The 56,558-nt window shown below is 63.8% G+C and carries 54 protein-coding genes (1 of these 54 only partly in view); 19 read left to right on the top strand and 35 right to left on the bottom strand.

All coding sequences use genetic code 11. The features are described 5' to 3' along the window. Positions 1-1,153: the end of a sensor domain-containing protein gene (locus J2T57_RS03220; RefSeq protein ID WP_253474096.1), read on the top strand. 2,450 nt of this gene lie to the left of the window's left edge; only the last 1,153 of its 3,603 coding nucleotides appear in the window; its start codon lies off the left edge, out of view; it ends in the stop codon at positions 1,151-1,153. Between the two features lie 11 nt (positions 1,154-1,164). Here the strand turns inward: J2T57_RS03220 and J2T57_RS03215 are convergent, their stop codons facing one another. Both J2T57_RS03215 and J2T57_RS03210 read right to left on the bottom strand, forming a co-directional pair. Then, complete coding sequence (locus J2T57_RS03215) at positions 1,165-2,298, bottom strand: MalY/PatB family protein (RefSeq protein WP_253474093.1); 1,134 nt, start codon at positions 2,296-2,298, stop codon at positions 1,165-1,167. Positions 2,299-2,329: 31 nt separating this feature from the next. After that, positions 2,330-3,199, bottom strand: a complete 870-nt coding sequence (locus tag J2T57_RS03210) for an alpha/beta fold hydrolase (RefSeq protein ID WP_253474090.1) — start codon at positions 3,197-3,199, stop codon at positions 2,330-2,332. Between the two features lie 149 nt (positions 3,200-3,348). Between J2T57_RS03210 and J2T57_RS03205 the strand changes: the two genes are divergently transcribed. Both J2T57_RS03205 and J2T57_RS03200 read left to right on the top strand, forming a co-directional pair. Beyond that, a complete protein-coding gene (locus J2T57_RS03205; protein WP_253474087.1) occupies positions 3,349-3,885 on the top strand; it encodes a lipocalin family protein in 537 nt (178 codons plus the stop codon). A gap of 26 nt (positions 3,886-3,911) precedes the next feature. Continuing rightward, positions 3,912-5,132 (top strand): MFS transporter, encoded by a 1,221-nt coding sequence (locus J2T57_RS03200; protein ID WP_253474084.1) that lies wholly within the window; start codon positions 3,912-3,914, stop codon positions 5,130-5,132. Here J2T57_RS03200 and J2T57_RS03195 read toward each other — a convergent pair. Beyond that, positions 5,119-5,979 carry an MBL fold metallo-hydrolase gene (locus J2T57_RS03195; RefSeq protein ID WP_253474081.1) on the bottom strand — a complete coding sequence of 287 codons (861 nt, stop codon included), beginning with the start codon at positions 5,977-5,979 and terminating at the stop codon, positions 5,119-5,121. The genes J2T57_RS03200 and J2T57_RS03195 overlap by 14 nt on opposite strands. Positions 5,980-6,058: 79 nt before the next feature. On the opposite strand from J2T57_RS03195, the gene J2T57_RS03190 reads away from it, so the two are divergent. The 3 genes from J2T57_RS03190 to J2T57_RS03180 are packed head-to-tail and all read left to right on the top strand — an operon-like array spanning position 6,059 to position 7,251. Next, positions 6,059-6,394, top strand: coding sequence for an ArsR/SmtB family transcription factor (locus J2T57_RS03190; protein ID WP_253474078.1), 336 nt, complete (start codon positions 6,059-6,061; stop codon positions 6,392-6,394). Then, positions 6,391-6,825: a YeeE/YedE family protein gene (locus tag J2T57_RS03185; protein ID WP_253474076.1), complete on the top strand. Its 435-nt coding sequence runs from the start codon at positions 6,391-6,393 to the stop codon at positions 6,823-6,825. Before J2T57_RS03190 ends, J2T57_RS03185 begins: the two co-directional genes overlap by 4 nt. A gap of 3 nt (positions 6,826-6,828) precedes the next feature. Beyond that, complete coding sequence (locus J2T57_RS03180) at positions 6,829-7,251, top strand: DUF6691 family protein (RefSeq protein ID WP_253474073.1); 423 nt, start codon at positions 6,829-6,831, stop codon at positions 7,249-7,251. Between the two features lie 28 nt (positions 7,252-7,279). On the opposite strand, the gene J2T57_RS03175 is transcribed toward J2T57_RS03180, so the two are convergent. Both J2T57_RS03175 and J2T57_RS03170 read right to left on the bottom strand, forming a co-directional pair. Next, entirely contained in the window at positions 7,280-7,939 is a 660-nt protein-coding gene (locus J2T57_RS03175; protein ID WP_253474070.1) for a Crp/Fnr family transcriptional regulator, read from the bottom strand. 130 nt (positions 7,940-8,069) lie between these two features. Further along, positions 8,070-8,258, bottom strand: a complete 189-nt coding sequence (locus tag J2T57_RS03170; protein WP_253474068.1) for a YgaP family membrane protein — start codon at positions 8,256-8,258, stop codon at positions 8,070-8,072. A 139-nt stretch (positions 8,259-8,397) separates the two neighbouring features. Between J2T57_RS03170 and J2T57_RS03165 the strand changes: the two genes are divergently transcribed. From J2T57_RS03165 to J2T57_RS03155, 3 genes are all read left to right on the top strand, one after another. Beyond that, complete coding sequence (locus J2T57_RS03165; RefSeq protein ID WP_253474065.1) at positions 8,398-8,709, top strand: ArsR/SmtB family transcription factor; 312 nt, start codon at positions 8,398-8,400, stop codon at positions 8,707-8,709. Then, positions 8,702-8,869 carry a metallothionein gene (locus J2T57_RS03160; RefSeq protein ID WP_253474063.1) on the top strand — a complete coding sequence of 56 codons (168 nt, stop codon included), beginning with the start codon at positions 8,702-8,704 and terminating at the stop codon, positions 8,867-8,869. Before J2T57_RS03165 ends, J2T57_RS03160 begins: the two co-directional genes overlap by 8 nt. Before the next feature lie 164 nt (positions 8,870-9,033). Further along, positions 9,034-9,996 (top strand): NADPH:quinone reductase, encoded by a 963-nt coding sequence (locus J2T57_RS03155; RefSeq protein WP_253474061.1) that lies wholly within the window; start codon positions 9,034-9,036, stop codon positions 9,994-9,996. A 98-nt stretch (positions 9,997-10,094) separates the two neighbouring features. Here the strand turns inward: J2T57_RS03155 and J2T57_RS03150 are convergent, their stop codons facing one another. The 9 genes from J2T57_RS03150 to J2T57_RS03110 form a co-directional block, all read right to left on the bottom strand. After that, the gene (locus tag J2T57_RS03150) at positions 10,095-10,649 is read right to left on the bottom strand and encodes a hemerythrin domain-containing protein (protein WP_253474059.1); all 555 of its coding nucleotides are present in this window, start codon (positions 10,647-10,649) and stop codon (positions 10,095-10,097) included. 37 nt (positions 10,650-10,686) lie between these two features. Then, a complete protein-coding gene (locus J2T57_RS03145) occupies positions 10,687-11,100 on the bottom strand; it encodes a hypothetical protein (RefSeq protein ID WP_253474057.1) in 414 nt (137 codons plus the stop codon). A gap of 13 nt (positions 11,101-11,113) precedes the next feature. Further along, a complete protein-coding gene (locus tag J2T57_RS03140) occupies positions 11,114-11,887 on the bottom strand; it encodes a peptidylprolyl isomerase (protein ID WP_253474055.1) in 774 nt (257 codons plus the stop codon). A gap of 316 nt (positions 11,888-12,203) precedes the next feature. Continuing rightward, a complete protein-coding gene (gene narI, locus J2T57_RS03135; protein WP_253474053.1) occupies positions 12,204-12,896 on the bottom strand; it encodes a respiratory nitrate reductase subunit gamma in 693 nt (230 codons plus the stop codon). Position 12,897: 1 nt separating this feature from the next. Beyond that, the gene (gene narJ / locus J2T57_RS03130; RefSeq protein WP_253474051.1) at positions 12,898-13,599 is read right to left on the bottom strand and encodes a nitrate reductase molybdenum cofactor assembly chaperone; all 702 of its coding nucleotides are present in this window, start codon (positions 13,597-13,599) and stop codon (positions 12,898-12,900) included. Continuing rightward, the gene (gene narH, locus J2T57_RS03125) at positions 13,599-15,173 is read right to left on the bottom strand and encodes a nitrate reductase subunit beta (RefSeq protein WP_253474048.1); all 1,575 of its coding nucleotides are present in this window, start codon (positions 15,171-15,173) and stop codon (positions 13,599-13,601) included. The genes narJ and narH overlap by 1 nt, the downstream gene beginning before the upstream one ends. Further along, positions 15,170-18,925 carry a nitrate reductase subunit alpha gene (locus J2T57_RS03120; RefSeq protein WP_253474045.1) on the bottom strand — a complete coding sequence of 1,252 codons (3,756 nt, stop codon included), beginning with the start codon at positions 18,923-18,925 and terminating at the stop codon, positions 15,170-15,172. The genes narH and J2T57_RS03120 overlap by 4 nt, the downstream gene beginning before the upstream one ends. 30 nt (positions 18,926-18,955) lie before the next feature. Continuing rightward, positions 18,956-20,374: a NarK family nitrate/nitrite MFS transporter gene (locus J2T57_RS03115; RefSeq protein WP_253474042.1), complete on the bottom strand. Its 1,419-nt coding sequence runs from the start codon at positions 20,372-20,374 to the stop codon at positions 18,956-18,958. A gap of 24 nt (positions 20,375-20,398) precedes the next feature. Further along, entirely contained in the window at positions 20,399-21,673 is a 1,275-nt protein-coding gene (locus J2T57_RS03110) for an MFS transporter (protein ID WP_253474039.1), read from the bottom strand. Between the two features lie 194 nt (positions 21,674-21,867). On the opposite strand from J2T57_RS03110, the gene J2T57_RS03105 reads away from it, so the two are divergent. After that, a complete protein-coding gene (locus J2T57_RS03105; protein WP_253474036.1) occupies positions 21,868-23,700 on the top strand; it encodes a HAMP domain-containing protein in 1,833 nt (610 codons plus the stop codon). Next, positions 23,697-24,341, top strand: coding sequence for a two-component system response regulator NarL (gene narL / locus J2T57_RS03100; protein ID WP_253474033.1), 645 nt, complete (start codon positions 23,697-23,699; stop codon positions 24,339-24,341). Before J2T57_RS03105 ends, narL begins: the two co-directional genes overlap by 4 nt. A gap of 202 nt (positions 24,342-24,543) precedes the next feature. On the opposite strand, the gene J2T57_RS03095 is transcribed toward narL, so the two are convergent. Further along, positions 24,544-25,092, bottom strand: coding sequence for a glutathione peroxidase (locus tag J2T57_RS03095; RefSeq protein WP_253474030.1), 549 nt, complete (start codon positions 25,090-25,092; stop codon positions 24,544-24,546). Positions 25,093-25,146: 54 nt separating this feature from the next. Here J2T57_RS03095 and J2T57_RS03090 point away from each other — a divergent pair, with 54 nt between their 5' ends. The 5 genes from J2T57_RS03090 to J2T57_RS03070 all read left to right on the top strand — a co-directional run bounded on the left by J2T57_RS03090 (position 25,147) and on the right by J2T57_RS03070 (position 30,636). Further along, complete coding sequence (locus J2T57_RS03090; RefSeq protein WP_253474217.1) at positions 25,147-25,881, top strand: glycosyltransferase; 735 nt, start codon at positions 25,147-25,149, stop codon at positions 25,879-25,881. A 207-nt stretch (positions 25,882-26,088) separates the two neighbouring features. Further along, positions 26,089-27,216 carry a TRAP transporter substrate-binding protein gene (locus J2T57_RS03085; protein WP_253474027.1) on the top strand — a complete coding sequence of 376 codons (1,128 nt, stop codon included), beginning with the start codon at positions 26,089-26,091 and terminating at the stop codon, positions 27,214-27,216. Positions 27,217-27,312: 96 nt separating this feature from the next. Beyond that, entirely contained in the window at positions 27,313-27,885 is a 573-nt protein-coding gene (locus J2T57_RS03080; RefSeq protein ID WP_253474024.1) for a TRAP transporter small permease subunit, read from the top strand. Beyond that, positions 27,882-29,204, top strand: a complete 1,323-nt coding sequence (locus J2T57_RS03075; RefSeq protein ID WP_253474021.1) for a TRAP transporter large permease — start codon at positions 27,882-27,884, stop codon at positions 29,202-29,204. The genes J2T57_RS03080 and J2T57_RS03075 overlap by 4 nt, the downstream gene beginning before the upstream one ends. A 19-nt stretch (positions 29,205-29,223) precedes the next feature. Then, positions 29,224-30,636, top strand: coding sequence for an amidase (locus J2T57_RS03070; RefSeq protein WP_253474018.1), 1,413 nt, complete (start codon positions 29,224-29,226; stop codon positions 30,634-30,636). 34 nt (positions 30,637-30,670) lie between these two features. Here J2T57_RS03070 and J2T57_RS03065 read toward each other — a convergent pair whose 3' ends face one another. From J2T57_RS03065 to J2T57_RS03030, 8 genes are all read right to left on the bottom strand, one after another. Further along, positions 30,671-31,861, bottom strand: a complete 1,191-nt coding sequence (locus J2T57_RS03065) for an amino acid aminotransferase (protein WP_253474014.1) — start codon at positions 31,859-31,861, stop codon at positions 30,671-30,673. Positions 31,862-32,006: 145 nt separating this feature from the next. Beyond that, a complete protein-coding gene (locus J2T57_RS03060) occupies positions 32,007-32,204 on the bottom strand; it encodes a DUF1289 domain-containing protein (RefSeq protein WP_253474010.1) in 198 nt (65 codons plus the stop codon). Positions 32,205-32,361: 157 nt separating this feature from the next. After that, positions 32,362-34,104, bottom strand: a complete 1,743-nt coding sequence (locus tag J2T57_RS03055; RefSeq protein ID WP_253474007.1) for an Ig-like domain-containing protein — start codon at positions 34,102-34,104, stop codon at positions 32,362-32,364. A 54-nt stretch (positions 34,105-34,158) separates the two neighbouring features. After that, positions 34,159-35,667 (bottom strand): amidohydrolase family protein, encoded by a 1,509-nt coding sequence (locus tag J2T57_RS03050; RefSeq protein WP_253474004.1) that lies wholly within the window; start codon positions 35,665-35,667, stop codon positions 34,159-34,161. Then, the gene (locus J2T57_RS03045) at positions 35,667-37,253 is read right to left on the bottom strand and encodes an ABC transporter ATP-binding protein (protein WP_253474001.1); all 1,587 of its coding nucleotides are present in this window, start codon (positions 37,251-37,253) and stop codon (positions 35,667-35,669) included. Before J2T57_RS03045 ends, J2T57_RS03050 begins: the two co-directional genes overlap by 1 nt. 4 nt (positions 37,254-37,257) lie before the next feature. Further along, positions 37,258-38,235: an ABC transporter permease gene (locus tag J2T57_RS03040; RefSeq protein WP_253473998.1), complete on the bottom strand. Its 978-nt coding sequence runs from the start codon at positions 38,233-38,235 to the stop codon at positions 37,258-37,260. Continuing rightward, entirely contained in the window at positions 38,222-39,289 is a 1,068-nt protein-coding gene (locus J2T57_RS03035) for an ABC transporter permease (RefSeq protein WP_253473995.1), read from the bottom strand. Before J2T57_RS03035 ends, J2T57_RS03040 begins: the two co-directional genes overlap by 14 nt. 62 nt (positions 39,290-39,351) lie before the next feature. Further along, the gene (locus J2T57_RS03030) at positions 39,352-40,497 is read right to left on the bottom strand and encodes a BMP family ABC transporter substrate-binding protein (protein ID WP_253473992.1); all 1,146 of its coding nucleotides are present in this window, start codon (positions 40,495-40,497) and stop codon (positions 39,352-39,354) included. A 287-nt stretch (positions 40,498-40,784) separates the two neighbouring features. Between J2T57_RS03030 and J2T57_RS03025 the strand changes: the two genes are divergently transcribed. Then, on the top strand, positions 40,785-41,786 hold the full coding sequence (locus tag J2T57_RS03025; RefSeq protein ID WP_253473989.1) for an asparaginase: 1,002 nt from the start codon (positions 40,785-40,787) through the stop codon (positions 41,784-41,786). Here J2T57_RS03025 and J2T57_RS03020 read toward each other — a convergent pair whose 3' ends face one another. The 12 genes from J2T57_RS03020 to J2T57_RS02965 form a co-directional block, all read right to left on the bottom strand. After that, positions 41,787-42,119 (bottom strand): hypothetical protein, encoded by a 333-nt coding sequence (locus tag J2T57_RS03020; RefSeq protein WP_253473986.1) that lies wholly within the window; start codon positions 42,117-42,119, stop codon positions 41,787-41,789. A 24-nt stretch (positions 42,120-42,143) separates the two neighbouring features. Further along, positions 42,144-43,097 carry a bifunctional Delta(1)-pyrroline-2-carboxylate/Delta(1)-piperideine-2-carboxylate reductase gene (gene lhpI, locus J2T57_RS03015; RefSeq protein ID WP_253473983.1) on the bottom strand — a complete coding sequence of 318 codons (954 nt, stop codon included), beginning with the start codon at positions 43,095-43,097 and terminating at the stop codon, positions 42,144-42,146. A gap of 2 nt (positions 43,098-43,099) precedes the next feature. Next, entirely contained in the window at positions 43,100-43,456 is a 357-nt protein-coding gene (locus J2T57_RS03010; protein ID WP_253473980.1) for a RidA family protein, read from the bottom strand. Between the two features lie 29 nt (positions 43,457-43,485). Further along, complete coding sequence (locus J2T57_RS03005) at positions 43,486-44,514, bottom strand: histone deacetylase family protein (protein ID WP_253473977.1); 1,029 nt, start codon at positions 44,512-44,514, stop codon at positions 43,486-43,488. Positions 44,515-44,518: 4 nt separating this feature from the next. Further along, positions 44,519-45,763: a Zn-dependent hydrolase gene (locus J2T57_RS03000; protein ID WP_253473974.1), complete on the bottom strand. Its 1,245-nt coding sequence runs from the start codon at positions 45,761-45,763 to the stop codon at positions 44,519-44,521. Beyond that, positions 45,760-47,439 carry an ABC transporter ATP-binding protein gene (locus tag J2T57_RS02995; RefSeq protein ID WP_253473971.1) on the bottom strand — a complete coding sequence of 560 codons (1,680 nt, stop codon included), beginning with the start codon at positions 47,437-47,439 and terminating at the stop codon, positions 45,760-45,762. Before J2T57_RS02995 ends, J2T57_RS03000 begins: the two co-directional genes overlap by 4 nt. Then, positions 47,436-48,281, bottom strand: coding sequence for an ABC transporter permease (locus J2T57_RS02990; RefSeq protein WP_253473968.1), 846 nt, complete (start codon positions 48,279-48,281; stop codon positions 47,436-47,438). Before J2T57_RS02990 ends, J2T57_RS02995 begins: the two co-directional genes overlap by 4 nt. A gap of 1 nt (position 48,282) precedes the next feature. Next, entirely contained in the window at positions 48,283-49,260 is a 978-nt protein-coding gene (locus tag J2T57_RS02985) for an ABC transporter permease (RefSeq protein WP_253473965.1), read from the bottom strand. A 77-nt stretch (positions 49,261-49,337) separates the two neighbouring features. Beyond that, positions 49,338-50,972 carry an ABC transporter substrate-binding protein gene (locus tag J2T57_RS02980; protein WP_253473962.1) on the bottom strand — a complete coding sequence of 545 codons (1,635 nt, stop codon included), beginning with the start codon at positions 50,970-50,972 and terminating at the stop codon, positions 49,338-49,340. A 153-nt stretch (positions 50,973-51,125) separates the two neighbouring features. After that, complete coding sequence (locus J2T57_RS02975; protein ID WP_253473959.1) at positions 51,126-51,914, bottom strand: AraC family transcriptional regulator; 789 nt, start codon at positions 51,912-51,914, stop codon at positions 51,126-51,128. A 59-nt stretch (positions 51,915-51,973) separates the two neighbouring features. Then, positions 51,974-53,077: a ferrochelatase gene (gene hemH / locus J2T57_RS02970; protein ID WP_253473956.1), complete on the bottom strand. Its 1,104-nt coding sequence runs from the start codon at positions 53,075-53,077 to the stop codon at positions 51,974-51,976. A 105-nt stretch (positions 53,078-53,182) separates the two neighbouring features. Next, positions 53,183-53,962 carry a ferredoxin--NADP reductase gene (locus J2T57_RS02965; RefSeq protein WP_253473953.1) on the bottom strand — a complete coding sequence of 260 codons (780 nt, stop codon included), beginning with the start codon at positions 53,960-53,962 and terminating at the stop codon, positions 53,183-53,185. 290 nt (positions 53,963-54,252) lie between these two features. Between J2T57_RS02965 and J2T57_RS02960 the strand changes: the two genes are divergently transcribed. Then, complete coding sequence (locus J2T57_RS02960) at positions 54,253-55,485, top strand: S1C family serine protease (protein ID WP_253473950.1); 1,233 nt, start codon at positions 54,253-54,255, stop codon at positions 55,483-55,485. A gap of 86 nt (positions 55,486-55,571) precedes the next feature. Then, entirely contained in the window at positions 55,572-56,453 is an 882-nt protein-coding gene (locus J2T57_RS02955) for a DMT family transporter (RefSeq protein ID WP_253473947.1), read from the top strand. The last annotated feature ends 105 nt before the right edge of the window (positions 56,454-56,558 follow it).

The following is a 56,558-nucleotide window of genomic DNA, read 5'->3' as shown; positions in this document are numbered from 1 at the left end:
CGGTGATACCGTCCTGGTACGCACAGCAGGGGAAGTGGCAAGCCTGGTGCGGGGTGGCGACCTGTTCGCGCGACTGGGTGGGGACGAGTTCGCCATACTCACCGAACTGACCGACAGTGATGATCCGGCGCGACTCGCCGAGCGCGTGGTGCATGCGGTGTCTGCAATTCCCCTGCGTTTTCGGGGCAGCAACTTCCGCCTCACCGTCAGCGTTGGAATCGCCATCTTCCCCGACCATGGCAGTGACGCGGAATCGCTGGTGGCCCATGCCGACACCGCCATGTACCAGGCCAAGCAGCACGGCAAGAACACCTGGGCGCTCTACGACGCCAGTGCCGACCGTGCGGAAGCCAATCTTGAGCGCCTGTCATGGACCACACGCATCGCCGCTGCGCTGGACGAAGACCTGTTTGAGCTGCATTTCCAGGGTATCTACAGAACGGCGGATAGCGGCCTGAGCCATCTTGAGGCACTGGTGCGGATGCGTGATCCGGCGGACAACAGCCGCATCCTGATGCCGGGGCAGTTCATCCCCATCGCCGAGAAGAGCGGGCAGATTCTCGATATCGACCGCTGGGTACTGCGCCAGAGCGTGGAGACCCTTGCCGACCATCAGCGCCTGTCAGGGCTGGCCGTGAACCTGTCCGGTCGAAGCTTCGATGACCCGGGCATGGCGCGCTACATCGAGCGTCTACTCGCCGAGAATGGCGTGGATCCGGGTCGGCTGATCATCGAACTCACCGAGACAGCCGCGGTTTCGGAAATGCAGGACGCCCAGCGCTTCATCGAGCAGTTGCAGCAGGCCGGCTGTACCGTCTGTCTGGACGACTTCGGCTCCGGCTTCTCCACCTTTGCCTACCTGAAATACCTGGCAGTGCAGATACTCAAGATCGATGGCATGTTCATCCGTGATCTGCCCAACAACCGGGACAACCAGGCCTTCGTCAAGGCCATGATCGACGTGGCTGCGGGGCTGCGCAAGCGCACCATCGCGGAGTTCGTTGAAGATGGCGCCACCCTGGCGTTGCTGCGGGAGATGGGCGTGGACCTGGCCCAGGGCTATCACCTGGATCGCCCACGACCGGACCATCCCGGGCTGAACGGCGAGGCCGCCTACAAGCCGCGGCCCGCCACGTTATCCGAAGACGACTAGCGCGGGGCCGTTCAGTCCCGCCCCACCTGCTGCAGCCGGGCAAGCGCCCGCTCCAGGGTTGGCAGCGGGCAACCGAAATTGAGGCGCATATAGCCCGTGCCGTCGAAGGCCTGGCCGTCGGACAGGCCCAGACCGGCGGCTTCAAAGGCGGTCGCCGGATGCTTGAGCCCCAGTTCACGGCAATCGATCCAGGCCAGATAGGTCGCCTGGGGGCTGTGCATGGACAACGCCGGATGGGCATCCACCGCCGCCTGTACCAGGTCGCGATTGCGCCGCAGCACATCGATCAGCGCCGCATGCCAGCTGGCACAGTCACGCCAGGCCGCCAGGGCCGCGGTGTAGCCCAGCGTGTTGACCCCGGGCACGAAACCGGCCCGGGCACGAGCAAAGCGGCGCCGCAAATCCCGGTCGGGGATGATGGCGAGGGAGCACCCCAGGCCAGCGATGTTGTAGGTCTTGCTGGGCGCCATGAGGGTGATGGTACGCGCGGCGATCTCTTCGCCCAGGGCGGCCACGCAGTGGTGGCGGGCGTCGGAATCCAGCACCAGGCCGCAATGAATCTCGTCACTGACCAGCACCAGGTCATGGCGCAGACAGAAATCCGCGAGACGGCGTAATTCCTCCTCGCTGTATACCCGACCGGTGGGATTATGCGGATTGCAGAGTATGAGCATGCGGGCCCGCGGGTGCACCGCCGCCTCCAGCGCATCGAAATCGATGCGGCCGCTGGCATCCGCCAAGGGCACAGTAAGCAACTCCCGCCGTGCGCGGGGCGGTGCCAGCAGAAACGGCGGATAGACCGGTGTTGTGGTCATGACAGCGTCACCATCCTCGCCGACAGCGGCGGCGGCAACGTGGAGGCCCGGCACCATTCCGGGCAACCAGACCAACCAGTCCGGCTCCACCCGCCAGTCGCAGTGATCCGCCAGCATGGTGCAGGTCACCTCCACCAGTTCGCTGGTCGCGCTGGTATAGCCGAAGACCCCGTGGTCTACGCGGGCATGCAGAGCGTCGAGTACCGCAGGAGGGGCACGGAAATCCATGTCTGCAACCCACATGGGAATAATATCCCGGCTGTCATAGGCATCCCATTTGTCGCTGCCGGTCTGGTGCCTATCAACAACCTCGTCAAAGTCGAATTGCATGTGATCTCCGTAATGGTTAGCGGGGCAGGCGTCAGTTGAAGAAAAGGCGCAATGCGCGGGCGGTATCCTGCGGCGCTTCCTCGGGAAGGAAGTGACCGCAATCCAGCGCCTCGCCGGTCACATCATGGCCGTGCCGACGCCAGACACCCAGCACGTCATAGTGCTTCTCCATGAGGCCATGAAGGCCCCAGAGGGCGAGCATGGGGATTTCCACCAGCTTGTCACCATCGGCCCGATGATGCTCGAGATCGATGGTGGCACCGGCACGGTAATCCTCGCAGGTCGCATGAATGGTGTCGGGGCGACAGAACGCCTCGACATAGGCATCGACGGCCTCGGCGGCGAAAGCATCGTGATGATGACTCCAGCGGCGCAGTTTTTCCCGGCAATAGTAGGCCGGATCATTGCCAATCAGGCGTTCCGGCAGCCCATCGGGCTGAATCAGAAACAACCAGTGATAGTAGCCGGTAGCCACCGCCTGGCCCAGGGTTTCAAACAAGTGGAGTGTCGGCACGATATCGAGCACCGCGACGCCTTCCAGCCGATGCGGATGATCCAGCGCCAGTCGATGGGCAACGCGACCACCACGGTCATGGCCAGCCAGTTTGAATTGCCGATAGCCCAGCTCGTCCATGAGGTCGATGATGTCCGCGCCCATGGCACGCTTGCTGTAGGTGGTGTGCGACGCATCCGACGGTGGCCTGCCACTGGCGCCATAGCCGCGGAGGTCCGGACAGATCACCGTGTGCGTTTCCGCCAGAAGCGGCGCCACCGCATGCCACATCATGTGGGTCTGGGGATACCCGTGAAGCAGAACCAAGGGCGGCCCATCACCCCCGATCCGGTAGTGAATAGGTGTTTCGCCAGTCGTGAAATCCCGTTCGGCAAAGCCTTCGAACATGTCCGTCGCCCTTTTGTCCGCATCGGAGTGATGCGTGGAATGGTCGCGTCTGCCGACGCTGGCTGCCACTATATACTTGCGCAGTTCATCCCGGCGGCGTCGAAATTGACAGGCATTGATACATGTGCGGAAAGACTCGCGGAATTCCAGTGAAATGCTTGGCCCTGGCATTGGCCGCCGTGTTGCTCGTGGCATGCACGGGGGTTCCTCGCGGTGTGGAGCCCGTTACCGGCTTCGATGTGACCCGCTATGACGGCACTTGGTACTCGATCATGCGGCTCGATCACCGCTTCGAACGGGGCCTCACCAATGTCAGCGCAACCTATCGCTTGCGCGACGACGGCACCGTGGATGTGCATAATCGCGGCTTTGATCCGGACACCTGTCGCTGGAACGCCATCGATGGCCGTGCGCGATTCCAGGGCAGCACCGACACGGCGAGCCTATCAGTGACCTTCTTCTGGCCGATCCATGGCGGCTATCACGTCTTTGCCCTGGACAAGGACGACTACCAGTGGGCCGCGGTGTCCGGGCCGACACGCGGCTATCTCTGGATTCTCGCTCGGGAAACCACCCTGCCGGAAGACACGCTCGATGAGATCATCGCCAAGGCTGCGTCCCTGGACTACCCCGTGGACGAACTCATCCGCGTGGAGCACGGCGGTCTGGAAGCCTGTGATCCGTAACCAGGGCAAACACGCTGAGTAATCCATTGCCTCAAGAATCCGCCGAAGGTGCAGACCCGGGCGTGGTCGCCGTCCTGTCCACCACCACCTGGGTACAGGCCCTGTGCAGCGCCGCCATGCTGCTGGTGCCAACCCTGGCGCCGCAGATCGCCGGGAGCTTCGGTATCGCCGCCGGCCTCGTGGGCCTGCAGGTCAGTCTGCTCTACGGTTTCGCCATGGTGACATCCACCCAGGCGGGCGGAATGGTCCGGCGCCATGGAGCCTGTCGCTCCAGCCAGTACGCCATGCTGCTGGTCGCAGCCGGCTGCGGCATCGCCCTGCTGGGCACGCCCTGGGCCCTGGCCATTACCACGGTGTTGCTCGGTATCTCCTACGGCATGACGAACCCGGCGGCAGCAGTCCTGCTCACCCGTTATACCCCCAGCCGCTACCGCAACGTGGTCTATTCCATCAAGCAGACAGGCGTGCCGCTGGGCGGCATCATCGCCGGGCTCATGGCGCCGCCATTGGCCCAGATCTGGAGTTGGGAGGCGGCTTTCCTGGTGATTGCGCTGGCGGCGCTGGTAACCACCCTTGCACTTCAGATACCACGAGCGCGCTGGGATGCGGACCGCGACCCCACGGCCCGGGTGCGTGGGCTCGGCAGTCTGACGGTGCTGTTCCGGCGCCGGGAGATCCGCTGGCTCGGCCTCGGAGGGTTCTGCATGGCCGCAGTTCAGCTCTCCCTGCTCAGCTTCGCCGTTGCCTTCATGGTGGAAGATCTGCTGATCGGCCTGGTGCTGGCGGGAATCATTCTGTCCTTCGTGCATGCCGCCGGCGTCATCGGCCGCATCCTGTGGGGCGCCGTCGCGGATCGACTGGGGCGCAGCATTCCCGTGCTTTACGGCCTGGCCGTGAGCATGGGGCTGTTGTTCGTGGCTATCGCCATGCTCAGCACCGATTCGCCTCTGTGGCTGGTGGTGACGCTGCTGCTTGCCGCTGGCGGAACGGCCATCGCCTGGAACGGTGTCTTTCTCGCCGAAGTCGCACGCCGCAGTGCCTTGTCCGAGGTGAGTGAATCTACCGCCGCGGTGCTGGTGCTGGTGTACATGGGCGTGCTCGCGGGTCCGGCCATGGTGAGCGGCGTCCTTGCCCTCACCGGAAGCTACTCGACGGCTTTCATGCTGCCGGCGGCCTTCGCCGCCGCCGCCCTGGTCTGGCTGTGGATCTGTACCCGGGAGCCCGGGGATCCCACTAGAGCTGGTTGATGGGCAGCTTGAGGTAGACCTTGCCGTTGTCCTCCGGCGGGGGCATCTTGCCGGCGCGAATATTGACCTGGATGGATGGCAGGATCAGCCGCGGCATGTCCAGTGTGGCATCCCGAGAGCGTCGCCATTCCACGAATTCCGCCTCGCTGACACCCTCGTGCACGTGCTTGTTGCTGCGCTTCTGCTCGCCCACCGTGGTCTCAAACTGGTGACTGCGCCCCTCGGTGGGGTAGTCGTGACACATGAACATGCGGGTTTCATCCGGCAGAGCCAGTAACCGCCGGGTGGACGCGAACAGGGTTGCGGCATCACCGCCAGGGAAATCACAACGCGCCGTGCCCACGTCGGGCATGAACAGTGTGTCACCCACAAACACCGCGTCTCCGATCAGATAGGCCAGATCCGCCGGGGTGTGGCCAGGCGTGTGAATCACGCGTCCCTGCAATTCGCCGACGGCAAATGTATCGCCCTCGGTGAACAGATGATCAAAGTCACTGCCGTTGGGCAGGAACTCTTTCTCGAGGTTGAAGACCTCGCGGAAGATCTTCTGCACAGAACGGATATGCTCACCGATGGCGATGCGACCGCCCACCGCGTCGCGGATGAAGGGCGCAGCGGAAAGGTGGTCTGCGTGGGCATGGGTTTCGAGAATCCACTCCACGGTCAGATTTTGCTCGCCCACGAAATCCACCAGGCGTTGCGCGCCGGCCGTGGAGGTGCGGCCCGACTTGCTGTCGAAGTCGAGCACCGGGTCGACCACGGCTGCCGAGCCGCCCGGCCGGTCGAACACCACATAACTGAAAGTTTCACTATCCGAATCAAGAAACGCTTCGACCTGAGGGCGCATGGGATTACCTCCAAACAGATTCATTGAATACATTATATTTTTATATATAATATTTTCAACTTAACAATGAGCTGTCATCATGCCTGCCGACACCACCACTCACCTTGATGTCGACGCCATGCGCGAAGCCGCCGGAGAGGCCTCCGGCCTGCTGCGGATGCTGGCGCATGAGGATCGACTGCTGCTGCTCTGTCAGCTGACCGAAGGAGAACTATGCGTCAGTGACCTGGAGGAGCGCCTTGATATCCGTCAACCCAGCCTGTCCCAGCAGCTCGGCGTACTCAGGCGACAACAGCTTGTGACGACGCGCCGCGAGGGGCGGCATATTTACTACCGTATTGCAGATGCCCGTGCCCAGCGCGTGCTGGCAACGCTCTACGAGCTGTTCTGCAACCACACCGGAGACGCATCATGACCATCGACTGGGCTGCCTTCACCCCATGGACTGCACTGGCGGGGGGCGCACTCATCGGCCTGGCCGCAGCGCTCTTTGTCCTGCTCAACGGCCGGATTGCCGGCATCAGCGGCATACTCGGCGGGCTGCTGCGGCCGGCGGCTGGCGACACCGGCTGGCGTCTCGCCTTTCTGGCGGGAATGATCGCGGCGCCACTGCTGTGGCTGTTGCTGGCCGGCAGCCCCACCATCCGGATCGACGCCGGCTACCCACTGCTCATCGCCGCTGGCCTTCTGGTCGGTATCAGCACCCGATACGGCAGCGGCTGCACCAGCGGCCATGGGGTCTGCGGTCTGTCGCGGCTCTCGCCGCGCTCCCTGGTGGCCACCCTGTGCTTCATGGGCACCGGTTTTCTCACCGTTTTCGTGATGCGTCACCTGCTGGGAGGCTAGGCCATGAACAAAGCATTACCAGGCGCATTTGTCGCCGGACTTGTCTTCGGTATCGGCCTGCTGGTCTCCGGCATGGCGAACCCGGCCAAGGTGCTGGGGTTTCTCGACCTGTTCGGCAACTGGGACCCATCCCTCGCCTTCGTGATGGCAGGCGCCATCGCCGTCGGGCTGGGGGCCTTTCGACTGGCCGCCCGCCGGGAGCGTTCGCTCCTGGGCGAGCCGTTCCGCATTCCCGATCGCCGTGATATCGACAGGGGGCTGGTATTGGGCGGCCTCGGCTTTGGCGTTGGCTGGGGTCTGGCCGGCTTCTGTCCGGGCCCTGCCCTGGTGGCACTGGGCGCCGGCGAAGCCAAGGCCCTGGTGTTTGTCATCGCCATGATTGCGGGGATGGAGCTCTTCGAGGTGGTGCAGCGACGGCGCAGCTAGTGTTTCGGGACACTAGTTGGCGCGCGTCTCATGCATCGCTGTGATGGGAGCAATGTGAGCGCAGCCCGCCTCGATCAAGCACGTCGATTCGACCACGCTCCAGCCGCAGCAGGCCACGCCGCTCGTAGTCCTTGAGTACCCGGCTCACCACCTCGCGGGCGGTTCCCAGTTCGATGGCGAGACGCTGGTGGGTGGTATGGAGTACGTCATCATCAGAATGCTCGAGCAGATGCTCGGCAATACGCTCGTCCATGCGCCGGAAGGCGATTTCCTCAACCAGAATCATCAGTGAGAAGAGCCGGTCGCCATAGCTGCCCATGACGAAGCGCCGGAAGTGCCTGGAACAGGCGAACAGTTCATCGAACGTACCGGCGGGCACCACCAGGACTTCCGCATCCTTCTCCACCACGGCCTCTGCGGGGTAACCCTTCTCGGTAAAGAGACAGGACACGGAGAGCGGACAGAGCTGATCCTCGCCAATCCGGTAGAGAACAATCTCGTGACCGCTGACGGAGGTGATCTGCACCCGGATACCGCCACTCATCACGAAGGGCAGCCCCCGACAGGGATCCCCCGGACCAAAAACCCGCGTTCCTGCTTTCAGTTCGAGACAGGTAACCCGCTGGAGCAGGGCTTCAGGCGCATCGGGGGCGAGGGCATTCAGGGCCACCCGGCTGGGCTGACGCATCAAAAACTTCCTCTCTGTGCCGATCGGCAGTTCTCACACAAGCGTAGTCGCCCCCGGGGCCGCCCGGCTACACAGGTACACCGTTCCGCCAGGGCAGAACGCGCGGTGTGTCATCGGTTCGACGTCGCCGTCAGCTTCTGCAGGTCCTGAAGCCGAAGGGCGAGTAGGCCGGGCAGTAACCGATAGCCGCGGTGGCGAGCGGGATCAGGCCGAGCCAGCCCCACGCAGTCTGCGGCCCGACGAAGACCAGACTGAGGATGGCCAGGCCCAGAACGGCCCGGGCGATGCGGTCAATGCCGCCGACATTGCGCTGGAACATGATAAGCCTCTCCGAGTTGAAGAAACGCGGTGCGTTTCATGGGGCAGCATAGGCGGAGGAGCGCAGGGCGGTCAGTGACTTAGTCACAGGCAAAGCAATAATACTTGAACAACTGTTCATATGTGCACATACTCCCTCCATGACGCGCGTGAACGACGATCAACTGACTGAACTGGGCGACATGTTCCGCATGCTGAGCGATCCGACCCGGCTCGGAATTGTCCTGAGTTGCATGGATGCCCCCCTGAGCGTCAGCGAAATTGCCAGCCAGGTGAACGCAACGTCGTCCCTGGTGAGTCACCACTTGCGGCTGCTGCGGGCAACCCGGCTGGTGCGAGGCGCTCGCGAGGGGCGTCGCGTCATGTATGTCGTCAGTGACGACCACGTGCGCACCATGTTGCAGAACATGGTCGAGCACATCCATGAAGAGCAAGGAGACCACCATGAGTGATTCCGACAAGGTGAAGTGCGCCTGCCCCGATTGCGTCTGCCGCGTGAACCCGAACGAGGCGATCCAGCGTGACGGTCGCCCTTATTGTGGCGAAGCCTGCGCGAATGGCCACAGTGAGGGTAATGGCTGCGGCCACAAGAACTGCGGCTGCCACGGCTGACACCGCAGAAGCCGCCTGACCTCCGCTTGCCGCGCCGCGTCGCGTCGGACGTGGGAAGCGGGTGTCCGTTGCTCATCGCGGGGCCCTGTCTGCCACCGCAATGCCGGATATGGCATCATGCGCAGCTTTCCGCCACAGCCTGACTCACAATCACTGGAGGCACCGTGAAAGCAATCCGCGTCCATGCATTTGGCGAACCCAAGGCCCTGCAGCTCGACACCGTGGCCGACCCGAAACCGGCTCCCGGTCAGGTGCTGGTAAAAGTACAGGCGGTGGGCATCAACCCGGTTGAGACCTACATCCGCGCCGGCCAATACGCAAAACTGCCCGACCTCCCCTACACGCCCGGCCACGACGCCGCAGGCACCGTGGCCGCCGTCGGCGAAGGCGTGGATCGCGTTGCCGTGGGCGACCGGGTCTACGTGGCCGGCACGCTCTCCGGGGCCTACGCCGAGATGACCCTGGCGGACCAGAGCAAGGTCCACCCGCTGCCGGATTCGATCAGCTTTCAACAGGGCGCGGGTATCGGCGTTCCCTACACCACTGCCTACCATGCCCTCTTTCAGCGCGGTCACGGAATCGCCGGTGAGACGGTACTTATTCATGGTGCGACCGGTGGTGTGGGTATTGCCGCGTTGCAGTTGGCGAAAGCCGCCGGGCTGACCGTCATCGCCACCGGCGGCACCGAGGCCGGGCGTGCACTGCTGGCCGATCAGGGCGCTGACGTGGTGCTGGATCACCGCGATCCCAAACACATGGATGCCGCCCTGGCAGCCACCGGGGGACGTGGCGTGGACGTGATCCTGGAAATGGTGGCCGACGCCAACCTGGGTGTCGATCTGCCAGCGCTGGCCCATGGCGGTCGCGTGGTGGTCATCGGCAGCCGGGGTGACGTGGAGATCAACGCCCGCAACCTGATGCAGCGCCGGGCCCAGGTGCTGGGCGCTGCCCTGGCCCTGGTGACGCCGGAGGAGTACCGCAGCGCCCATGCGGCCATCGGCGCTGGCCTGCGCAACGGGTCGCTGAAACCGGTCATTGCCCGGGAGTTGAAGCTGGAACAGGCCGCCGAGGCTCATGTCTCGGTCATGGAACCCGGCGCCCGGGGCAAGATCGTGCTGGTGCCCTGAGGCGACGGATTCCGGTTGTCATGTCGTTGCGCCGTGCCAATCGTAGGGTGCGTTAGGCCGAAGGCCGTAACGCACCGCAAACCGGCCTATCGGGATACTCACGCCTCGGTCTCCGGCATCAAGTGGGCGTGAAGCAGCTTGAACTGGTCGCTCATGGTGTCGGCGCCGGCTCGGGCTTGCGCCAGGCGCTCCAGGTCATGCTGCACTTCAAGCCAGTCCTGCTCGGTCAGGCTGTGGCGAATGCGCGGGAAAACAGTCTGTTCTTCCTTGCGCATGTGCCGCTGCTGGGCAGTCACGTAGCATCGCCCGGCATGTTCCAGCCTGTCCTTGGGCACCATGGTTTCTGCATCCACGTCTTCACACAGGGCGAGAAACGCCATCCCCAACTCATGCAACAGGCCATGCTCACGGCCAAGATCCTGCACGAACTCACGGGCAGCCGCATCCCGGCGATGCAGTTGTCGGAACACCACGTCCTCGAAACCATGGTGAAACAGGTCGGGATACCGAGTCAGGTAGTACATGGCATCCAGCAGCAATTCCCAGTTCGGATCATCGTCCGCATGCAGAAGGTCAAGCTGACTCTCCACCACATTCAGGACGCGCCGAATTTCCTGGTGTTCACAGAGCAGTTCATCGACAAAGTCAGTCATGACATGCACCTCCGGTACCATGCCTGTCTGTCTTAGCTTAGTCCTCCGCTTGCAGTTTCACCGGACTCCCTGCGCGATCGAAGACCGCGTACCGGGACAGGTCATGCCCTTCGCGAACCGCCTGAACCATTCCCTCGAGGTAACCTCCCGCATCCTCCGTCGTGGGCATGTGGCCGTTTCGCCCACCGAGACTTGAGACCATCATGAGCTGCCAGGGCTCACCCAGGCTGTCCGCCTCTTCGATGATGGCGGCGAGATTGAGCCGGGGCGTCAGTTCCAGATCGGTGGCCATTACCGGCGTCAGGGTGCCTCGACCCCGCGTCACGCCTTTCCGTGTCACGGCCTTGCCATCAGGGCCCGGGTCCGCCCGCAGCAGCAAGATCAGTAGGCGCTGGGGCTCGGGCTCCGCCAGCCCGGCCGTTTTCAGGTCATCGAAACTCGTGATTTGCATCAATTTGCTCCGTCTATTGGATGAGCATTGATTCGCTGGCATCCAGGTCGATTCCCTTGATGTCGGCCTCGCCCGCCAGCAGGCGAATATACTGATGAATGGCGCGGCGGCGGGTTCGCTCTTCCAGGTACTCCTTGATCTTGGTCTTTGCGGCGTCGAAGGGCAGTTGTTCGCCGGGTATCCGTTGCAGCACTTCCACCACATGAAAGCCGTAGCGGGTTTCCACCGGCCGGCCGGCAAGACCAACCGGCAGGCGCAGCACCACGTCTTCGAATTCCGGCACCGTCTGGCCACGGCTGACCTGCCCCAGGTGACCTCCTTCCGCCGAGGACGAACACCGGGAATGGGCAGCCGCCATTGCCGGGAATGCGCGAGGCTCCTGCTCCAGTCGGCTCAGCAGTGCTTCTGCTTGCTCCCGGGCAACATCACGGCCATCCATGTCTTCTGGCGCCGCCGCCAGCAGGATGTGCCTGACCTCCACCAGGTCGGGGCTGCGGAAGGCTTCGAGGTTCTGCTCGTACCAGCGTCTACACTCGTCCTCCTCGGCGGCAGGCATGTTCACCTCACGCTCCACCAGTGCATCCAGCGCCGCATCCTGCCCTTCAGGGTCGTCCGGCACGGTGAGGTCTACCTGCCGGGCTCGCTGCAGCATGAGTTCCCGCACCGTGAGCGCCACCGCAGCCCGCCGCCAGGCATGGCGCGGGTCAGCGCCCGGTTCCTGGTGGTGCGCCGATTCGATATTGATCTCCCGGGAGCTGATCTCCCGGCCATTGACTTGAATGCTCATCAGTGTGTCTCCGTGGGCTTTGATCGGGGGCCGGGTTTGACGGGAGGAGCGGGATGGCTTTCAAGGACACGCCGTAAATACATCCATGTAGGCTCGTATGCGAGGTCCCTCTCGCATACGGTCCTTGAAAGCCACCCCGCTCCTCCCGTCAAACCCTCAACAAGTCGCCGTGGTTCGGTTGGGTTGGTTCGGGGTTTATCGTCGGGGACCGTCAGCGACAGGGATGTCGCTGTCGAGCCCCCATGGATGGGTTCACGGCGTGTCCCCGACGATAAACCCCGAACCAACCCAACCGAACCACGGCACAGTCACCACTTCACATGGCCGTCCGCCGACGCACCACCTGGTACGCCCTGCCGATGTACCCGTAAGGCACGCTCCACACATGCACCAGCCGGGTGAATGGAAAAATGAAGAACATGACCATCCCGAGGAACATGTGGATCTTGTAGATCCAGTGGACATCGATGATGGTGTCCGCCGCGTTAGGCTGGAAGGTCACCAGACGCTGCGCCCAGGTGGAGATCTGCACGATGACTTCCCCGCTCAGGTGGCCGGTGGACACGAAGATGGTCAGCAACCCGGTGGCGAGCTGGGCGAACAGCAGATACAGGATGAACATGTCCATGGGGCTGCCGGTACGCCGCACCCGGGGATTCACCGTGCGCCGGTAGGCCAGAATCAACATGCCCGCGAGGCAGATGACCCCGAAGAACCCGCCGATGAGGATGGCGAGGAGTTGCTTGGCGCCGGAGGTCATGCCGAGAGCCGTGTACACGGCGTAGGGTGTCAGCAGCCCCACCAGGTGCCCGAAGAACAACGCGATCACGCCAATGTGGAACAGATAGCTGCCAAGCCGGAACAGGGGATCATTGGACAGCATCTGGCTGGAGCCTGTCCGCCAGGTGTACTGGCTCTTTTCGTAGCGCAGCAAGCTGCCCAGGAGGAACACGCTTCCCGCGATGTAGGGGAAGACACCAAAGGCGAGTTCATGAAGGTAGAGGTACATGTTATGACTCCTCGGTCACGGTCTTGCGACGGTCAGTCCACTCCACGGGTACCGCCTGGCCAGTGTTGGTCCTGGCGCCACCGCAGCCATCGGTGGGGCCGAAGATCACCGGCTCCTCCGCCCAGACACGATCCAGCGCCTCGGGGGTATCGTCCCGCTCTTCCTCGCTGAGCTGGCGGCGGAAATCGGCATCCGGCTCCGCCACTTCACCCAGTTCGAGCAGCGCCTGGAACAGCGCCGCGTAACTACTTTCCCGCTGCTGCAAGCGCCCATGCAGCAACAACAGCAGATGGGCCACTTCCTGCAGCCACTCCCGGGCATCCTGCTCGGGCAACCGGGAACAGAACTCCAGGAACAGCGGCACGTAGTCCGGCAGCTCATTGGCGGCGATGTCCAGGCCCTGCTTCCGGTAGATGTCCTGCAGATCCACCATGGCCTGCCCCCGATCCCGGGACTCGCCGTGAACGTGCTCGAAAAGGTGCAGGGACAATGCACGGCTGCGATCGAACAGGCCCACATAGGCGGCCTGCAGATCAAGCAGATCCTCGCTTTGCCAATGACGGATCAGATCGATGAGTTGCCGGCGTGTCACGGAGGACAGCCGCCGCTCGGCACCCACCATGTCCACCAGTTCGCCGGCATGGCGCTGCAGCGTCTCATCCGGGTAGTGCAGCATCACGGCAATGGCCTTGAGCGTTTGCATCACGACTCCTCCCGCTCGGTTTCCGGCTTGCGGGTCTTGAATTCGACCTTGGCAGGAAATGCCCGCCGGCTGGCCCGCTTGCCACCGAAAATGTCCGTCGGCGTGGACCCGGTGCTGGCGGTCTGACAACCATCACCGAAGCTGAAGCCACAGCCCGCCCGCTCCCCGTAGGCGTCATCCAGGGACAGCTCACGCTTCGCCGTGGGGATGTCGAAACGGTCCTCGTAGTTGGCGATGGCCATGATCCGGTACATGTCCTCCACCATCTCCTCGCTGAGGCCGACCCGCTCCAGCACGCTGTAGTCAGGCTCGCCATCCACGGTCTGGCTGCGCTTGAAGTGACGCATGGCCAGCATGCGCTCCAGGGCCTTGATCACGGGCCGTTCATCGCCAGCGGTGAGCATGTTGGCCAGGTACTTGACGGGGATACGCAGGGACTTCACATCCGGGATCAGGCCATTGGTCTCGATGGCCCCGGCATCCGCCGCCGACTGGATGGGCGAGAGGGGCGGGATGTACCAGACCATGGGCAGGGTGCGGTACTCCGGGTGCAGCGGGAAGGCCACCTTCCAGTCCATGGCCATCTTGTAGACCGCGGAGCGCTTGGCCGCCTCGAGCCAGTCGTCGGGGATGCCTTCCTTGCGCGCCGCCTCGATCACCGCCGGGTCGTGGGGATCAAGGAAGATGCGCATCTGCTGCTCGTAGAGATCCTGCTCGGAGGCAGTTGAAGCCGCTTCCTTGATCAGGTCCGCGTCGTAGAGCACAACGCCCAGGTAGCGAATCCGCCCTACACAGGTCTCGGAACACACCGTGGGCTGGCCCACCTCGATGCGCGGGAAACAGAAGGTGCACTTCTCCGACTTTCCAGATTGCCAGTTATAGTAGATCTTCTTGTAGGGACAGCCGGAGACGCACATGCGCCAGCCGCGGCATTTGTCCTGGTCGATGAGAACGATGCCGTCTTCCTCCCGCTTGTAGATCGCGCCGGAGGGGCAGGACGCCACGCAGGTGGGGTTCAGGCAGTGCTCGCAGAGCCGGGGCAGGTACATCATGAAGGTGTTTTCGAACTGCCCGTACATCTGCTTTTCCACGTCCTTGAAGTTGTAGTCCTTCGACCGCTTGGCGAACTCGCCGCCGAGGATCTCCTCCCAGTTCGGTCCCCACTCGATCTTGTCCATGGGCTGCCCGGTGAGCGCCGAGAAGGGCTTGGCTACCGGCTGGTGCTTGGAGTCTGGTGCGTTGTGCAGCCGCTGGTAGTCGTAGTTGAACGGCTCGTAGTAGTCGTCGATGCCGGGCAGATCCGGGTTGGCGAAGAGATTGGCGAATATCCGCCACTTGCCACCCGCCTTGGGCTGCAGATCCCCCTTGCGCAGGCTCCAGCCGCCTTTCCACTTGTCCTGGTTCTCCCAATCCTTCGGGTAGCCGATGCCGGGCTTGGTCTCGACGTTGTTGAACCAGGCGTACTCCATGCCCTCGCGCGACGTCCACACGTTCTTGCAGGTCACGGAGCAGGTATGGCAGCCGATGCATTTGTCGAGATTCAGTACCTTTCCAATCTGTGCGCGGACTTTCATGCCTGCTCCTCCGCCTGGTAAATGCTTTCGTCGTCGCCTTCCAGCCAGTCGACCCGGTTCATCTTGCGCAGCACCACGAACTCGTCCCGGTTGGAACCGACAGTGCCGTAGTAGTTGAAGCCGTAGCTGAGCTGGGCGTAACCGCCGATCATGTGGGTGGGCTTGAGCACGGCCCGGGTCACGGAGTTGTGGATACCGCCCCGCTCGCCGCTGATCTCCGATCCGGGGGTGTTCACCAGCTTCTCCTGGGCGTGGTACATCATCACCATGCCTTCGGGCACCCGCTGGCTGACCACCGCCCGGGCCACCAGGGCACCGTTGCTGTTGAAGCACTCGATCCAGTCGTTATCGACGATCCCGACCTTCTGGGCGTCGGTCTCGCTCATCCATACGCAGGGGCCGCCGCGAGACAACGTCAGCATCAGCAGGTTTTCGCTGTAGGTGCTGTGGATACCCCACTTCTGGTGGGGCGTGATCCAGTTCAGCGCAATCTCCTCGTTACCGTTGCCCCGCACCCCCTGGATGCTCTGGGTGGTGCGCATATTCACCGGTGGCTTGTAGAGCACGAAGCCCTCGCCGAAAGCACGCATCCACTTGTGATCCTGGTAGAGCTGCTGGCGGCCGGTGAGGGTGCGCCAGGGAATCAGCTCGTGGACGTTGGTGTAGCCGGCGTTGTAGGACACATGCTCGGATTCCAGTCCCGACCAGGTGGGCGAGGAGATGATCTTGCGCGGCTGGGCGACGATGTCCCGGAAGCGGATCTTGTCGTCCTCCCGGGGCAGGGCCAGGTGGGTGTGATCCCGCCCGGTCTGTTTGCCGAGCGCCGCCCATGCCTTCACCGCCACCTCGCCGTTGGTCTCCGGCGCGAGGGTCATGATGACCTCGGCGGCGTCGATGGCCGTCTCGATGCGCGCCATGCCGCGGTTCACCCCCTCGCCCAGGTGACGGCCGTTGAGATCGCCCAGCAGCTTCACCTCGTGCTCTGTATTCCAGGCAATCCCCTTGCCGCCATTGCCGATCTTGTCCATCAGCGGCCCAAGGGCGGTGAACCGGGCGTAGACGTTGGGGTAGTCGCGCTCCACCGCCACCAGGTTTGGCATGGTCTTGCCGGGGATGGGCTCGCATTCGCCCTTGCGCCATTCCTGCACATCGAAGGGCTGCGCCAGCTCCGCCGGGCTGTCGTGGAGGATGGGCAGGGCAACGATATCGGTTTCCTTGCCCAGGTGATTCGGCGCAAGCTCGGAGAATGTCCGGGCAATACCCTTGTAGATGTCCCAGTCACTGCGGGACTCCCAGCAGGGGCTCACCGCCTCGGACAGCGGGTGAATGAACGGGTGCATGTCCGAAGTATTGAGATCGTTCTTCTCGTACCAGGTGGCGGTCGGTAGCACCACGTCGGAGTAAAGGCAGGTGGTGGACATGCGGAAGTCCAGTGTCACCAGCAGATCCAGCTTCCCGTCGGTGTTCTCGTCCCGCCACACCACTTCCATGGGCTTTTCCTCGCCCTCCTCGCCCAGATCCTTGCCCTGGACACCATGGGCCGTGCCCAGCAGGTGCTTGAGGAAGTACTCATGGCCCTTGCCACTGGAGCCAAGCAGGTTGGAGCGCCAGATGAACAGGTTGCGGGGGAAGTTCACCGGGTTGTCGGGATCCTCGCAGGCCATGGCCAGGCGACCGCTCTTGAGCTGCTCCACCACGTAGTCCTTCGGCTCCTTGCCGGCCTCCGCTGCCTGTCGCGCCACCTCCAGCGGGTTGGCGGCGAGTTGGGGTGCCGATGGCAGCCAGCCCATGCGCTCGGCGCGGACATTGAAGTCGATCATGCTGCCCTGGAACTGGGAGGCGTCAGCCAGCGGCGAGAGCATGTCGGAGACGTGGAGCTTCTCGTAGCGCCACTGGTCCGTGTGGGCGTAGAAAAACGAGGTGGAATTCATGTGCCGCGGTGGCCGCGCCCAGTCCAGGGCGAAGGCAAGCGGCTGCCAGCCGGTCTGCGGCCGCAGCTTTTCCTGTCCCACGTAGTGGGCCCAGCCACCGCCGCTCTGGCCAATGCACCCGCAGAACACCAGCATGTTGATGATGCCGCGGTAATTCATGTCCATGTGGTACCAGTGGTTGAGGCCGGCACCGAGAATGATCATGGACTTGCCCTGGGTCTTGTCGGCGTTGCGGGCGAACTCCCGGGCCACGCTGATCACGTGCTGCGGCTTGACCCCGGTAATCTGCTCCTGCCAGGCCGGGGTATAGGGCAGGTTATCGTCATAGCTGCTCGGCGTGTTCGGGCAGTCCAACCCGCGATCCACACCGTAGTGGGCGGTGATCAGGTCGAACACCGAGGCCACCAGCACCTCCTCGCCGTCGGCGAGCTGGATCCGGCGCACCGGCACCTTGCGGTAGATCACGTCCTCCTGGGGGTTGGGGGTGAAGCGGCCGAGCTCATGCTCCTTGCCGCCGAAGTAGGGGAAGCCGACGTCGGCCACGTCGTCCCTGCCCTCCAGATGGGAAAGCTGGAGCTGTGTCTTCTTGCCGCCGGCCTCCTTCTCTTCCAGGTTCCAGCGGCCGTCCTCGCCCCAGCGGAAGCCGATGGCGCCGTTGGGCACCACCACCTTGCCGCTCTTCTCGTCGAAGGCCACCGTCTTCCACTCGGGGTTGTTCTTCTGCCCCAGGGACTTGTCGAAGTCCGAGGCGCGCAGCAGCCGGCCCGCCTGGTAGCCCTTGTCGGTCTTGTCCAGCCGCACCAGGCAGGGCATGTCGGTGTACTTGCGGGCGTAGTCGGTGAAGTAGGCGCTGGGCTTGTCGACGTGGAATTCCTTGAGGATCACGTGGCCGAAGGCCATGGCCAGGGCGGCGTCGGTGCCCTGCCTCGGCGCCAGCCACAGGTCGCCGAACTTGGAAGCCTCGGAGTAGTCCGGGCAGACAGTGACGATCTTCGCGCCCTTGTAGCGCACCTCGGTCATGAAGTGGGCGTCGGGGGTGCGGGTCTGGGGCACGTTGGAGCCCCACATCATGATGAAGCTTGAGTTGTACCAGTCGGCGGACTCCGGCACGTCGGTCTGCTCGCCCCAGGTCTGCGGCGAGCTGGGGGGCAGGTCGCAGTACCAGTCGTAAAAGCTCATGCAGACCCCGCCGATCAGCGACAGGTACCGCGAGCCGGCGGCGTAGGACACCATGGACATGGCGGGGATCGGCGAGAAGCCGATGATGCGGTCCGGGCCGTACTTGCGCGCCGTGTAGACGTTGGCGGCGGCAATCATCCGGTTGACCTCGTCCCAGGTGGAGCGCACCAGCCCGCCCTTGCCCCGGCGCGACTTGTACTGCCGGCTCTTTTCCGGGTCCTCGACGATGGAGGCCCAGGCGTCCACCGGGTCGTCGTGACGCTGCAGCGCCTCGCGCCACAGCCGCAGCAGATGGCCCCGCACCATGGGGTGCTTGAGACGGTTGGCGCTGTAGATGTACCAGGAGTAGCTCGCCCCCCGGGCGCAGCCCCGTGGCTCGTGGTTGGGCATGTCGGGCCGGGTGCGGGGGTAATCGGTCTGCTGGGTCTCCCAGGTCACCAGGCCATTCTTGAGGTAGATCTTCCAGCTGCAGGCGCCAGTGCAGTTGACCCCGTGGGTGGAGCGCACCACCTTGTCGTGCTGCCAGCGGCTGCGGTAGGCGTCCTCCCAGCGGCGGGAATCCCCGGTGGTCACACCGTGGCCGTCGGAGAACTCACCCTCCACACGCTGGAAAAAGGTCAGTCGGTCGAGAAAGAAACTCATTGTCGTCTCCTCGCGTTCTCGGTTCGTGTTTCAGCAGGGCACCGGCGCGTTGCGGCGCGAGTAGTACCACCAGGTGATTGCAATGCAGCTGACGTAAAAGGCGATGAATACCCAGAGCGCCCCCTCGACACCGCCGGTCAGCGAGATCGAGGTGCCGTAGCTGCGGGGAATGAAGAACGCGCCGTAGGCGCCGATGGCGGAAGTGAAGCCGAGCACGGCGGCGGCCTCCTTGTTGGCGTCGATCACCGCCTGTTTCTCGGCGGCCTCGCCCTTGCCCTCGACGTCGCGCAGGCGCTCGGTCATGAAGATCACGGGGATCATGCGGAAGGTGGAGCCGTTGCCGATGCCGGTGGTGAGGAACAGCACCATGAACATGGCGAAAAAGCCCCAGAAATTGCCCGGACCGGCGGCACTGGGCAAAAACCACATCACCCCCACCACCGCCAGGGCCATCACCACGAAGTTCCAGAAGGTGACCTTGGCACCGCCCCACTTGTCCGACATCCAGCCGCCCACGGGGCGGATCAACGCACCCACCAGCGGCCCGAGGAAGGCGAACTGGGTGCCGTCCACCGCCGGGAACTGGCTGTTGATGAGCATGGGGAAGCCGGCGGAATAGCCGATGAAGGAGCCGAAGGTGCCGAGGTAGAGCCAGCACATGATCCAGTTGTGCTTGCGCTTGAAGATGATGGCCTGCTCCCGGAACGAGGCCCGGGCATTGGCCAGGTCATTCATGCCGAACCAGGCGGCCAGCGCCGCCAGCACCAGGAACGGCACCCAGATGAAACCCGCGTTCTGCAGCCACATGGGCCGGGTGACATCACCGTGCTCGTAGGTCAGCGGCTCGCCGCCGAAGGCGCCGAACACGCCGGCCACGATCACCAGCGGCACCACGAACTGCACGATGCTCACCCCCAGGTTCCCCAGGCCCGCGTTCAGGCCCAGCGCCGTGCCCTTTTCCGCCTTGGGGAAGAAAAATGAGATGTTGGCCATGCTGGAGGCGAAGTTGCCGCCGCCGAATCCACAGAGCACCGCCAGCAGTGCCATGACCCAGAAGGGGGTGTCCGGATTCTGGGTGGCAAAGCCGATGCCCAGCGCCGGGAGCAGCAGCGAGGCGGTGCTGATGGCGGTCCAGCGGCGACCGCCGAAAATCGGCACCATGAAGGAGTAGAAAATCCGCAGCGTGGCGCCGGAGAGCCCCGGCAGCGAGGCCAGCCAGAACAACTGGTTGGTGGTGTACTCGAAGCCCACCCGGGGCAGGTTCACCACCACCACCGACCACACCATCCACACGGCGAAGGCCAGCAGCAGGCAGGGGATGGAGATCCACAGGTTGCGGTTGGCCACCCGCTTGCCGGTCTCCTGCCAGAAAGTCTTGTCCTCCGGGCTCCAGTCGTCGATGACGCGTCCCGGTCCGGTCTGTTTGGCAGTGGTCGAAGTGCTTGCCATGGTCATCACCCGCGGGTTTGAGGCCTAGAGAGTCCGGTCGGCGAGGTAGTCGGCATCGCCCAGTTGCGCGCGCTGAATCACGATGGCGCGGCGCTCGGTCCACCACATCCAGATCAGAGACACGCCGGTGACGCCGAACAGCAGCATGAAGACGGTGCTGGAGACCCCGGTGACGTCCACCAGGGCGCCGAACATGATGGGCAGCAGGAAGCCGCCGAGCCCGCCGGCCAGACCGACGATGCCCGAGACCACGCCGATGTTGCGGTCGTAGTCGTCGGAGATGTACTTGAACACCGAGGCCTTGCCGACACCCCAGGCAATGCCGACGACGAACAGCAGCGCCGTGAACAGCCAGACGTTGACGCCGAAGGAGAAGGTCACCGCCGTGCCGTCGCGCTGATACACCGCGTACTCGGTGTACGGATACGACATGACGAACAGGCAGACGAAGCTCGACCACATGCACCACCAGGTCACGGTGTGGGCGCCGAAGCGGTCGGACAGCCAGCCACCGAACGCGCGGACCACACCCGAGGGCAGCACGAAGATGGTGGCGATCAGGGCGGCAAGCTGCAGGCCGATGCCGTATTCCATGATGTAGTAGCGGGTCAGGTACAGGGACAGTGCGACGTAGCCACCGAACACCACCGAGTAGTACTGGCAGTACTTCCACACCTTGGGGTCGCGCAGCAGCGAGAGCTGTTCGCCGAAGGTGGCCTGACCCACCTGGGCGCGCTCCGGCTCCGGGTAGGTGAAGATCCAGAACAGCACCACCGTGACCAGCATGGCCAGCGCGTAGACGCTCGGCACCGCCTGCCAGCCCCAGATCACCACGATGGTCGGCGCCACGTACTTGGTCAGCGCCGCCCCGGCGTTGCCAGCGCCGAAGATCCCCATGGCGAAACCCTGCTGCTCCCGGGGAAAGAAGCGCGCCGTGTAGGCGATACCCACCGAGAAGGAACCACCAGCGACGCCGATGAGGGCGCCGAGCACGAGCAACTGCCAGTAGGCCGTTGCAAACTGGAGCAGGTACATGGGAATGACGGTGGCCAGCATGGTGGCGGCGAACACCGGCCGCCCGCCGATGCGATCCGCCAGCATGCCCAGCGGCAGCCGGATCAGTGAGCCGGTGAGTATGGGGATGGCCGTAAGAATGCCGAACTGGGTCTCATTCAGACCCATTTCGTCGGCGATGGGGTTACCGATGACACCGAAAACCACCCAGATCGCGAAACAGATGGTAAAGGCGCCGGTGTTGGCGGTGAGCACGGACAGTTGCTTGCGGCGATCCGAAACCATGGCGGTCTCCTACTGTGATAGCGCCGACGCTAGGTCCAGCCGATCACCGCAGACTTGATCCGGATCAATGCCCTTGACTGGGGAAAACTCATTCTGATCAGGGCCCTACCTCCAAGTAGGTATTGGATGAGAGCGGCATTAAACATTGAAATTGAATGACTTAGGCATGGATTGCGGAGTGGATGAAGGGCTGGATGAGACGAAGCCGAATCTTTGGGGGTAGTCACGAAGCACGGGGTATGCGGGCGCTGCCGCTGGTCCTGCGGGTGGGGCTATCGCTGGGCGCCATCGCCGGGCTGGCGCTGTTCACCATGATCGCCTCCATCATGATTGCCGACACCGCCAGGGATGATGCCGCCGCCATCAACCAGGCCGGTTCGCTGCGCATGCAGACTTACCGAATGCTGAACCTGGCTCGTCAGGGTGATGAACAGCAGGGGCTGCAAGAGGCCATGAACCACTTCGAACGCAATCTCAAGTCACCGGCCCTGCAGGCCGAGCTTGTCGACAGCGATTCGGCGCTGGCGCGGAAGCATGGTGAGATCACCGGGCTGTGGACGAACCAGCTGCAACCAGCCCTGAAAAACGACGAGGCGAACGCGGCAACCGCGGCAGACGCCTTCGTGGCAGAGCTGAATACGCTGGTAGCGACTCTGCAGCAACACGCGGAGACCCGTATTGAACTGCTGCGCCTGATCCAGGGCATCGCAATCTTTCTCACCATTGCCCTGGTCTTTGCCACCATGTACAGCCTGAATACCGGGCTCGTCGGCCCCCTGCGCGAACTGAAACGGGCCGCCGTGCGGGTCCGCCGGGGGGATATGTCCGTGCGGGTCACCCACACCGGCGAAGACGAACTGGGCGCCATGGGGCGTGCCTTTAACACCATGGCGGAAAGCCTGGAGGGCATGCACGGCCAGCTTGAGCGGGACGTCCGCGTCAAGACGCAACACCTGCGGCGCAGCAACGAGGCGCTGAAGCTGCTCTACGAACTGGCCCGCAGCATGACGCCCGACGGGCCGGAAGCCCGTAACCTGCAACGCACGATCACGCGCCTGGCGGAGGTCGTCGGCACCGGCACGGTGTGGCTCTGCCTGAACGGCGAGGGGCAGAGCGGCGACCAGTGGATTTGCAGTGACAGTGGCGAGCGGGACGCAAGCGCCATGCCCAGCCACAGGCCCGGACGACCTGGCAAGGGCAGTGAGCCCGGCGAGATTCACGTTCCCCTGCTGGACGGCGAAACTCGGCTCGGCGCGCTGTTCGTGCAGCATGGCCCCGGCGACATCCCTGAGCCGTGGAAGCTGCGACTGCTCGAGGCCGTGGCCGACCAGATTGCCACCGGGCTTGCCCGGGGGCGGCAGTCACGGGAGCAGCGGCGACTGTCACTGCTGGAAGAGCGCGCCATCATCGCCCGGGAGTTGCATGACTCCCTGGCCCAGTCCCTGTCCTACCTCAAGATTCAGCTCTCCCGGCTGCAGACCCTGGAACAGCGACAGGAGCATGACCGGATTCCGGCGGTGCTCGCCGAGCTGCGCCATGGACTTAACGCAGCCTATCGCCACCTGCGCGATCTCATCGCCAACTTCCGCCTGTCGGTGGATGAACCGGACCTGGAGACGGCGCTAAAGGCAACCGTGCGGGAATTCGCACGACAGGGCGGCATCCCCGTCGGGCTGGACATCCGCATGAATGGTCACCGCCTCGATGCCAACGCCGAGGTGCACCTGATTCACGTCGCCCGGGAGGCACTGACCAATGTGCTGCACCATGCCAATGCCCGCGAGGCCGCCGTCACCCTGACGCTCAGCCAGGAGCGTGGTATCGAACTGCTCATCGACGACGACGGCTGTGGCATACCGGAGCACTACGAGCGCGTTCATCACTTCGGCACCCGCATCATGCAGGAACGGGCACGCCATCTCGGCGGGCTGTGCAGCGTCGAGACCCGCCCTGGTGGCGGAACCCGCGTTCGGCTGCAGTGCCCGCTGGACACGGATACGGAAGCACGCACCGGGACCAACGCATGACAAGGACACCGATCCGGGTGCTCGTGGTGGATGACCACCCCCTGCTCCGCCGTGGTGTGGAGCAATTGCTGGAACTGGAAGCCGACTTCGAGCACGTGGGCGAGGCCAGCAGTGGCGAGGATGCGCTACCCCTGGCCCGGGAGACGCGCCCGGATCTCATCCTGCTGGACCTGGACATGCGCGGGCTGGGCGGGGTGGCTACGCTGGCGGCGCTGCGCGAGGCGGGCGTCAATGCACGGGTGGTGATGCTGACCGTCTCCGACCGATCGGCCGATGTGGTGGCGGCGCTGCGGGCCGGCGCCGACGGCTACCTGCTCAAGGACATGGAGCCGGAACAATTGCTGGAGCGCCTGCGCCAGGTGGCGGCCGGCGGCATGGTGGTGAGCGAACGGCTGGCCGGCGCCCTCGCCCAGGCACTGCAGCCCCCGAGCAAACCCCATAACGGAGAGGACCACCTCACCGGTCGCGAGCAGGAGATCCTCGGCCATATCGCCCGGGGGCTCAGCAACAAGATGATCGCCCGGGAGCTGGACGTGACCGAGGGCACGATCAAGGTGCACGTCAAGAATCTGCTGAAAAAGCTCGGGTTGCGGTCACGCGTGGAGGCCGCAGTGTGGGCGGTGAATCGGGGGGCGGGATAATGCGACCGGGCGCAGTGCCGATAACGACCGCCGAATCGGTGCGTTACGGCCTTCGGCCTAACACACCCTACGTGTGGACGTGCCTGCTGTAGGGTGCGTTAGCGCGAAGCGCGTAACGCACCGATTCGGCGGTCGTCATGCCGCCCTGCAAGTCTAATGGCACAAACGACCGGCGGGTGCGCCGCGCGAGTTGATATCGTCCTTACAGCACACCCTCGATGGCCTCGCGCAGCTCCCGGCTGTCCGGGGTCACGCGGCTGGGGAAGGCGCCGACCACCTGACCGTCGCGGTCGACGACGTACTTGTGGAAATTCCAACGCGGTTCTTCCGACTGGCGGGCGATTTCCTGGAACAGCGGATGGGCCTGATCGCCGCGCACGCTGATGGGGGCGAACATGTCGAAGGTGACGCCGTAGTTCACCCGGCAGACCTGGGCGGTTTCCGCCTCGTCATCGACTTCCTGGCGGAAATCGTTGCTGGGAAAGCCCACCACCCTGAGCCCCCGGTCACGATAGGCCTGATACAGTTCCTCCAGACCGGCGAACTGGCCGGTGAAGCCGCAGCGGCTGGCGGTATTCACCACCAGCAACGGTACTCCATCGTAGGCATCCCGCAGGTTCACGGTGTCGTCGGAATGCAGCAGCCGCAGCTCATGATTGAACATCCGCTCTCGATCCACGGTCGACTCTCCGGCATGGGCCTGCGCGACGGCAAGGCCGATCAACAGGGCAAACAGGGCTGACAAACGCATGGCCATTCTCCCTTTTCAGTGTTGCTCAGACCGCTTGGCGAGCCGCAGGTTCTGATGCCGGACACATCCGCCACACCCGCGCTGTCGGTCATCATACCGGCCTGGAACGAATCAGCACTGCTGCCGGGCACGCTGGCAGCCCTGCACGAGGCCGTGGCCGCAAGCGGTGTGGCTGCCGAGATCATCGTGGTGGATAACGATTCCGACGACGACACCGCCAGGGTGGCCAAGGACGCGGGAGCCCGTGTCGTGCATGAACCGCGGCGCGGCATCGCCTGCGCCCGAAACGCCGGCGCCGCCCGGGCCGGCGCCCGCATTCTGCTGTTTCTCGATGCCGACACCCAGGTGGACGCGACGCATCTCGGCGCGGTGATGCGGGCCGTGGATGGTGGCTGGGGCGGCGGCGGCGCACCGCTGGAACTCACCGACATGCGCTATCCGGTGTACCGGCCGGGGGTCACGGTCTGGAACTGGCTGGCACGCCGACTCAACCTCGCCGCCGGCTGCTTTCTGTTCGTACGCCGCGACCTGCATGAGGCCATGGGCGGCTTCGACGAGCGCATCTACGCCGGGGAGGAGATCAACTACTCCAGGCGGCTGGCCCGGCTGGCGCGGCGGGAAGGGCTGCGCTTCGGGATACTCTCGACCCCGCCGGTGCGCAGTTCCGGCCGCAAGACGCACTGGTTCGCACCGTGGCAGCACGTCCTGGTGCTCCTGACATTCGTGCTGTTCCCCGTGGCAGGACGCTTTCGGCGCCTGAGCTGGTTCTGGTACCGGCGGCCAGAATAAGGGCGAGGGATCGACAGACCGCTCGTCGCACGGCCAACTCTGCGGAGTTGACAGCATTTTCGACCGCGCTATGCTCATAACAGATAGCTCAGATACATGAGTTACAGATTATTCTAATAAATAAATAGGGAAGTCTCGTCTCTACCTAACCCAAACTCCTCGCTGGCGGGGTCCTGGTGCCAGTCCACCTCCTGGAGAACAAAGAGCATGAGCACGATTTTGCCCACCATCAGCCGCAAGGCACTGACCACCCTTAGTGTAGGGGCGCTTACTCTAGGCATTTTGTCCGCATCGGTCGCGACCGCTCAGGACACCTATCGCATGCGCATACAGGCGGCTGTCCCGTCCGGAGCCATGTCCTTCGAAATGCTTGAACGTTTCGGAGAACGCCTGGAAATCATGTCCAACGGCGAGTTTGACGTTCGGGTTTTGCCGGGGGGTGCCATCGTGCCATCGAACCAGATTCTGGATTCGGTGAGTGACGGTGTTCTGGAGGCGGGGTTCGCCTGGCCACAGTTCTGGTCCGGCAAGCATCCCGCAACGGCGCTGTTCAGCAACACGCCAGTCTGGGCGATGGCCGGCCTCGACAGCCTCACGCATCTGTCATGGATGTACGAGGGCGGCGGCATCGATCTCTACCATGAACTGCTGCAGGACGAAATCGGCGTCAATGTGGTGTCGTTCTTCGTAACGCCCTCGGGCTGGCAACCCCTTGGCTGGTTCAACAAACCCATCGAGAGCATGGCCGACATGGACGGCTTGCGCTACCGCACGCCCCCCGGGCTCGTGGGTGAAATATTCGATGAGGCAGGGGTCTCCACCGTCTTTATCGGACCACAGGAACTCGTGCCCGCCGCCGAGCGGGGCGTGGTGGATGCAGCCGGCTGGATCAACCCCGTGGAGGATTATCCCCTCGGCTTTCATGACATTTTCAGTCATTACTATCTCGCGAGCGTGCACCAATGGACGGACACGGGTGAAATCGTGATCAACCGCGATTTCTGGGACGGCTTGCCGGATACCCACAAGGAAATGGTGCGCACGGCGGCCATGGCAACCATTCTCGAAACCTACACCAAAGACATCTCCCGCAACGCCGACATGATCCGCCGCTTCGAGGAAGAATTCGGCATCGAAGTTCACCCCACTCCGGCGGACATCAACTCGCAGCTTGTCCAGGCGGGGGAACGGGTGATCAACCGCCATGCCGCGGACAGCGCGATCTACAAGAACATCGTGGATTCGCAGATCGAGTTTGCCCGCAAGGTCAAGCCGTCCTGGGGGGAGGTATTGCGCGCCTATGACAGCCTGGCGGAAGACGCCTTGATCGACTGACGCCGGCTTCGGCAGTTGCCAGCGCAGCCTCGGGGCCTTCCGCCCCCGGGCCGCGTTGGCTTGTGTCAGCCCGCCTATACCGACCGGGAGAGACTCTTGAACGAGGCAAGCACGGGGCGCCCGGCTTCAGGTGCGCAACAACCACCGCCAACGCCACCAATACTGCGGCGGTTTCTCGGGGCCATAGACAGCTTCACCGACTGGACCGGCTGGTTGATCGCCTTTTTGCTGGTTCCGCTCATGATCACCGTGGTGGCGGAGGTGTTCGGCCGCTACATGATGGGCCGCTCGCTATTCTGGTCCTACGACGTTATTTACATGCTCTACGGCAGCCTGTTCATGCTGGGGGCTGCATACACGCTGCTGCACAAGGGACACATTCGCTCGGACTTCATTTACGTCAGCCTGCCGGTGCGCTGGCAGGGGCTGATCGACACAGTGGCGTACGTGGGCTTTTTCTTTCCGGTCATGTTCTTCCTGCTCTGGTACGGCTGGGATAACTTTCAGGATGCGGTGCGTTTGAACGAACGCTCGATCCACAGCGCGTGGGGTCCCGTGCTCTATCCGTTTCGCGCCGTAATCCCTCTGGCGGCACTTATGCTGCTCGTGCAGGGGCTCTCCGAGACCACGAAGAGTCTTCATGCCCTGATCACGGGGAGATGGCCATGAGCGAGGAAATGCTTGGCCTCGCCTTGTTAGCCGGACTTTTCGTGCTGATCATCGTGGGCTTCCCCATAGCCTTCACCCTATTGTTCGTGGCCGTGATCGCCGGCTACAGCGGCATTGGCATGCGCGCGTTCAACCTGATGATCACGCAGGTTGAACGCACCATGGAGATGACCACCCTTGCCGCTATCCCGCTGTTCATCTTCATGGGGCTGATCCTGGAACGCGCAGGGCTGATGGAACGGCTGTTCCATGCCTTTCAGCTGCTATTCGCGCGCGTGCGGGGCTCCTTGTACCTCGCAGTGCTGTCCACCTCCACGCTGTTTGCCATGGCGACCGGCATCGTGGGTGCCTCGGTCACCGTCATCGGGCTGATGGCGGGCCGAATGATGGAGAAAAGTGGGTACGACGTGCGACTGTCCGCCGGAGCCATCGCTGCCGGTGGCACCCTGGGCATTCTCATTCCCCCCAGCATCATGCTGATCGTGCTCGGGCCGATCATCGGGGTTCCCGTACTGCGATTGTTTGCGGCCGTCATTTTCCCCGGTCTACTGCTTGCAGGGCTTTTTATCGCCTACTGCATGATTCGCTCATTCCTGAACCCGAGCCTGGGGCCCCCCTTGCCCCCGGAAAAGCGGGCGCCGAACGTCATGTTCATCGCCAAGGAATTCGCGTTGGGTGTCGTGCCGCTGTTCGTGGTGATTGCCGCAACGCTTGGCAGCATACTCGCGGGCCTTGCAACGCCAACCGAGGCCTCGGGAATGGGCGCCCTGGGTGCCTTGCTGCTTACCATCGCGTACCGCAAGTTCAGCTTCAGAAACTTCAGCGACTCCCTGGCGCAGACCCTGAAGATATCCAGCATGGTGCTGTTCCTGATTGCGGCAGCGAACTACTTCGGCGCCATCTTCTCCATTCTCGGAACGCCCTACCTGATCACGGACTGGCTGCTCGACCTCGGACTGTCGCCGATGGCCCTGCTGATCGTGATTCTCTGCTTCATCTTCGTGCTCGGGTGGTCGCTGGACTGGGCGCCGATCGTCCTGATTCTTGTCCCGGTTGTCTTCCCCGTCATCCAGGAACTGGGCATTAATCCCGTTTGGTTCGGCACCCTGGTGGCCGTCTGCCTGCAGACCGCCTGGTTGACCCCGCCGGTGGCCCTGTCGGCCTATTTCCTGAAGGGGGTCATGCCACACTGGCAGTTGAAGGATATCTACATCGGCATGCTGCACTTCCTCGGGCTGCAGATTCTCGGGCTGTCCCTTGTGGTGATTTTCCCGCAGATCGCCCTCTGGCTCCCGTCCGTCCTGTTCGGTGGCCGCTAAGCATGAAGGAGAAAACCTCATGACCCCCGAACTCAGCGATCTTCTGGGTGAATCTGCAGTCGATGTCCAGGCACGACTGCGCGGCGGTAGCGTGCAAAGCGAGGATCTCCTCACGCTGCTTGAAGGGCACCATGACAGCGTCGATGCGACATTGAACGCGCTCCCGACAACCTGCTTTGCCCGTGCGCGGGGTGCGGCGGTGCGTGCGGGCACGCTCGCACCGCTGCATGGAATGCCTGTTGTGGTAAAGGATCTGACCGCGGTCGCGGGCGTGCGCACCACTTACGGGTCTCCAATCTATCGCGATAACATGCCCACGGAGAGCGACTTCGTGGTGGAACGCATTGAGGCCTCGGGCGGGCTTCCCTATGCCAAGAGCAATACCCCGGAGTTCGGTTGCGGTGGCGTTACCTTCAACGACGTATTGGGGGAAACGCGCAATCCGTGGAATCCGGCCTACACCCCCGGAGGCTCATCGGGTGGCTCGGCGGCGGCACTGGCATCAGGGCAGGCATGGCTGGCCCTCGGATCGGATTTCGGCGGCAGTCTGCGACTGCCGGCCAGTTTCTGCGGCATCGTGGGCCTGCGTCCAACACCAGGTTGCGTGCCGCGAGGCCCGTCAGCCGTTCCGTTTGACCGTCACTGGGTGGAGGGTCCCATGGGCCGATCAGTGGCTGATGTGGCTCTGCTGCTGGATGCACTGGTTGGCCAGGATCGGAGGGATCCCTTGTCGACGCCCCGCGAAGCGGGATTTCTGCAGGCCGTCGACCGACCAACGGACCGGGTACGAATCGCCAGCGTGGGTGGACTCGGACTCGGCGCCCTGGATCCCGTGGTTGAGCAGGCTGTCAATGAAGCCCTCGGGAGGCTCGATACACTGCCGGACTGGGAAGTCATGGATCGCCAGCTTGATCTGGCGGCGGCCCGCGAAGTCTTCGCCGTCCGCCGGGGGCTTTGCTATGCGGCCATGTTCGAATCGTTCCGCCGGGATTCCCCGGAGTTGCTACGGCCAGACATCATCTCCGATCTGGATCGGGGCCTTGGTTTCGATGCCACGACCATTGCCAGGGCAGACCGCTTGCAGGGCGAACTCTGGAAAGCCGCCGAGATCGTGTTCCGGGACGCAGACATACTCGCCTGCCCCACGGTTGTCGTGCCGCCATTCAAGGCAGGCCAGCCAAGCATTGCCGAGGTGGCCGGCGAAGCCCTGCCCACCTATTACGACTGGTTGCGCCTCACGTATTCCGTGAGCCTCATTGGTGTTCCGGCCATCTCCATTCCCTGTGGCTTCAGCCCGGATGGGCTGCCCATCGGCCTACAGCTCATGGCGCCTCCGCACCGGGAGGCGAGACTCCTCCAGGTTGCGGCGGCTGCCGAATCACGACTCGACGTCTTCGCCGACGTTTCAACACCTTGGCAACGCCGAGCGTGAACTGCGGCGCAAAACATCGGACGCCGGGACTCGGTCAGGAACTGACCGCGGCGAAGGCCTTGGCCACGTAGGCCAGGTTGTCGCGGGACAGGCCCGCAACGTTGGCACGTCCCGACTTCACCATGTAGATGCCGAACTCGCTGCGTAGTGTCTCCACCTGCTCCGGCGACAGGCCGGTGTAAGAGAACATGCCCCGCTGTTCGGCGATGCAGGCGAACTTCTCCGCCAGCCCGAAGGGCTGCAGGGCCTCGACGAAGTCCCTGCGCAGGCCGTTGATGCGGTCCCGCATCTCGGTGAGTTCGGCCCGCCACATGGCGGCCAGCTCGGCGGACTCCAGGATCTCGGCGACGATGGCGCCACCATGGGCCGGCGGGTTGGAATAGTTTTCCCGCGCCGTGATGGCCAGCTGCGAGCGGACGTTTTCCATCTGCTCGGTATCCTTCGCCACCGCGATCAGGCAGCCGGTGCGCTCCCGGTAAATGCCGAAGTTCTTCGAGCAGGAACTGGTGATCAGAACCTCGTCCAGCTGCTCGGCCAGCAGGCGCGCGCCATAGGCATCCTCCTCCAGCCCATCACCGAAACCCTGGTAGGCGAAGTCCACCAGCGGCAGCAGATCGCGCTCACGCACCACATCAAGCACTGTCTGCCACTGCTCGGCGGACAGGTCAAAGCCGGATGGGTTGTGACAGCAAGCATGGAGCAGCACCACGTTGCCCGCCGGAATCTGACGAATGGCGTCCATCATCGCGGGGAAATCCAGGCGGTTTTCGGCATCAACGTAGGGGTACTTGCCCACTTTCAAGCCGGCCCCTTCGAACAGCCCCAGGTGGTTGGGCCAGGTGGGGTCGGACAACCAGATGCCCTTGCCCGGCAGATGCACGCGAATGAAGTCCGCCGCCAGGCGCAACGCACCGGTGCCGCCGGGCGCCTGGGTGCCGCTGGCGCGATTCGCTGCCAGCACGGGGGAGTCATCGCCGAGCACCATGGGCAACACGGCCTTGCCGAAACGGGGATCGCCGTGGGAACCGATGTACGCCTTGGTGGTTTCGTTTTTCACCAGCAGCGCCTCGGCCTCTTTCACCGCGCGCATGATCGGCGTGGTGCCGTGATCGTCACGGTAGACGCCGACGCCGAGGTCGACCTTGTTCGGGTTGGTGTCCTTGTTGAACGCGTCGATCAGGCCAAGGATGGGGTCGCCGGGGACGCGCTTGATATGTTCAAACATGAGGATTCCACTTTTCGGTCAAGGATGAGGGAATGATACACCAGTGCCGCCCGCGAAGCGCCGCCAGACGATTGCCACTGTATCGTCTGGCGGCGCTTCGCGGGCGGCATCTGGCTTTGGGAAACGGCGTGACCGTCGGATTAAATCAGCCGGCGGTTGCCGTGGACGCTTCAGCGCGGCGGGCGGGAATGGCAGCGAGGACGGTTTCCCGCTCCTGCTCGCTCATGGCGCGCCAGCTCACGATCTCATCCATGGTGCGGAAACAGTTCGGGCAACTGCCCGATTCCATCGCCAACCCGCAGTTTCCATTGCAGGGGCTCTTCAACATGCTCTGGGGAGTCATGCAATCCTCCAGGGTGGTTGGAGCGCGTGAATTTCATGTACAAAGCCTATACAGGATAACAGATTCTACCGCACCCCCTGTACCCCTCGCGTAGGGTGCCGTTAGCGCGCAGCGCGTAACGCACCGTTAAGCTGGCCCCTTCCACCAAGCGTGATACCTATTGAAGCACCACTTCTATCTCGAATTCGGAGCCGGGTACGGACGGCTCCCGAAGCAAGAATGTCAGGCTTACGTCATCCGGATCACGACCGTCCAAGCTTCCGAAAGCAGCCGCAACCTGACCTCTTCCAAGGAGTACTCGGTCATTCAGCTGATCAAGCTCTTCGGCATCAAACTCACGTACGAATCCATCAGCATCGAAAACGTCGACTCCATCGATCTCGAATTGACGATTAGAGACGTTACCGATTGCGAAAATGTAAGCTTCAATGTTGCCGTCATCATCCCGCTGAATGAATCCCAATGGCACAACCACTTCAGCAAAACTGTCCACCACCCGCACAAACGCCAGGCCCTCAGCAATGGTGTCCGGCACATTGGCAAACACCAGATCGATACCAAGACTTCCTCCAGTGGCGGGTAGAGTCGCGACGCCGGAGAACGTTTCTCGCATGCCGTCCTCGGAGAAATTCAGAACATCGCTGCTGAGCTTGACGAAGCGCACCGGCGTGCCATCGACGATGGTCCGCCCCTCCACATTCGGGAACACCGTGGCGGTCAGTTCCGTCGTATCCTCACCGCCGGCGAGAATCACGTTCGGACGCGCTTCCAGTCGTAGGGCGCGAGGAGCGGCGGGCGCTTCCAAAACCTCAAGAAAAGCAGTGTCCGTGAGGTTCTCATCACCTCCCAGAATAGCCTTCACCGTCGTATTGCCGGGCTGTAGTCCGGCCGCCCGACCGAAGTTTGGTGCGGTGTTGCGGATCGTTGCGATATCCGGAGCATCGACGGACCACGTGACTGAGGTGGTGACATCTACGGTCGTATCGTCACTCAATCTGGCAACGGCGCCGAAAGCGACGATCCCACTCTGGTTAACAGTCTCCATCCCGGGCGAGATGCTAATGGAGTCGACGACGGCGTCGGTCACGGTCACCGCAGCCGAGGCGGCCTCGCCAGGACCGTCACCGGCAGTAACCGTCGCCGTCACATTCACGGACTCCGGCGCAGTCTGCCGACGACCCGTGACTAGGCCCGCCTGATCACCCACCGCGCCCACACTCACTGCGTCCGGATCAGCGCTCTCCCACTGCGCCACGCGAGTTAGATCACGCGAGCTACCATCCTCGAATACTCCCCGGACCACTAACCGGATCGACTGCCCCTGCGCCAACGGCGGCACCGGTTCAACCTGCTCTTCCTCGAACTCGTCCAACCAGAGGATCTCAAGCCCCTCCAGCGTCGCATCGGAAACCTCTACCTGTAACAGTGCGACCTGGTCCTCAAAGCGCGCCTCCAGGACCGTTTCGCCGCCACCCTCACCCCGCACCCGGGCGGGCGCGTCAGCGGGTACCGTGGCGATGGTCTCATCGGCCGAACTCCAGGCAACCTCGTCAGTGACCTCCCGACTGCTGCCATCGTCGAACTGGGCCGTGACGGTCAGCGCCTCCGAAAAACCCACAGGAACCTGCACCAGGGGTGGCGACGCCTCAAGCCCCACCAGCGAGGGCTCCGACGAGCCCGACGACCCACCCCCACCACCACTGCCACCGAAGCAGCCCGCCAGCAGCAGGCCGGCTCCGACAACCACACCAACACTCTGAAGAAGTCTTCTGATTTTCAATGGATTAACCCACCGGGAAAAGTCGCCGCCCACAGGACCACCATCCTGCCTTCGCCGGTCAGCCGCCACGAACTGGTTCGCGTTTTCCATGGCCGATGCACCGTCGTTGGCCTGCATCATACAGCGGGAATCCAGGCAGTCGATTGGTCTGTCCGACGACCGGCAGGGATGGGCTTACGAGTGCGGGTCCAGCCGCCGCTCCACGTGGTAGTGGCTGCAGGTGTTGGCGACGCAGAAAGCGCCGACGAACTCTCGAACCCGGTGGGCGAAGGCCATCGCGCCCTCGCTGGCGGGATCGAGGCGCTCCACCGCACGCTCCACATCTGCGCGCAGCCGTGCCTCATCGATGGTCGTGAAGCGGCCATGGTCGAGGATCAGCCGGCCATCCACCATGACGCTGTCAACGGCGCCACCAGATTCGGTGTTCACCACCTGCATCACCGGGTCGCGCAGCGGCCAGTAGTCGATGTGATCCAGACGCAGGAACACGATGTCGGCATGGGCGCCGACGGCCAGCCGTCCAATGCTGTCGCCGAAGCCCAGCGCCTGTGCGCTGCCCTCGGTGGCCAGGCGCAGCACTTCGTCACTACCGAGCCAGCGGTCGTGGTCCGGCAGTTGGATGCGGGACAGGTAGCTGGCGATGCGGGTCACTTCGAACATGTTCTGGGTATCGGAGGTGTTGGCGGCATCGGTTCCCAGCCCCACCGTCATGCCCCGGTCCAGCATGGAGCGCAGCGGCGCCAGGCCCGAGCCCAGGCGCAGGTTGCTGAGCGGGTTGTGGACCACCGCAGAACCATGGTGCGCCAGCCGGGCCATGTCGTCGTCATCCAGCCAGACGCCATGGGCTGCGCTGAGGTGGGGCCCGAGCAGGCCGAGCTCCTCCAGGTGCGCCGTCAGGGTACGTCCGTAGCGTTCCATGCCGCGTATTGCCTGACTTTTCGATTCCGCCAGGTGGGTCTGCAGTGATACTCCATGGTCCCGGGCGAGACGATCACAGCCTTGCAGAAACGCGTCGGAGCAGTGCATGGGGATGGTCGGAGCCAGGGCGGGACGAATCCGGCTTGTATCGTGGGACCAGTCGCGGAGTATGCGTTCGCTGGCCTCCAGGCTGGCTTCATGGGGTGCCATGCTCAGGCCGGCGACTTCCTCGCGCAGCCCCTCGGGCAGCGCGTCCATGAGCCCGGGCAGAGCCTGGTAGAGCGTGCGATCCGCCATCATGGGAGCGATGACTGCGCGCATGCCCACGTCGCCGTAGGCTCGGGCCACGGCATCCACCCCCTCCACGGTGGGCAGGGGGAACTCGGCGAACAGGTCCATGCAGGTGGTGCAGCCCTTGCGCACCATTTCGCAGGCGGCGAGTTGGGCTGTCAGGTACTTGTCTTCCAGGGACCGGTTGCCGCTCAGGGCGGGCACCATGGTCAGGAACAGCTCCAGAGTGGAGCGATCCGGCACCAGCCCCTTGCCCAGCGCACCGTGGGCGTGGGTGTGGCCGTTCACCAGCCCCGGTATCAGCAGCCGATCAGTGGCATCCACCTCGACGACTCCGGCTGGTGCGGCAAGGCCCGGCGGGCCGATCTCGTGGATCACGCCGTCCAGCACCAGGATATCGAGCAAGGGCGCGCCGCGGTGGGCGATGTCCATCACCCGCCCGCCACGTATCACCACACTCTGGGCAGCATGCATCACGCCTCCTGGTCCGTGGCGCTCACCTCAAGACCCTGGTTGCTGGCCATGTAGCGGCCGATGGTCCGTACATCCGCGGTTTCACGATCGGTTTCGTAGGCCACGGCACCGTCGAACATCACCACGATGCGGTCCGAGAGTTCCAGTATCTCGTCCAGATCCTCGCTGATCAGCAGCACGGATGCGCCCTTGTTGCGCGCGGCCACGATGCGGTTGCGGATCTCGGCGACAGCGGCGAGGTCGAGTCCGAAACAGGGGTTCTGGGCGATCAGCAGGGAGACATTGCCGGACAGCTCCCGTGCCAGCACGGTGCGCTGCACGTTGCCGCCGGAGAGTGTATCGAGTCGGGCCTCGGCACCCTGGGTGCGGATTCCGTAGTCATCAATGAGGCGTTCCGCCTGGCGGCGAATGGCGCCACGGCGCACAAAGTAACCGCCACCGGTGGTCAGCTCGGGCTCATCGAAATTGCGCAAGGCGAGGTTATCCGCCACCGACATGGTTTTTACCGCACTATTGTGCAACGGTTCTTCGGATAGCAGGTAGACACCGTGTTTGCGCAGGAACTGCCGACGGGGACGGAAACTCTCGCCGTTCAGCATGATTTCGCCACTGACCCGCGGGCGCTGTCCGGCCAGGGTCTCTACCAGTTCCCGCTGCCCGTTGCCGGATACGCCGGCGACCCCGAGAATCTCTCCGGCCCGCACGTCCAGGCTGACGTCACGCACCGCAGGGACGCCACGATCGCTGTCCACCGCCAGATCCCGAATCGAGAGCACCACGCCCCCCCGCTGGGCACCGGTGCGGGGGGCGGCCTCAGGAATGCGGTCTCGCCCAACCATCAGCTCGGCCAGGGCATCCATGGAGTAGTCGGCAACGGCACCACCGCCGACGTATCGGCCGCCACGCAACACCGAGACCTCCCGGGCGAAACGCTGCACTTCCCGCAGCTTGTGGGTGATCAGCACCACGCTGATCACGCCGCTGTCGGTGAGCTCGCGCATCAGCCCGAGGATCTGATCCGCCTCTGCAGGTGTCAGCACGCTGGTGGGCTCGTCGAGCACGATGAAGCGCCGCCCCAGGTAAAGCTGCTTGATGATCTCGAGCTTCTGCTTCTCGCCGGCTGCCAGCGTGGAAACCTGCCGATCAATGTCGATGTTGAACGGAGTTTTCTCGATGAAGGCCGCCATGGCCTCCCGCTGCTGACGCCAGGACACGAATGCCGGCACCGGGTCCAGCCCCAGCACCAGGTTTTCCGCCACGGTCATGCTGGGCACCAGGGTGAAGTGCTGGTAAACCATACCCAGCCCTGCCTGGTGGGCCTCCCTCGGCGTGCGGATCTCCCGCTCCTTGCGGTTCACCGACACGCTACCCGTGGTGGGGGTGTAGAAGCCCAGCATGCACTTCACCAGGGTGCTCTTGCCGGCGCCGTTCTCGCCGAGAATGGCGTGAAAGCAGCCGCTGTCGAATTCCAGGCTGACGTCATCCAGCGCCTGCAACTCACCGAAGCGCTTGCCCAGCTTCCACACCGACACCGACGGCGCCGGCTCACGGCCCAGTGTCTCCAGCGTTTCGTTTCCGATATCCATCACGTCACCTGCTGATGCTGAGCTCGCCCGGTGCGCCGGCAAGCTTGTGCTTGGTGGACGAGCTGTAGATCAGCAGCGCCAGGGTCAACACGTAGGGAGCCGCGTTGTACAGGTAGTAGTTATCGGTGATGCCCACCGACTGCAGTGCCGGCCCCAGCGCCGTGGCACCGCCGAACAGCAGCGAGGCATAGAAGCAGTACCAGGGATTCCAGCGGGCGAAGATCACCAGTGCCACAGCCATCAGGCCCTGGCCGCTGGAGAGTGATTCGTTCCAGGTGCCGGGGTAATACAAGGACAGGAACGCGCCGCCCATGCCGGAGAGGAAACCACCAGCTGCCGTGCCCAGTGTGCGCACCAGACGAATCTGATAGCCAACGGCGCGGGCAGCCTGCTCGCTGTCACCCACGGTGCGGAGCATGAGCCCCCAGCGAGTGCTGTTCATGCCCCAGTGGATCAGCGGAACGCAGATCACACCGATGATGAACAACACGTTGATATTCAGCGCCGACTGTATCGCCGGGATATCGCTCCAGAATCCCAGGGGCACCGAGGGTACCTGGGGCGCCGAAAGCTGGATATAGGGTTTGCCGATGAAAAAGGCCGCGCCGGTGCCGAAGATGAACAGTGCGATGCCCACCGCGATGTCATTCACCCGGGGCAGGTTGCAGATCAGTGCGTGCACCACGCCAAGTATGGCACCGGCGACGCCGGCGGCAGCGACCCCGAGCCAGGGGTTGCCGGTCATGTATGAGATGGCGAACGCGGCTACGGCGCCCAGCACCAGCGTGCCTTCCAGGCCCAGGTTCAGACGGCCGCCCTTCTCGGTGATGGTCTCGCCCAGGCTGACGAACAGGTACGGCGTGGACACACGGATGGCGCCACCGAGCACGGCGATCAGCACGCCCCACCAGCCCAGATCGGCGAAGGCCTGTCCGACCTCCACCAGGTCTTCGGTCATCTCCATCGCTTCATCCATTTCCATGGCGGAGCACCTTGCGGTTGAGCCACGGCCCGAGCAGGCCGTAAAGCGTGGTGGTGGCCAGCACCGACATGAAAAGCAGCCCCTGGAAGAGCAGGGTGGCGGCGTCGGGGAGATCGAATCGGCGCTGCAGGAGGCCACCACTGGCTGCTATGCCACCGAGTAGAATGGCGACCAGAATGATGGCCAGGGGATTGTGTCGGGCGGCGAAGGCGACCAGGATGCCGGCGTAACCGAACCCGACCACCAGGGAGTTGCTGGCGTAGCCGTGGACGGCAACGATTTCGATACCACCGGCGAGCCCGGCAGCCGCGCCACCCAGCAGGCAGGTCAACAGCGTGAGCTTCGCCACCGGCAGGCCCACGGCCTGCGCCGCGCGATTGTTTCCGCCCAGCACATCGGCGGAAAAGCCAAACGTCGTGTAGCGCATCAGCACGAAGGCAAAGAGGCAGACCACCATGCCGATCACAAGCCCCCAGTGCACGGTGGTGCCGGGAATGGTGCCAACCATGAACTCGAAGGGAATGCTCCAGCTTGATGGCTTGAGAACCTGCGCGTAGTCGCGAATCGGCCCGGTCACCAGGTGCATCATGATGGCGATGGCGATGTAGTTCATGAGTAGCGTGGCAATCACCTCGTTGACGCCACGGTAGTGCTTGAGCAGTCCGGCCGAGCCGATCCACAGCGCGCCGGCCAGTGAGGCGGACGCCAGGATCACGATCACGGCGAGCAGCGGCGGTGCGCCGGCCATGGCCACCCCCGCAACTACGGCGGCAACGCCACCCAGCACCAGGGCCCCCTCGTTACCAATGATGAGCAGTCCGGCCCGTGCAGGTATCGCCGTGCACAGCGCGGTCAGCATCAGCGGTGCCGCCTGAATCAGCGTGTCCTGCAACGAGAACCAGGTGCCGAACCCACCCAGGTAAAGGGTGTAGTAGACGGCGAACGGATCATGGCCCAGGGCTGTGACCAACACGCCGAACACGAACAATGTGAACAGCAGCGCCGAGAAGAACAGGATGGCCGCTTCCAGGCTACCGCCAGGGCGGATGAACATGGCAAGCCTCCGTGGAGAGTGGGATCGGCCGCGACGGATCACGCCGCGGCCGTGGGCAGAGCTCAACTATCGCCGAGCCCGGTGCGGCCAATCGCGCCTTCCACCAGCCAGTCGACGCCAACCTTGAACTCGTGATCGGTATTGCTGACCACTTCGCCTTCTTCGAGGATGGTGTTGCCCTCGTTATCCCGCAGCGGGCCGGCGTAGAGGGGCAGGGTGTCGTCGACGAAACCCTGGCGTGCAGCCAGCACCTCTTCGCGGACATCCTCCGGCACGTTGGCGCCGAAGGGGCTCAGGGACACCATGTCGCGGGCGAAACCGCCCCGGTAGAGGTTCGGGTAGTCCCCGTCGCCGCGCCAGGCCTCGACGAAATCCGCGCCCCGGGCCCAGTTCCACTCGGCACCGGTGAGGAAGCCGTTGGGGGCCAGACTGCTCTGGTCGGTGTGGTAGCCACAGCTGTAGATGCCGCGACGCTCGGCGGTTTCGATGCAGACCTGCGGGCTATCAGTATTGGCCACGATGACATCAACACCCTGGTCCACCAGGCTGTTCACGGCCTCCGCTTCCCGCACCGGATCGTTCCAGTCGCCGGTGATGATCACGCGGCAGGTCACGTCCGGATTCACCGATCGGGCACCCAGGGTGAAACCGTTGCAGTTGTTGAAAATGAAATAGAGGGGCAGCGAGCCTATGAAGGCAATGCGGTTGGTCTCGGTCATGCGACCGGCGGCGATTCCCGCACAGTAATGCCCTTCTTCCATGAAGCCGCGATAACCGATGGTGTTGGGGGCATCGCCGTCTTTCCAGAGGCCGCCGGCATGCACGAACAGCACGTCGTCGAAGCGGGGAGCCAGGCGCTGGATGAAGGGCCAGTAGCCAAACGACGTGGGGAACAGCACCTTGGCGCCATCCAGTCGGATCATGCTTTCCATGACGTTGGCGACGGCATTGGTTTCCGGCACGTTTTCCTGCTCGATGAGGCGCACGCCGGGCAGTTCCGCGATGCGGCGGGCGGCAACCGCGTGGGCCTGGTTCCAGCCAAAGTCATCCCTGGGGCCGGTGTAGATGAAGCCCACGGTGATTTCCTCACCGGCAGCCGCGGCCCGCAGGCCGAGGCCGGGAAGCACAGCCATCATCCCGGCCATGCCCATCACATTGGCGGACATCTTCAACATGTCCCGCCGGGAATACTTTTTCTGATCAGTCATTGGTCCTGACTCCCGTTCACTCGGTTCGACGCCCCGTTTCGTGCGGGGATCGTGCGGAAGACGATCCGCGTGGGGCGGTGGGAGCAGGAGTCGTGCCAAGCGCGTCGGCGTTGCGCCACTAGGGCGGTGGCACCAGAAAGAGGCAGCGGTAACCTGACAAACGCGGCCCCAAAAGGGTGCGCACTGACCCCAAATGGTGCACGGCACGAGAGCAGCACTTGCCGGCTTCCCGACGATCGCCTGTACACTGACGGTCTACGAATGTCGCAACGGATATCGCAAGACCCATGGTCGAATCAAAGAATCCACCGGAAATCGCCCTCCTCGGCGTTGGCGGCACCATCGCCATGGTCCGCAGTGAGCACTCCGGCGTGATGCCAGCTCTGGATGCCACTGCGCTGCTTGACGCTGTACCGGGGCTGGACTCTGTGGTCCGACCAAGACCGATCAACCTGAAGAATGTCCCCAGTCCCCACCTGGGCCTGGAGGATCTGCCTGATATCGCCGCCGGGATCACGGCTGCGTTTGCCGATGGCTGCGTCGGCGTCGTGGTGAGCCAGGGCACCGATACCATCGACGAGATCGCCTTTGGCTTGCACCTGCTCCACGCCTGGCCGGCACCCGTGGTGGTCACCGGGGCTCTTCGCCACCCGAGCCAGGCCGGTGCCGACGGGCCGGCCAATATTCTTGACGCCATGCGGGTGGCTGCCCATCCAGCGGCCAAAGATCGAGGCGTGATGGTGGTATTGAACGCCACCATCCATGCCGCTGATCGGGTGATCAAGCGGCATGTGTCACGGCCAGACGCCTTTTTCTCCCCGCGCGGCGCGCTGGGCGAGATCATCGAGGACGCGGTGTATTTTGAAGCGCTCGCGGACAGACGCGGCGCCGGGGCCGCCGCCGGTTGCCAACAGCCCGCGCCGGTGGCACTGCTGCCAGCAGCCCTGGGCGACGACGGTCGCCTTATTGACCACTTGCAAGGGGCCGGTTACCGGGGCCTGGTACTCGACGGCATGGGTGGGGGCCATCTGCATCCGACCATGGCGGATCGGCTAGAGCAACTGGGCCCGGACTTTCCCGTGATTATCGCCAGCCGCACTGGAAGCGGCCGGACTCTGCGGCAGACCTACGGCTACCCTGGGGCAGAAATCGATCTGGCAGCGCGCGGCGTGATCCGTGCCGGAAGCCTGACCGGGTTGAAAGCACGCATAGCCCTGTCATTGCTCATCGGCAACGGTGCGGAACGGACCGCCGTACGGGGATTTTTCGAGCAATTCGGCGGCGGCTGATCAGGCGTCCAATCCGTAGATCAGGGCATGGAACAGCTCGCTGCGCCGTTCGCTGTTGAAGCAGGCCTGCAGCAGCAACCAGCCTGCGGGCTTGATCCAGGCGACGTCGGCGGTGGCCTCATCCACATCCAGCAGGCACACAAACCCGCCCTCGGCGATGGAGTCCTCCCGATCACAGGCCAGCACCCGCCTGACAGCGCTCTGTATGCTACGGGCCGTGTCCAGATCCAGCGCGGCATTGAAGAAAATCGCCGCATCATCTTCGCTGATTCGCCGGCCGAGGCGGATTTTCCCTACCGCTTCAGCGCGTTCCCCGGAGTGGTCGCCGGTCATGCCCTGATTCCCTGTGCTGCAGCATCAATCGCCCGCCTTGCCAAGCCGGCCCCATACCTCGATGGCGGCGGCGAGATCCTCCAATGAGGCTCCAACGGACTTGAACAGGGTAATACGATCCTGCGCCGTTCGGCCAGCGCGCTCGCCCCGCTCGAGCTCGGCAAGGTCAGCGCGGATGTCAGCCTCCCGGAAACTGCCGGCGTCAATGGCCTGAAGGATATCACCGGCCTCCCCCCGGGCCCCGGCATAGGTGTCGACATAGACATCTGCACGCTGTAGGCAGGCGTCGTCACTCTCCCGCATGCTCGGTCGGAAGGCACCGACCAGATCCAGATGACTCCCCGGCGACAGCCACTCGCCGCGAATGATTGGCTCGGTGGAGAGGGTCGCGCAGCTGATGATGGCGGCAGCGGCTACCGCGTCGGGCAGGGCATCGTCGGCCACAGCCTCGCAGTCCAGCCCTTGGCGACGGTAGGTCGCCGCCAGCGCCTCGGCCTTCTCGGGGTTCCGTCCCCAGACCCGGAATCGCCGAATCGGCCGCACCGCCGCATGGGCTTCCAGCAGCATTGGCGCAAGTCGTCCGGTTCCGACGACCAAAAGGCTGTCGGCATCCCCCCGGGCGAGGTGACGGCTGGCCAGGGCCGATGCGGCGGCGGTTCGCCGCCGGGTGAGCTCACTGCCGTCAATACAGGCCAGCGGCCGGCCATGCCGCCCCTCGGAGAGGAGATACAGGCCGGCAATGGCGGGCAACCCGGCAGCGGCATTCTGGGGAAACACGTTGACGATCTTCACACCGATATAACCGTCGTGCTCCCAGGCCGGCATCAACAGTAGCGTGGCTTCGCCATCAGGGCGTTGCACGGCGTGGTGATGGCGCGGTGGTGACACGCAGCCCTGCCGGAACATGTCCCCGATGCGGTCTATCAAGGGCGTCCAGCGGAGGACTCTGGCAACCTCTTCGGCACCAATGACCTGCATGATCAGCCCTCCGGCAGGGCAGCTGTCACCATGATCTCCACGCGCCAATCGGCCCGCGCCAGTCTCGCCTCGACGCAGGCCCTGGCAGGGGTGCGACCGGTGGCCACCCATGCGTCCCAGACCCCGTTCATGGCGTTGAAGTCACCCAGATCCGGCATCCAGATGGTTGCCGACAGCAGGTGCGAGCGATCCGTACCCGCCTCGGCGAGCAGGGCGTCGATCCGCTCCAGCACCTGACGGGTCTGACCAGCGGTATCGGCAGCTGCATCCTCGGCAACCTGCCCGGCCAGGTACACCGTTCCGTTGTGTATCACCGCCTGACTCATCCGTGGACCAGGGGCGATGTGTCTGATGCCCATGTTCATCTCCTCGCTTGTGCGTTTTCTCTTTATGTTTCGGCGTTGAAGCCGTCCAGAAAGCTGAGCAGGTTCCGGCCCAGGGATTGGGTGGGGTAGCCACCCTCCTGCACGATGACCGTGGCCAGGTCAAGCGCCCTGAGCCTGGCTCCGACAGGGATGAAATCCTCGGTCTCCAGCCGCAGACCGGCCAGGGGGTCGTCCTTGTGGGCGTCCAGCCCCAGCGCGATGACCAGTACCTGGGGTTGCCAGGACTCCAGTTCCTCCAGCAGGCGCTCCAATGCGGCGATGAACTCCCGACCAGTGCTACCCAGCGGCAGGGGGATGTTGTGATTGCTGCCCAGCCCGGCGCCAGCGCCAGTCTCATCGGCACCCCCCCAGTAGAACGGATAAAACTCCCGGGTATCGGCATGCACGGACCCCGTCCAGATATCGCCGCGGTTGTAGAAGATATCCTGGGTACCATTGCCGTGGTGCAGGTCGACGTCGACGATGGCCACCCGGGCATAACGCGTACGCAAGTGTGCCGCCGCCACCGCGGTATTGTTGACGAAACAGAAACCACCAGCTCGTTCGGGGCCGGCGTGGTGCCCGGGCGGGCGGCACAGCGCATAGGCGTGGTCGCCTCCGTCAAGGACGGCCTCGGCGGCAGCGACTGCACTGGCGGCGCTGGCGGCGATGCCGGTCCAGCTATCGGCACCCAGTGGGCAGGCCATATCGTGCATGTGCCATCCGGCCTGGCCTACAGGATGATCGGGATAGCGCCGACCACCCCCCACGGGATGCACGTTGGGCATCACGATATCCGTGCCTCCTGGCAGGGCCTGCCAGCGACCGTGAATCGTCTGCAAGAAGCGCAGGTACCGGTCACTATGGACTTGGCGAAGCGGTTCCAGACCACACTCCGGCACGTGGGTGCTGACGCTGAAGCCCGCGCCGGACAGTGCGTCGAGCAGGATTTCCGCGCGCACGGGGCCCTCCGGGCTTGGTGTGAGCTGGCCACGGAGCAGAAAACTCTTCGGCGCGTGGCATGCCTGGTCCGGGTGGTAGTAGATACGCATGACGCTAGCCCCGACCGGCGGCGGTTCGCACCGCTTCGAACAGCACCGCGCAACCGCGTTGGGCATCCCCGGGCTGGATGTTTTCCGCCTCGTTATGACTGATGCCACCTTCGCAGGGGACGAAGATCATGGCCGCCCGACAGACGCGGGCTACATACACGGTATCGTGTCCGGCGCCGGAGACAATGTCCTGATGGCTATAGCCCAGAGCCCTGGCAGCGTCACGAACGGAATCGACCAATCCGGCATCGAAGGGCAGCGCCGCTGAATGCCAGAAATCCTTTATCTCCACCTTGAGGTTCGCCGCCTCGCCAATGGCCACGGTTTCCCGATGAAAGCGATGGTGCATGTCTTTGAGTTGTTCTTCATCCGGGTGACGCAGGTCTGCGGTCAGGAATACCCGGCCCGGAATCACATTGCGGGAATGGGGATGCACGTCGAGGATACCGACGGTGGCGCAACCGTCGTCACCGTCGACCTGACCGATGCGGTTCACCAGGTCGACGATCCGTGCCGCCCCCACCAAGGCATCCCGACGCAAGCGCATGGGGGTGGGGCCAGCGTGGGCCTCCTGCCCGGTGATCGTGACTTCGTACCAGCGCTGCGCCCGGGCGCCGGTGACCACGCCTATCTGACGACCGGCATCTTCCAGGACAGGGCCCTGCTCGATGTGCAGCTCGAAGCAGGCGGCAAAGGGCCGTTGCCGGTGGTCGGCAGGCGCGTCGCCATTCCAGCCCAGGCGCTGGAGTTCGTCGCCCAGCCGGGAGCCGTCCTGCCCCTGCTTGTCCAGGATCTCCTGCCGTGTGAAAACTCCGGCCCACACACCGGAGCCCATCATCGGCGGGGAAAAACGTGCGCCCTCCTCGTTCATCCAGACGGCGACGTCGATGGGGTGGCGGGTCTGAATGCCGTGGTCGTTGAGCGACCGGAGCACTTCCAGCCCTGCCAGTACCCCGAGGACGCCGTCAAAACGGCCACCGGTGGGCTGGGTATCGAGGTGGCTGCCCATCACCACCGGATCCAGTGTCGGGTCCGTACCCGGGCGGCGCACGAAGAGATTGCCGATGGCGTCGGTGGTCGGTTCGAAGCCATCCTGCCGGGCCCAGTGCAGGAACAGATCCCGCCCTGCCCGGTCCTCGTCGGTCAGTGCCAGACGGCGGTTGCCGCCGGCCTGCCCCGGGCCCACCTGCGCCATTTCCATGAGGCTGCCCCAGAGGCGCTCGGTATTGATCGGACAGGACATGCTCATTGCGATAACTCCCGGGGCCGGCGCGCCCTCTGCGCGCGCAAGTGGCGAAGATCTTCGGGGATCTCCCAGTCCTGGCCAGGAATCGCATCCAGCAGGGTTCTCGTATAGGCATGCTGAGGGTTGGAGAACACCTCGCGACAGCTACCCATCTCCACCACCTTGCCGGTCTGCATCACGGCCACGGTGTCGCAGACCTGGGCCGCCACCCGCAGGTCATGGGTGATGAACAGCATGGACAGACCAAGCTGGTGACGGATGTCGTCCAGCAGATCCAGCACCTGGGTCTGCACCGACACATCCAGAGCCGAGACGGGTTCATCGGCAATCAGCAGCTTGGGGTCCAGCGCAAGGGCCCGGGCGATGGATATCCGTTGTCGCTGTCCGCCAGAGAACTCATGGGGATAACGCCGGGCCGCCGATGGATCCAGCCCGACCAGTTCCAGCAATTCCTCGGCGCGAGCATGGGCCTGCTTGCGGGGTGTACCGAATGCGATAGGGCCCTGGGAGATGATGTCCGCCACCCGGTAGCGGGGATTCAGCGAAGCGTAGGGATCCTGAAAGATCATCTGCACATCCTTGCGGAAGGGGCGGAATGCCTTGCGACTCAGCCCGACCAGGTCCGTACCCTGAAACACGATGCGACCGCCGTCGGCCTGGTGCAGGCCGACGATGCAACGGCCAAGGGTCGACTTGCCGGAACCGCTCTCCCCCACCACGCCCACGGTCTCCCCGGGATGAATGGTCAATGACACATCGTCCGCGGCAATGAGTTCACGGCCCTTGCGCAGAAAGCCGCTGCCCACCCGGAAGACCTTGCGCACGGCGTCGGCAGTGAGCAGTGGATCACCCTCCCGGGTAAAGTCTGCACGGTGCTCGATGTAGTGGGGTACCGCGGCAATCAGCTCCCGGGTGTAGGGGTGCTGCGGCTGGTTCAGCACCTTATCCGCCACGTCATATTCCACGCACTGGCCGTGCTGCATCACCGCGACGCTGTCGGCGATCTCTGCGACCACGCCGAAATCATGGGTGATGAAGATAACGCCCATGCCCTTGTCAGCCTGCACCTTGCGAACCAGGTCAAGTATCTGTTTCTGGGTGGTGACATCCAACGCAGTGGTGGGCTCATCGGCGATCAGCAGGCTCGGCTCCAGAGCCAGCGCAATGGCGATCATGACGCGCTGGCGCTGACCGCCCGACAGCCGGAACGGATAGCTGCGGCGGAGATCACCCGGGTTGGGCAGGCCGACATCGTTCAGCAGCTCCAGCACCCGGGCGCGGCGTCCACGGCTGTCCAGGGGCGAGTGCAAACGCAGCGCCTCCTCGATCTGTTCCCCGACCCGCATCAGCGGATTCAGCGCCGTCATGGGCTCCTGGAAGATCATGCCCATGCCAACGCCCCGGACGGCGCGCTGTCGGGCCCGGGACATGGTGAGCAGATTCTCGCCGTTCAGCAGTGCCTCACCACCAGCCACCTTGACATGGGGTTCCGGCAGCAAGCCCATGATGGCGTGGGCAACCATGGACTTCCCCGACCCGGACTCACCGACGATGCAGAGTATTTCCTCCCGGGCAACGCTGAGGTCCACGGACTCCACCGCCAAGGGTCGATCACCCCCCGGCGGCAGACTGACACTGAGGCCGCGCAACTCCAGAACCGGCTGATCGGCGGCGCTCATCGGCCCCTCCCCTTGCGTGCCAGTTTCGGGTTCATTGCATCATTCAGGCCTTCCCCCACCAGGTTGATGGCCAGCACCGTAATCAGGATGGCGATGCCGGGGAAGAAACTCATCCACCAGGCCTGGCGGATCACCGTGCGGGCTGCGCCGATCTGGTAACCCCAGCTCATCATGTTGGGATCGCCCAGACCCAGAAAACTCAGCGCACTCTCCAGCAGTATCGCGGTGGCTACGGTGAGGGACGCAGCAACAATGATGGGAGAGAGACTGTTGGGCAGAATCTCCCGCAGGATGATGCGCGAGGTGGACTGGCCCGTGGTCACCGCCGCCAGCACGAACTCCCGGGAACGCAGGCTGAGAAACTCACCCCGCGCAAGCCGCGCCAGTGGAGGCCAGCTGACAATGGCTATGGCCGCCACCAGGCTGTAGATGGACGGCGTGAAGATGGCCACCAGCACCACAGCCAGCACGAAGTTGGGAATGGTCTGGAACAACTCGGTAAAACGCATGATGGCGTCATCCACCCAGCCACCGAAATAGCCGGCCAACGCCCCCAGGGTGACGCCGATGAACAGTGCAACCAGGCTCGAAATCAGCCCGATCAACAGCGACACCCGGGCGCCATGGACGATGCCGGCGGCGATATCCCGACCGAGCGTATCGGAGCCGAGCACCACATCATCCGACAACGGTGGCTGGAACGGTGTGGTAACCATTGACCAGGGGCTGCGGGGGTAGAGCACGTCGGCGAAGATGGCCATGAGCACCACCAGCGCAAGTATCACCAGGCCGATGACCGCACCGCGATTGCTTGCGTACGCCTTCCAGAAGTCTCGACTCATGTCAGTCCACCTCGATCCGGGGGTCGACGATGGTGTAGATCAGATCGGTGATGATGTTGAACACCAGCACCAGGACCGAGGTCACGACAAACACGCCGAGCAACACCTGGTAATCCCGCTGCAGCAGTGCGTTGAAGGCAAGCCGGCCGATACCCGGCCACGCAAACACGGTTTCCACCAGTATGGAGCCGCCGATCAGGTGTCCGGCCTGGAATCCGGCAAACGTAATGACCGGCAGGATGGCGTTTCTCAGCACGTGGAACACCATCACGTTACCCTCGGTGACCCCCTTGGCCCGCGCCGTCTTCACGAAATCCATGTCGTGCACTTCCAGGATCGACGACCGGGTCAATCGCGTGTAGACCGCCATGTAGAACAACCCCAGGGTGAGCACCGGCAACACCATGTGGCGGGCAATATCCACCATCCGCTCAAGCCCCGTGTAACCCCTCCCCACCGATTCGAAGCCGAAGGAGGGCAGCCAGCCCAACTGCACGCTGAATAGCAGAATCAGCATGAGCCCCAGCCAGAACAACGGCGTGGCGTAGCTGACCAATGCCAGGGTGGTAATGGCCGTGTCCGCCCATCGGCCCACTTTCATCGCCGCCAGGGTGCCCAACAGCACACCCATGGCCAGGGCGAAGAGGAAGGCGGTCACGGTGAGCAGCAGTGTTGCCGGCAACCGGTCCAGGATCAGGTCACTGACGTGCTGTCCCTGCCGGTAGGAAAAGCCCAGATCGCCCTGGAAAACCGCTGTAACGTAGAGATACATCTGGGTGTGGAGCGGTTCATCCAGCCCGAAGCGCTGACGCAGCACCTCCACGTACTGTTCGTCCGACGCCCCGGCCTCCCCCGCCATCACCGCTGCCGGATCCCCGGGTGCCGCCCGGATCAGGGCAAAGTTGATGAGCACGATGAAGAACAGGATGATCGCCGCTTTTACCAGGCGCCGCGCCAGGAACAGCCCGATCTTTGTCATGCGGACCCAGGCCTCCGTTGCCGGATGGGGAGTCGACCCCCGGGAGCCGGATGCCCCCGGGGGTCACGCTGCCGGCGTTATTCCCGGATCCAGACGTCGGCGAAGGTGTCGGCCACACCCACGGCTGACATGGTGTGATTCTGTACGCGGGTGTTGACGATGGTGGGGAACTCCATTTCCAGCAACCACAGCACCGGCAACTCATCCACCAGGATCTGCTGAACCTCTGCATACAGCTCGGCGCGGAGCTCTTCGTCGTTTTCCACCGCGGCCTGCTCGAACAGCTCATCCACCCGCTCGTTGCAGTAGCCCATGGTGTTGGTAAACAGCACCCCCTGACGGATGTTGTCGCAGACGTAGGTGCGGGACACCCCAAGGGCGGGATGGCCGTACTGGTAGACGAAGTTGTTGGTCAGCTCATACTCCCAGTCCGCCACCCGCTGCGCCCAGCCGGCGGAATCGGTGCTGCGCATGCGCACGCGGATGCCCACCTCGTTCAGCGCCTCGCGGGTGTACTCCGCCAGCCGGGTGAAGGTCTCGCCGTAGGGCAGCGGCAGCAGCTCCACCTCGGCGAAGTTGCCGTTGCCGTCCCGCTCGAGACCCATTTCCTCCATCAGCTCCACGGCCCGATCGGGATTGTGCTCGTAGATGTGCACATCGTCCGTGTACTCGATGGTCACCGTGTTGATGGGGCCGGTGGGTATGCGGCCGAGACCCATGAAGATGTTGTCGCGGATGAACTCCCGGTCCAGGGCATACATCATGGCCTGGCGGAAGCGGGGATCATCTAGCGGCTCCACCCGGTGGTTGACCTCGATCCAGGAAAGCGGCGCGGCGATCTCGTAGCCCTCGGTCACCACGTCGAGGTGCGGCATGCCCTCCAGGCGGGGCACATCAAAGGGCTCGATGTTGTTGAAGGAACTCATGTCCACCTGGCCGGTTTCCAGCGCCAGTGCGCGGGAAGCAGCATCCGGGATCAGCCGGAAGTAGATCTCGTCGAGGTAGGGCTTGCCCTCTTGCCAGTAGTCATCGAAGGCCACCAGCTGCACATAGTCACCCCGGCTCCAACGCTCGAACTTGAAGGGCCCCGTACCGATGGGGTGATCATTCATCTCGTTGTCGTTGAAGTCCGTGCCCTCGTAAATGTGGGCCGGCATGATGGGGAAACTGGCAACCTCGAAGGCCAGAATGAACGCCGGATAGGCTTCGTCCAGCTCGAAGACCACCGTGTGATCGTCCGGCGCGGTGACGGACTCCAGTCGGGCGAAGTTGGCCCGCGCCCGGGAGTGGGTCTCCGGCAGGAACTCGGTGGCCGTGAACACCACGTCATGGGATGTTAACGGCTCACCGTCATGCCAGGTCACCCCCTCCTGGAGGTGGAAGGTGTAGGTCAGGCCGTCATCGGAGATTTCCCACTCCCGCGCCAGACTCGGCATGGGATCCAGGTCGAAATCGTAACGCAGCAGACTTTCGTAGATCTTTCCGGCAACCACCTGGGTCGGAGACTGCTGGTTGATGCCGAGAATCAGCATCGGTGGCTCGGGATCGAGTATGACGTTGAGGGTGCCGCCGTGTTGTGGCTCCTCGGCGTGAACCGCCGAAGTCGCCAGGAGGCTGCCGCCAACGGCGAGACAACCCATGAGAGCCGCGCCTGCCCACCAGTTTTTGCTTGTCGCGGCGTGCCCGCCGGCCTGAACCCCGTTTCTGTTCATCTCGATCATCCCTCTGCTTCTTGTTCGTGACAGCCTGATCAGGTGTCGTGTCCACGGCACCACGATCCCACGACCTGCACCTATTCAGCCTAGAAGCCAGTAGTCGACCAGAACTTGGCCGAAACTGCGGGGGAGTTGATCGAGACTATGAAATCAATCAGGCCGACGGGTTTTTGCCCGTCGCAAGCGCGAGGGTGGCGCCCCCAGATAGCGGCGGCAGGCCCGGGAAAAGCTGGCCTGATCGGCAAACCCCACTTGCCGGGCAACCATGCCCAACGGGCAGTCCGTATCCCGGATCAGACGATGAGCCTGCTCCATGCGTCGCTGCTGGATGTAAGCCTGGGGCGTCAGTTCGAGTCGCTCACGAAAAATTGCGTGCAAATGGCTCACACTGATGGCGCAGGCAGCAGCCAGATCGGCTACAGACAGCATGCGATCCATGTGGGCATCGATGAAGGCATTGACCAGCCGCAGATCCACCCGGGGGTGGGGGCGCACCGGGCGGGGTGCCGGAACCTCACGCCGCTGCTCCACAACGCGAGCGCAGACCGCGCGCAGCAGCACCGCCGCCACCTCATTGTGCAGGCCAGGGCTCTGTTGAAGCTGCGTGATGAGGACGTCCGTCAGTTCGCGCAAAACCGGGTCCACACGGAAGAAGCGCGGCTTGTCGAACAGCCTGTTGAGCTCGTTGACGTACGCCGTGCGGCCGGGGGTTGATACAGGCATGTCGAGGATCAGGGTGCGATTGCAACCATCTCCTTCGTACTCATGGTGATGCGAACAGGGAAGGATGCAGCCGTACTCAGGCGTGACTTGCCGCGTCAGGGACTCGACGGCGAGATCCGTTTCGCCCAAGGTACACATTACCAACTGGTGATAATCGTGCTCATGGGAGACATGACTGCGAGACAGACTGTCTACCCGCGCGTCGAACAGGGACATGGCTGTTCACCCGAAACCGCATGCAGCCATTAGTGTAGTGCACGATCAGGGGCGCCCCGTCAAGACTCCGCTCCCTGGGCCGTAGCAAGTTCTCCGGTTTCTTCCGTGTCCCGACGACCGCGTGCGCCGCCCCCGGCTTCGGGCCAACCCTGGGCGTGGCTGAGGATCAGATCCGTCAGCATGTCGAGGTGATCGGAACGGTCGTTCAAGGCTGCGATATATCGCAACTCGCCGCCACCGGCCTCCTCGAAGATCTCCGCGTTCTCGCCCTGAATTTCCTCGAGAGTCTCGAGGCAGTCGGCGGAAAAGCCCGCACAGATCACATCCAGCGTCTTCAAGCCGGATTTGCCCAGGGCCTCCACCGTCTTGTCCGTATACGGCTGGAGCCAGACTTCACGACCGAAGCGGGACTGAAACGTGACCTGCCAGGCATCATCCGGCAGTTGCAGAGACTGGGCCACCAGTCGGGCCGTCTTCTGGCACTGGCAGTGATAGGGGTCACCATCAAGCAGGTAGCGCTGGGGCGTTCCGTGGAAAGAGAACAGCAGTTTGTCACCCCGGCCGTGCGCTTCCCAGTGCTCGCGGATACTGGCGGCAAGACAGGCGATGTAGGCAGGGTCGTCGTGATACTGGCCGATAAAGCGCAACTCGGGGACCCAGCGCCAGCCCTTCAGCTCGTCGGCCAGGGCATCAAAAGTAGAAGCAGTGGTGGCCCCGGAGTACTGCGGGTACATGGGCAGCACGAGCAGCCGCTCAGCGCCGGCCTGGCGCAAGGTCTGCAGGGCCTTGGGGATGGACGGGCTGCCGTAGCGCATGCCGAGTTCCACGGCGACGGGCCCTTCCAGCCGGGAGTGCAGGCGCTGGGCAATGCCCTCGGTCTGCGCCCGGGAGATCACCAGCAGCGGCGAGCCTTCGTCCGTCCATACTTCGGCGTAGGCACGCGCCGACTTGGCCGGCCGTGTACGCAGCACGATTCCGTGGAGGATGATCCGCCACAGCAGCCTGGGGACTTCAACCACACGCGGGTCGGCAAGAAACTGTGCCAGATACGTCCGCAGGGCCGGGGCCGTGGGCGCATCCGGGGTACCGAGATTCGCCACCAGCACGCCCAGGCGGGGAGTATCGTCGTGCTTGAAAGCATCCTTCGCGCTGAAACGCGGCATCTACGGGCTCCCGGTCCGATTTTGGGCAGTCCGTAACCATACCAGCAAGCTGCCGGAAGCCAAGCCCCGATTGAGGAGACGCCGTACTATCGACGCCGTGGCGGGTTACTTTTCCACGAAAGCCCGTTCGATCACGTAGTCCCCGGCAACGCCGATACGGGCCGATGCCTTGAAGCCACGGTCGTCGAGCATGGCCTGCACATCCTTCAGCATGGCCGGACTCCCGCAGATCATGGCGCGGTCCACTGCAGGGTCGAGGGCGGGCAAGCCGATATCGCGGAAAATCTGGCCAGACTCCACCAGATGCGTGATGCGTCCCTGGGTGCGGAATGGCTCACGAGTGACGGTGGGGTAGTAAATGAGTTTGTCGCGCACCTCTTCACCGAAGAACTCGTTTTCCGGCAATTCCCGGGTAATGAAGTCCGCGTAGGCCAGTTCGCTCGCGTAGCGCACGCCATGAACCAGAACGATCTTGTCGAATCGCTCGTAGGCTTCCGGGTCCTGGATGACGCTTAGAAATGGTGCCAGCCCCGTGCCGGTGCTGAGCAGATACAGGTGCTTGCCGGGCAGCAGGTCACTCAGTACCAGGGTACCGGTGGGCTTGCGACTGGCGACCACGGTATCCCCCTCCTTGAGGTGCTGCAGGCGGGACGTGAGGGGGCCGTCCGGCACCTTGATGCTGAAGAACTCGAGATGATCCTCGTAGTTCGGGCTGGCAATACTGTAGGCCCGCAACAAGCGCTTGTTGTCACCCTCCTGCAAGCCAATCATCACGAACTGGCCGTTCTCGAATCGCAAGCCCGGATCACGGGTGGTGCGGAAGCTGAACAGGGTGTCGTTCCAGTGATGGACGCTCAGTACCGTTTCGGTGCCCAGTGTGCTCATGCGCAAGCTGCCTCGATTGTTCAACGATCCGCCAGCACCGCCCCACCAGCGCCGACGATTCAAGGATGCCGAATGTTAGAGACCAATGGAATACTTGTGAAATGGGTTATTCGAATAAGCTATAAACGGGTCGGTATAGTGTTTGGCTGGTTGCGAGCCGCATCACTGAACCGTCGGCAGACAGTGTGTCTAATGGTTTTGGGTTTCCAAGCTTTCTCACAGCCGACGCGTCGAGGCATTGCCGAATGCGCTACCCGTTCGCAGTTTCGCCCGCAGCCAGGCCGGCATCGATGCATCGCGCGACGCGAGCTGTCAACCTGATTTCCAAGGGCGGCATCGTCCTGCTCCTGATGATGATACTGCAGGCCTGCGCGACGACCCCGGATGATGCAGACCACGACCTGGAAGCGGAACTTGAGCAAACGGCGCTGCTCACCCCGCCCGCTCAGCCGGGCACCGATCAACCACTACCTCCACTGCTCACTGACGGGCTATCCGCCGCCGAGATCAACACGGTCGACATCTATCGCAACCGGATTCGTGCGGTCGTGCATATCACCGCAGTGCGCCTCCAGCGTACGCAAGAGCGGGGCGCGTTTCCCGTCGGCGGTGTCGGCAGCGGCTTCATTATCGATCAGGACGGCACGGTGGTAACCAACCAGCATGTGGTTCAGGGCGCGCAGCGCCTGCTGGTCACCCTCTACGATGGCAGCCGCTACCCGGCGGAACTGATCGGCGAAGATCCGGAAATGGACCTGGCCGTGATCCGCTTTCTGCCCGGGGGACGCGAACTGTCCACGATTCCCAGGGGTGATAGCACCAACCTTCAGGTCGGTCAGCAAGTGCTGGCCCTGGGTAACCCATTCGGCCTGGACGGCACATTGACGTCCGGCGTGGTATCGGCCCTGAACAGACCCATGCGCACCAGCTCCGGCTACATCATGCGGGAGCTGATCCAGAGTGATGCAGCCATCAATCCCGGCAACTCCGGTGGACCGCTGCTGAACTCCCGGGGCGAACTGGTGGGGGTGAACTCCATGATGGTGTCACCATCCCGGGGCAGCGTTGGCATCGGCCTGTCGATTCCATCCAACACCGTGGACCGCATTGTCACCCACATCATCAAGGAGGGGCGCGTCAATCGTGGCTGGATCGCCATCGAGGGCATCACGGTGGATCGACGACTGGCCACCGATGCCCGCCTCCCGGTTGCTTCCGGTGTACTGGTGACCCGGCTGGTACCCGAGGGCAACGCCGTCACCGCCGGGCTGCGGGATGGCGAGGGCGGCCGCGTCGTCCAGCACGGGCCATACCGCGTTCCCGTCGAGGGTGACATCATCGTCGCGATCAACGGTGAGCCAATACGATCGGTGGGCGAGCTGTTTGCCGAGCTCGAGTCCACCAGGCCCGACGACCACGCCTTACTCACCGTGCTGCGCGGCAGCGCCACCGAAAACCTGGCGATCCGCCTCACGGAGCGCCCCGACGACCCACCGGAGCCCGTGCTGCGTCGCCCACGCTGACGCAGCACGGGGTGCATGCGCCCCGCCAATCCCGCAAGATTGCACCCGGCGCCAGCAGCCTGCGGCGCGCGTAATCGGGAGATGGCATGGCTCTGGTCCTGGGGCTGCTGACAGCACTCAGCTACGGCATTGGCGACTTTCTGGCCGGCATGGTGGGGCGGCGCATGGCGCCGTTGGCGGTCGCCCTTTATTCACAATTGGTGGGTGCCGCATTCATGCTGGTCGCCGCCCTGCTGTTCGGCGGGCTTCCATCCACCACCATGCTGCTCTGGGGTGCCGCCGCCGGCGCCGCAATGGGCTTTGGCTTCGTGGTCTACTTCCAGGCTCTGACCCTGGGGCGCATGGGCATCGTGGCCGCGGTCACCGGGGTCTGGGGGGCGGCGGTGCCGTTCGTCTTTGGTCTCGCTCTTGGCGAGCGTCCGAGCGTCTGGGCCATGGCCGGCGTCGCTTTGGTGGCCGTTGCGATCGCCGTGGTCTCGGCAGGCTCCCCGGCGGCGATACCCAGCCACTCCCTGCCTCCACCAGGTGATGTCCCGCGGCCACGACGACGTCAGCTCCTGGGGGGCGGGCTCACCCAGGCCACCATCGCTGGTGTGGTGTTCGGGCTGTTCTTCGTGTTTCTCGATCAGGCGGACGGCGGCAGCCCGCTCTGGCCTGCAACCGCAGCGGTTGTCGCATCCATCGTCGTGGTGGCCGGACTTGTGCCGATCTTCCGCCCCGTGCTGCGCCTGGGCATGCGGGACCTCACCGTCATGACCGCCGTTGGTGCCTGCCAGGCGCTGGGCACGTTGCTGTTCATTATCGCCGTGCGGGAAGGTCTGCTCTCGATTGTCGCCGTGGCAGCAGCGCTCTCGCCGGTACCGACGGCTCTCTGTGCCCGGGCGTTCATGGGTGAGCGCCTGACCAGGTGGCAGTTCGCTGGCTTCACAGCGGCTATCGCCGGCGTGGCGTTGATTGCGCTGCACTAGTTCGGCGCAGCGCTGCTGGTCACTCGCGGTGGCAGCGGACTGACCCTGGAGGTCCACTATGTTGATGGCTACCTTGCCGCCGCGGCTTGCGCTCTGCTCTGGTCA

Source organism: Natronocella acetinitrilica, assembly GCF_024170285.1.
In the GTDB taxonomy this organism is placed as follows: Bacteria; Pseudomonadota; Gammaproteobacteria; order Nitrococcales; family Aquisalimonadaceae; genus Natronocella; species Natronocella acetinitrilica.
The sequence above is the reverse complement of the archived record's forward strand: the minus strand, read 5'-3'. Positions and strand labels throughout refer to the sequence as shown.

Bases quoted from the DNA above. Each gene is read 5' to 3' on its own strand.
- J2T57_RS03095 (WP_253474030.1), bottom strand. From the start codon at position 25,092: ATGCGTTTGTCAGCCCTGTTTGCCCTGTTGATCGGCCTTGCCGTCGCG.
- narJ (WP_253474051.1), bottom strand. From the start codon at position 13,599: ATGCAAACGCTCAAGGCCATTGCCGTGATGCTGCACTACCCGGATGAG.
- J2T57_RS03150 (WP_253474059.1), bottom strand. From the start codon at position 10,649: ATGACTGACTTTGTCGATGAACTGCTCTGTGAACACCAGGAAATTCGG.
- J2T57_RS03110 (WP_253474039.1), bottom strand. From the start codon at position 21,673: ATGGTTTCGGATCGCCGCAAGCAACTGTCCGTGCTCACCGCCAACACC.
- J2T57_RS03145 (WP_253474057.1), bottom strand. From the start codon at position 11,100: ATGCAAATCACGAGTTTCGATGACCTGAAAACGGCCGGGCTGGCGGAG.
- J2T57_RS03160 (WP_253474063.1), top strand. From the start codon at position 8,702: ATGAGTGATTCCGACAAGGTGAAGTGCGCCTGCCCCGATTGCGTCTGC.
- J2T57_RS03045 (WP_253474001.1), bottom strand. From the start codon at position 37,253: ATGGATATCGGAAACGAAACGCTGGAGACACTGGGCCGTGAGCCGGCG.
- J2T57_RS03040 (WP_253473998.1), bottom strand. From the start codon at position 38,235: ATGGAAATGGATGAAGCGATGGAGATGACCGAAGACCTGGTGGAGGTC.
- J2T57_RS03120 (WP_253474045.1), bottom strand. From the start codon at position 18,925: ATGAGTTTCTTTCTCGACCGACTGACCTTTTTCCAGCGTGTGGAGGGT.
- J2T57_RS02980 (WP_253473962.1), bottom strand. From the start codon at position 50,972: ATGAACAGAAACGGGGTTCAGGCCGGCGGGCACGCCGCGACAAGCAAA.
- J2T57_RS02965 (WP_253473953.1), bottom strand. From the start codon at position 53,962: ATGAGCACACTGGGCACCGAAACGGTACTGAGCGTCCATCACTGGAAC.
- J2T57_RS03175 (WP_253474070.1), bottom strand. From the start codon at position 7,939: ATGCGTCAGCCCAGCCGGGTGGCCCTGAATGCCCTCGCCCCCGATGCG.
- J2T57_RS03105 (WP_253474036.1), top strand. From the start codon at position 21,868: ATGAGACGAAGCCGAATCTTTGGGGGTAGTCACGAAGCACGGGGTATG.
- J2T57_RS03185 (WP_253474076.1), top strand. From the start codon at position 6,391: ATGACCATCGACTGGGCTGCCTTCACCCCATGGACTGCACTGGCGGGG.
- J2T57_RS03090 (WP_253474217.1), top strand. From the start codon at position 25,147: ATGCCGGACACATCCGCCACACCCGCGCTGTCGGTCATCATACCGGCC.
- J2T57_RS02960 (WP_253473950.1), top strand. From the start codon at position 54,253: ATGCATCGCGCGACGCGAGCTGTCAACCTGATTTCCAAGGGCGGCATC.
- J2T57_RS03195 (WP_253474081.1), bottom strand. From the start codon at position 5,979: ATGCGCCCTCAGGTCGAAGCGTTTCTTGATTCGGATAGTGAAACTTTC.
- J2T57_RS03065 (WP_253474014.1), bottom strand. From the start codon at position 31,861: ATGTTTGAACATATCAAGCGCGTCCCCGGCGACCCCATCCTTGGCCTG.
- J2T57_RS03030 (WP_253473992.1), bottom strand. From the start codon at position 40,497: ATGACTGATCAGAAAAAGTATTCCCGGCGGGACATGTTGAAGATGTCC.
- J2T57_RS03170 (WP_253474068.1), bottom strand. From the start codon at position 8,258: ATGTTCCAGCGCAATGTCGGCGGCATTGACCGCATCGCCCGGGCCGTT.
- J2T57_RS03025 (WP_253473989.1), top strand. From the start codon at position 40,785: ATGGTCGAATCAAAGAATCCACCGGAAATCGCCCTCCTCGGCGTTGGC.
- J2T57_RS03060 (WP_253474010.1), bottom strand. From the start codon at position 32,204: ATGACTCCCCAGAGCATGTTGAAGAGCCCCTGCAATGGAAACTGCGGG.
- J2T57_RS02985 (WP_253473965.1), bottom strand. From the start codon at position 49,260: ATGACAAAGATCGGGCTGTTCCTGGCGCGGCGCCTGGTAAAAGCGGCG.
- J2T57_RS03075 (WP_253474021.1), top strand. From the start codon at position 27,882: ATGAGCGAGGAAATGCTTGGCCTCGCCTTGTTAGCCGGACTTTTCGTG.
- J2T57_RS03050 (WP_253474004.1), bottom strand. From the start codon at position 35,667: ATGCATGCTGCCCAGAGTGTGGTGATACGTGGCGGGCGGGTGATGGAC.
- J2T57_RS02955 (WP_253473947.1), top strand. From the start codon at position 55,572: ATGGCTCTGGTCCTGGGGCTGCTGACAGCACTCAGCTACGGCATTGGC.
- narH (WP_253474048.1), bottom strand. From the start codon at position 15,173: ATGAAAGTCCGCGCACAGATTGGAAAGGTACTGAATCTCGACAAATGC.
- J2T57_RS03070 (WP_253474018.1), top strand. From the start codon at position 29,224: ATGACCCCCGAACTCAGCGATCTTCTGGGTGAATCTGCAGTCGATGTC.
- lhpI (WP_253473983.1), bottom strand. From the start codon at position 43,097: ATGCAGGTCATTGGTGCCGAAGAGGTTGCCAGAGTCCTCCGCTGGACG.
- J2T57_RS03005 (WP_253473977.1), bottom strand. From the start codon at position 44,514: ATGCGTATCTACTACCACCCGGACCAGGCATGCCACGCGCCGAAGAGT.
- J2T57_RS02990 (WP_253473968.1), bottom strand. From the start codon at position 48,281: ATGAGTCGAGACTTCTGGAAGGCGTACGCAAGCAATCGCGGTGCGGTC.
- J2T57_RS03180 (WP_253474073.1), top strand. From the start codon at position 6,829: ATGAACAAAGCATTACCAGGCGCATTTGTCGCCGGACTTGTCTTCGGT.
- J2T57_RS03000 (WP_253473974.1), bottom strand. From the start codon at position 45,763: ATGAGCATGTCCTGTCCGATCAATACCGAGCGCCTCTGGGGCAGCCTC.
- J2T57_RS03115 (WP_253474042.1), bottom strand. From the start codon at position 20,374: ATGGCAAGCACTTCGACCACTGCCAAACAGACCGGACCGGGACGCGTC.
- hemH (WP_253473956.1), bottom strand. From the start codon at position 53,077: ATGCCGCGTTTCAGCGCGAAGGATGCTTTCAAGCACGACGATACTCCC.
- J2T57_RS03215 (WP_253474093.1), bottom strand. From the start codon at position 2,298: ATGCAATTCGACTTTGACGAGGTTGTTGATAGGCACCAGACCGGCAGC.
- J2T57_RS03210 (WP_253474090.1), bottom strand. From the start codon at position 3,199: ATGTTCGAAGGCTTTGCCGAACGGGATTTCACGACTGGCGAAACACCT.
- J2T57_RS02995 (WP_253473971.1), bottom strand. From the start codon at position 47,439: ATGAGCGCCGCCGATCAGCCGGTTCTGGAGTTGCGCGGCCTCAGTGTC.
- J2T57_RS03035 (WP_253473995.1), bottom strand. From the start codon at position 39,289: ATGTTCATCCGCCCTGGCGGTAGCCTGGAAGCGGCCATCCTGTTCTTC.
- narI (WP_253474053.1), bottom strand. From the start codon at position 12,896: ATGTACCTCTACCTTCATGAACTCGCCTTTGGTGTCTTCCCCTACATC.
- J2T57_RS03020 (WP_253473986.1), bottom strand. From the start codon at position 42,119: ATGACCGGCGACCACTCCGGGGAACGCGCTGAAGCGGTAGGGAAAATC.
- J2T57_RS03055 (WP_253474007.1), bottom strand. From the start codon at position 34,104: ATGATGCAGGCCAACGACGGTGCATCGGCCATGGAAAACGCGAACCAG.
- J2T57_RS03165 (WP_253474065.1), top strand. From the start codon at position 8,398: ATGACGCGCGTGAACGACGATCAACTGACTGAACTGGGCGACATGTTC.
- J2T57_RS03140 (WP_253474055.1), bottom strand. From the start codon at position 11,887: ATGAGCATTCAAGTCAATGGCCGGGAGATCAGCTCCCGGGAGATCAAT.
- J2T57_RS02975 (WP_253473959.1), bottom strand. From the start codon at position 51,914: ATGTCCCTGTTCGACGCGCGGGTAGACAGTCTGTCTCGCAGTCATGTC.
- J2T57_RS03010 (WP_253473980.1), bottom strand. From the start codon at position 43,456: ATGGGCATCAGACACATCGCCCCTGGTCCACGGATGAGTCAGGCGGTG.
- J2T57_RS03085 (WP_253474027.1), top strand. From the start codon at position 26,089: ATGAGCACGATTTTGCCCACCATCAGCCGCAAGGCACTGACCACCCTT.
- narL (WP_253474033.1), top strand. From the start codon at position 23,697: ATGACAAGGACACCGATCCGGGTGCTCGTGGTGGATGACCACCCCCTG.
- J2T57_RS03190 (WP_253474078.1), top strand. From the start codon at position 6,059: ATGCCTGCCGACACCACCACTCACCTTGATGTCGACGCCATGCGCGAA.